Here is a 55,524-nt window from a genome sequence, read left to right on the forward strand (position 1 = left end):
CGAGCAGGTTCAAATCCAATTGCATGAGAGTAATCCTAGCCGTGCTTGACATGCATTTGAAGTTAATTAAAGGGCTGTATACCTTCGAGACGAGGGCGCAAGACGGAACGCACAGCGTGGCCCGACCGGCCTCATCACCCCTCCTCACACGGGAGTACCACCATGTCCGAAACGCTTCAGACCACTGACGTTGCCGCCTCCGACGCCGAGCTGCTCGACCAGACCGCAATCGCCGTGCGCGCGGCCGGTTCGGCGTTGCGCGAGCGCTTCGGCGAGGTGGTCCGCTACCAGACCCGCGAAGAGCTGATGCGCGCGCTCGCCGCCAACGACGACACGGTCCTCGACATCCTGCGCCCCCGCCTCACGCGCCTGCGCCCGGACGCCGGCTGGGTGGAGGACGAACTGGACGGCGGGGCGCTGCCGCCCGGCGAATGGTGGGTCGTGGATCCGGCCGAAGGCAACGTCAACCACCTGCACGACCTGCCGGAGTGGGCGGTGACCGCCACCCTCGTGCGTGAGAACCACCCGGTGCTCACCGCGGTCCACCTGCCGTTGACCGGCGAGACCTACACCGCGCTCACCGGCGCGGGCGCCCACCTCGACGGCCGGTCGCTGCACGTCTCCCAGACCGCGGACCTCGGCCTGAGTATCGTGGCCACCAGCCAGGCCCGGCCGGACGAGGACGAGAAGGTCGTGCGGCGCGTCGGCTCCTCGATCACCGCGATGCTTTTCGACGCGCTCGTCGTCCGCACCGCCGTGCCCGCGACCCTGCACCTGCTGAACGTGGCCGCCGGCCGGATCGACGCCTTCTGGCAGTTCGCCGGCGCCCGCGCGGACCTGCTGCCCGGGGCGCTGCTCGTCACCGAGGCCGGCGGACAGATCTCCGACGCCGAGGGCCGCCCCTGGACCCCGCAGAGCGAGAGCTTCCTGGCCGCCGCTCCCAGCGTCCACGCCGAGGCCGTCGCCACGCTCTCACGCTGACCGCGCACCGCAACCTGCACGCACGGAAGGACCAGATCATCATGACCGCGATCGCAGTTCTCGGAAACGGCCGCGTCGGCGGCAACCTGGCCACAGCCCTCATCCGGGCAGGGCATCAGGTGACCGTGGCGGACCGCGCGCCGGGCGCCGCTGCCGCCGCTGCCCGGACAGCCCAGATCGTCTTCAACGCCACCCCGGGCGCCGGCTCGCTGGACCGGCTCGTCGCCCTGCGCGAGGAACTGCGCGACAAGATCCTTGTCGACGTCTCCAACGCCACCGTAGACGGACCGGACGGACTGCCCGCCGACCTGATCTACCCCGGCTCAAGCCTCGCCGAGCAACTCCAGGAAGCGCTCCCCGAAACTCGCGTCGTCAAGACACTCAACACCATGCTCTTCCCGGTGATGACCGCGCCAGCCACGCTCACCCAGGCGCCCGACGCCTTCCTCTCCGGCGAGGACCCGCAGGCCAAGCAGACCGTCCGTGAACTGCTCATCAACCTCGGCTGGCGCAAGGAGTGGATCACTGATCTCGGCGGGATCCAGACCGCCCGCGCCACGGAGGCCGCGATACTGTTCGTACCGCACGTGATTCGGACCAGCGGATTCGGGCCCTTCGCGATCTCGATCGCCCGCTGATCCTCACACAGTGCACCGCCCCCGGCGGGCTCACATCCAGCCCAGCGCTGGGAGATCGAGACCACGCTGGACGAGATCAAGACCCACCAGCGCGGCCCCGAAACTCCTCCTGCGTTCGAAGTACCGGTGGGGCGTGAAACAGGAGACCGGCTTCCTCCTCGTTCATCACGCCGTCCGGCAGCTGATGCACCAGGCCGCACCCGACCAGGGACTCGGCCCCGACCGCCTGTCCTTCCCCGGTCCCTGCGGATCGTGCGTCGCCAGGTCCCGGCCCAGGCGGCGTTTTCCCCCGGCAGACTCGCCCGGGCGCTGACCCGCACCAGGGCTGAGATCGCCGAACGCCTGCTGCCCACAGGACGCCGCCGGACCTGCCCCGTCGTGATCAAACGCAAGATGTCCAACTGGCCCCTCAAACGCGCCGCACACCGCAACTGGGCCTCCCTCGCACCCGACGCCGTCACCATCAACCGACAAGGCAAGACCTAGGTCACCAGCATTGGGGCTAAGCGCGCTGCGACAGGTGCGAGAAGGGGCTGCAACGGTGTCGCAGGCGGATGTCACCTAGGTGGCCTGAACTGATGAGTCCGGCAGAGGGAACGCAGTGCGCCGAAGCCGGACACGGCATAGGCGAGGGTTTCGGAACAAGAAGCGGGATGCCGGTGGTCGTGGACTGCTCGCCAGTTGAGCTGGTCGAGTGAGCGAGCGGGATAGTCCACGCCACACCGAGCTGGCGGATGCAACATTACGTGCAGAGTGCGCCGTACGACCCTACGGTCGGAGGGAAGCTGCCCGCCGCCGCCGGCAGTTTGGCGAATGGAGGAAGCCGGATGCGTATTGAAAGACCTGCGCGGAGCAGCTCTCGCACGCGAAGCCTGGTCAGCGCTGCCGTCTTGGCCCAGGCAGTCCTCATTCTTGTCACACCCCGGGCCCATGGCCTCACCCACGCTGTTCTGCGTGTCGACTGGGATGCCATCGCCCAGTGTGAGTCCAGCGGCAACTGGCATGCCAACACCGGCAACGGGCACTACGGGGGCCTGCAGTTCACCCAGTCAAGTTGGGTGGCCGCCGGAGGACGGAAGTACGCCCCTCGAGCAGACTTGGCTACGCAAGCCGAGCAGATCGCAACCGCCAAGAGGCTTGCGCGGCTGCAGGGCATGGATGCCTGGGCCTGCGCTTGAACGTCCGTGCTCACCGTAGTCAACGCGGCCGGCACCACCGGCAGCGGGTCGTCGCTGATCGACGAGATCGTCCGGGAGGGTGCTCGGCGGATGTTGACCGCCGCTTTGGAGGCTGAGGTGAACACCTATATCGCCGAGTTGGCGGACCAGCGTGACCAGCACGGCCGACGCCTGGTGGTCCGTAACGGCTACCACCAGGCACGGGAGGTCACCACTGCGGCCGGAGCAGTCGAGGCGAAGGCCCCGCGGGTGAACGACAAGCGCGTCGACGAGGCCACGGCGAGCGCTGGCGGTTCTCCTCCGCGATCCTGCGGCCGTGGTGCCGCAAGTCCCCGAAGATGGCTGCCACAGCATTCCCCAGCTCCACCGCGAACTGCGCGAGCAGGGCTTCACCGGTGACATCCAGTGCGTCCGGCGCTACTTCCGCCCGTTCAACAAGCCCCACAGCACCCTTCTCAAGGACCCGCCAGGGCCTCCTCCGACACCACGGCCGGAGCCGAAGCCCCGCCATGTCGTCCGCTGGATCATGACGAAGCCCCGAGCACCTCGCCGAGACCGACGCGGCCGAGATCAAGGAGATCCGGACCGTCTGCCCCGAACTCGACGCCGCCGCATTCCACGTCCGCGAGTTCGCCACCATGATGCGCGACCATCGCAGCGACCTGCTGCCCACCTGGATGGACCGCGTCCTCGCCGACGATCTGCCCTCCCTGCACTCCCTCGTCAGCGGCTTGCGGCGCGACATCGACGCCGTCACCGCGGCCTTTTCCACCTCCTGGAGCTCAGGCCAGGTCGAGGGCTACGTGACGCGCGTCAAGCCTCAAACGCATGGGATTTGGCCGGGCCAACATCGATGTCCTCCGCAGACGCGTACTTCACAGCCCCGTGATCTTGCCGATGTCTCAAGCTCGTCGACAGCGCCCGAACCTCCCCCGGCATAGGGCATGCGGTGACCGCCCTGTCATGCTGATCGGCCCCAGGGCGGAAGGGTCTCTGGAGGAGTATGCGGAAGAAGAGAAGACACGATGCGAATTCCATGGCGCCGACGACCGGCCGGGCGCTCTCGGCGACTGCTTGACGCTGCAGGGATCGGGCCCGGATCGACAGATGACGGGAACGACCAGGTCGTCGGTCGAGAGGTTGCCTATCGAGTCGCCCAGCGCAACTCCAGCGCGATCACTGAGGTTCTGGCGATCGTGGAGGAATTGCTCGAGGACGAGCCGAACTACGAGTTCGTCGTCTCACTGCTGGAGAACATCCAGAACCTTGTGTCGCACGGTCTCGACACGTTCTGGTCGCCCGACGAGGTGTACGCCCTGCTAGGCCCCCGCAGTGCAGCCTGCTGGGGCACCCTAACCGGCTTCTGGACCGCAGTGGCCGATTGGTGCGCCCGTACCGGCCTGCCGTTGGAGCCTGTCGAACCACTTCTCACCATCAAAAACGAGCAACTGAAGGTGCTGTTGTGGACAGGGAACCGGACCCTGTCCACTGGGGAGAAGCTCGGGCTCGCACAGGCAGTCCGTTATGAGAAGGCCAACGGAGCGTCCATACCCAGCTACAGCCACATCGCGGTTGCACTGCGCAGTACCGGACAACAATGATCCTGCTCAGCGTGCTCGATCGGCAGACTTCACAAGATCCTCGACAGAGCCGAATTTCGTGACCGCTCACACTAGGTGCTGGCGGGCCTGAACCGCCCAGGCCATATCCGGCGGTGGCGAGATCCACGGCCGTGGACCGCCCTGGCCGTGCTGTCGGACGATCCCGATCCCGGCCCCCGATCCCCGGCTCCCGCGCCGAGCCTGCGCGAGTACGACGAAATCGCGGACGCGGCGGCGATTTCGCGCTGCCCTGCCCGAGATCGCCAGGGCCAGGAAGCAGACGCCGCTGCCCTGAGGACACCGGAGGACGCTGGTGGGCGGCAGCCGGACGAACTCGCCGCACCCTCGGCAACGTCCGATGTCGAGATTGACGGCTGCCGTAGTGGAAAGGCTGACTTGCATGGACAGCTTCTCGCAGCATGGGTCCGGCAAGCGTTTGCGCGTGTGCAGCATGACGGCGAAGGGCCGCACGACGGTGCCGGTTGCAGGCGAGGTGGACTACCTGACCTCGCCTCGGCTGGGTGATGAGCTGGAGGCCGCTGTCGCCAGCGGCGTCCAAGGTGTCGATGTGGACTTGAGTGAGGTGTCGTTCTGCGACTGCTCGGGGCTGAATGTGCTGCTCCATGCGTGCGAGCATGCCCGCGCGACGGGCGTGTCCTTCGGCGTGTCCGGACCGGTTGCGCCGGTTGTCGTGCGGTTGCTTGAGGCCACTGGGGTGGAGCAGGTGCTGCCTGTGCGGAGGGTCGCCTGAGCAAGGGCGCGCTTGGTCGGGCTGCGCGGCCGCCGACTTCGTCGCCAGCCCGTGCGGGCGGCTGCGGGTCAGCGGTCCGGGCCGCGGCGAGGTCAACTCACTTGGTTTCGGGCCTCACCTGCTCGCGCAGGGCTTGCTGGAGCTCTGTCCGGATATCGGCGGCGAGGTCACCTGTCTGCGCCCAGGTGATGATGAGTTCGGCGACATGCCGCAGCTTGATGTTGGTGTGCTGGGAAACCTGCTGCAGCACTGCCCATCCCTGCCTCGCGTCGACATGGCCCAGGGCGATGAGCGTGCCGATCGCTTGATCGATCACCGCATGGGATACCAGGGCATGCTTCAGCTGCTCCACCTCCTCCTCCAGCGCTGCCATCGGGTCGGATGGACCGGGCGGGCTCGCTGCTCCGGCATTGTCTTCCCTACCGCTCACGCCACAACCCATGCCCGCACGGGTCCCGCGGCAATCAGTGTTCTGGCTGGTCACCCAGCCTGCGCTGTCCAGACCGTCAGCCGAATACCTTCGCAAGTCCCTGCGCACCACTCTTGTCTCCACTTCAGCCTGCCAAGCAACAAAAAGGGCCCCGGTCGCGGGGAGGCAAACCGGGGCCTGGTAGAGGGACTCAGTCGGTGGACAAGGCCTCGAGGAGGTCACCGACTCTCTTCTGCGTCGTCGTCGGCGCCGATCGTGACTGCCTCGCCCTGCGCAGCTCGCCGGCCGTGACTGAGGAAGGGTCCTTGCCTGCGCCGAGGACCTTCACCACGATGTCGCGGTCGGTGAGCATGCCCTTGAGCCTGTTGCCGGTGCCGCAGATGTGCAGCGCTCCTACACCGAGCTGCTTCATCTTTTTGGCCGCTTCCCGAACGCTCTCGTCCGCGCCGATACATTCGGCGCCCTCGGTCATAATTTCTTGTGCGGTGGTCATCGTCTTCTCTCCTTGTCTCTGCTCCTGACACGGCCAGCGGCCGGAGTTATCACGTCTGCGGGCGTGTCAGCTCTTGCCGCGGCCGGTCAGCAGGTCCCGGGCTCGGTCCACCAGGCCCGCGCCGGGGGCCAGCAGCTTGTTGCCCGGCGGGGTGTCCGGTGCGGAGGGGTGGGGGCGTGTGGGAGCGGTCTCTTTCGCGGTGCGGATCTTGTCGCCCAGCTCGTCCAGCGCGTGTGGCACAGGCCGAAGCGAGCAGGGGGAACAACCGGTTCTCCTCGTCGCGCACGTGCTCGCTCACGTCGAGCTTCAGCTGGTCCTTAAGGAGCCGTTCCACCGTGGCGTGATCGGCGATCTCCTTGTCCGCGATCTCATCCCCGCCCTCGACGTGCTCGCCTACCGCCGGGTACAGATAGTGCTCCTCGGTTCCCGCACACCATCCCGGAGAAGACCGGCAGCCGGGCCGCCCGCCTGCGCAAAGGCTGACGCGCGGACAGCCACCGGGCTTCGACGAAGAGCGGACCAAGAAGCAACCGCCTCAAGCAGCACCGTGCCGTGGCCACCCGATATGACAAGCGCCGATACATGTACCTCGACAACGAGACAACAGCAGCTGTCGCCATCCAACCTTCTGCAAGTGCTTTAGCTCGCGAGAAGCGAATCATCTTCAGCACGGGCGCCAGGGAGTTGGTAGCGGGCGGCTATGAGAGCCGCGTCCACGTCGCTGGTACCGGTGGAGATGCACAGGGTGTAGGCAACATCGTCCATCCGTCGCTGGACTTCGGCACTGCCGTTTCAGCGTGCCGGACCTTCAGCGTCTCGTACTGCTCGATCAGGTTTCGCAGAACTGCAGGATGAGCCAAAAGCACGACAGGTCTCCCGGCTGGACCGGGCCAGTGGCCCGCCGCTCGATCATGGCGAAGTCGTCCTACCAGGTGAGCGGGCTTCTTCTGACCGCGCCGCCGTAGTGACCAGCGGTGATTCCGGCATCGGCAGGGCGGTGGCCCCTGCCTTCGCCCGTGAAGGCGCCGACGGCGGAACGACGCGGGACGCGGCGGGCAGGAACTGCACATCAACGGCACTTCGCCCGGCCGGCTCTTCCAGACCCCCCAACCGCTGTCCGCGTCGGTCGACGGCCACCACCAGCACTGGCTGCCCATTTTGGACGGAACGGAGCGCCTGGGCGTGCTGCGTGTTGGGACCGACGGCGAGCGCCGCGAAACGATGGAAGAGCTGGCAGCACCGGTGGGGATGATGCTGGTCTCCAAGCGGAGCCACAGCGGCTCCTACGCGCGGCTGTCCCGTGTGAACTTCTACAGCCGGTCAACCGACTGGCTGTAGCTCAGGGGCGCCAGCAACCTCGTCGGATGGCGCACCGCCGACAGGCCGTTGCGCAGCTGGTTGGCGTGATCTGTACGCAATTCCGACCGCGCACACGTGGCTCCTCGGCCGGAGGACTCCGCACGCATCCCGGCACCCGCCCTGTGGTGGCTGTGACGTTGTTCAGGGGCCCCGGCATGTTGGCTTCGAGCGGCCCCAGTTGGTCGAGACTTCGAGGCTTGCGGACGTTCTGAAGTGGCCCCGAGGAATGGCTTGCGTTGGGACCACCTGAGGCGTCCTATCACTGTGGCGGCCAGCGGAATCCCTCGGCGTCTATGATCTCTGGGTGGCTGGATCGGCTAATGGCTGTTGGTCCGTTGCTGAAGCAGCAGCAGGGGGGAGAACTGGGAATGAGTAAGAAAAGGGGCCAGAGGCTGTGGAGCCAAAAGCAGCCGAAGCCGGAGTGGGAACGCTTGGAGGGCGTCAAGGAAGGCTTGCTCCGTGAGTTCGCCACTAACGGTGTCAGCCTTGTCGAGTTCGTCGTCGCGTTCAGCGAGCCCTTCTACTACTGGGTGTGGCTCGGCGTCTCAACAGACCAAGAGCGCGACGCTTGCCAGCAGGACGCAACCGTTGACGGTCGCGTTCGCAGGGTCGTCGCCGAGCACGACATGGCGGAACTCTGTGACGGGCTCACGATCGAGTCACAGGAGACCGTCGACCGTGACTATGAGGGAAGTTGGTTCTACCGGCTGCGGTGACGACAGTTGCGGTCCGCACTCGGCTCTCTCAGCCGCGTCACGAGAACCTTCACCCCATGCGCGATCAACCCGGGGTTTTCTTCACTGCTTCTGACCAGAGCGTGTCACCCTGCGGCTGTGTTCTTCTGGGCTTTGGAGCGAGCCAGGCGATATGACTCGGTGCCGGTCTCGATGATGGAGGCGTTGAAGGTGAGCCGGTCCACGATCGCCGCGCAGAGCCGCGGATCGGTGAAGGTCCTGCTCCAGCCCGTGAAAGCCTCGTTGGAGGCGATCGCGATACTGCTCTTTTCCTCCCGTTCAGTGAGAACCTGGAAGAGCATTTCCGCGCCTCGGCGGTCCAGTTCGAGATAGCCGAGCTCATCGATTTCGAGAAGGTCGACGCGCCCGTAGCGGGCGATGGTCTTGCCCAGCTGCTTGTCGTCTGCCGCCTCGACCAGCTCGTTCACCAAGGCTGCTGCGGTGGTGTAGCGGACGCGGTAGCCAGCCATGGCCGCCGTGGTGCCCAGCGCGATCAACAGGTGCGACTTGCCGGTGCCCGAGTCCCCGATCAGACACAGGGGGTAACCCTTGGCGATCCACTCACAGGTGGCGAGGTTGTTAATCACCGCCGGATCGACGTTGGGATTGACGCTGTAGTCGAACTCCCGCAGCGACTTCTCGCGCGGAAAATGCGCCGCGCGGATGCGCCGTTCGGCCCGGCGCCGGTCCCGGTCTTCGCACTCGGCCATCAACAGCTCGGCGAGGAACCCGGCATAGGACAGGCCCTCTCGTTCGGCCCGTGCGATCGTGTCGGCGGCGTGGGCTCGCATGGTGGGCAGCCGCAGCATACGGCAGGCAGTGTCGATCGCCGCGTCGGATGCCTGTGCGGTCAGCGCGTGATGGGCAGCGGTCATGATGAGTCCTTCCGGCGAAGTTGCAACAGCTCGTCCCACTGCTCCAGGCGGGGCAGGGGTCGCTGATCGGCGGGCAGGGCACGGGCGAGACGGCGCGGGGTCAGGGGCGTGACCTGGGCCGGGTCCAGATCCAACGGCTCCGAGGCGGGGGCGCCGGCGGTGACGGTCGGTGCCCGCCCGGCTGCCTGGGCCGCCTTGCGTGCCTCCAGTGCGATGACGTCCTCATTGAAGGTGCCGGTCGCAAGGGCGGTGCGGATCCCGGCCACCACGTCGGCGTGCTGCTGATGACGGTGCAGCAACAGCACTTTGACCAGGGCCTTCGTTCCTTCGATGTCGCCGAGGGCCTTCTTGGCCGCGGCCCAGAAGGCGTCATGGACGGCGGTGAAGGTGCCTTCGGTGCGGGCCTGGTGGAGGGCCTCGGAGCGTTCCAGTGCACCCGGCTTGGTCAGCAGGGCTTCCAAGTAGTGGTCCAGCACGAGGTGTTCGGCACCGCGCCCGGTCAGTCGCCGGTGGCGGGCGATCTCCCGTCGGCCGTCATAGACGGTCAGCTCGTCGCAGGTAAGCGTGACTGTGACCTTGCGGTCGATGAAGCGGACCGGGACCGAGTACCGGCACATCTTCACGGTGATCATGCCGTAACGGTCGACGCGGGGAGTGAGGGTGATCCCGGTGGCGAACGGATCGTCCGGCAAGGCAGCAGATGGCCGGCCTCGCGGGCGTAGTCCTGCGCGATGGTCCGCATCCTCGCTCCGATCCGCCGCTCGTCCTCCTTCGCCTCGAACTCGGCTAGCCGACCGTTGAGTTCGTCCAGGCTGTCCACCTGCGGCACCGGAGTGAGGTAGTTGCGGCGGAAGTAGCCGACCTGACCTTCGACTCCGCCCTTCTCGTGGGCGCCGCGCAGGCCCGGCTCGCAGTAGAACGGAGTGAATCCGTAGTACTCATGGAAATTGGTCCAGCGCGGGTTCTCCTCCCGCGAGCGGCTGCGGAAGATTACCTTCTTCACGGCCGGCCTGAGGTTGATGCCCCTATGGATGTCAAGCAACAGCTCCTGCGGGACCTGTGTGGTCAGCGGGGACGCCCGTGGTGACGATGAGCCGGTAGATCTCTCGTGCGACGTACCGTTTCAGGCAGCGGATGATCTCTCGCCGCGTCTTGCCTTCGGCGAGGCGTCGCTGCAGGTAGTCCCGGGAACGGTCATCCCAGCGCAGGCGGCTGAGGACGATCCGGTAGAGGGCGGCGTTGGCCTGGCGGTCGCCACCGCGGTTGAGGCGGCGGCGCTGGGTCTTGCCGGAGGATGCCTCGACCGGGCTGGTGCCGCACAAGGCGGCGAAGGAGGCCTCGCTGGTGAGGCGTTCGGGGTTGTCGCCGGCGGAGATGAGTAGGGCTGCGGCGCTGTCCGGCCCGACACCGCGGACGTCAAGCAGGCCGGGGGTACTTGCATCGACGGCGGCGGCTATTTGCTGGTTGAGGTCGTCGATCTCCTCGGTCAGGTGCTGGATGCGGCGGGCCAGCAGTCGCAGCGTGTGGCGGGCGGCGAGGACGGGCCCGGCTCCCCGGGTCTCCAGCTGGGCGCAGCGTTTGAACAGGTGCGGGTTGGTGAGTCCGGCCAGCGACTCGCGCAGGCCGGAGTCTGCCGAGACGAGGACGCTCTTGAGCTGGTTGATCGCCTGCGTCCGCGACTTGATCGCGGATCCTTTCGCCAGCTTGAACAGCCGCAGCATCTCCACGGGGCCGTCGCTTGCCTTCGCCATGGAGGTCGCGCGTCCGGACAGCACCGCGCGGGCGGCGGCCTCGGCATCGATGGCATCGGTCTTCCCGTGGCGTCGGCGTGCTGCCTTGTCGGGCTGGTTGACCTCGGTCACCTCGATGCCTTCGGCGTGCAGGTGCCGGGCCAGCGCGGCGCCGTAGGAGCCGGTGCACTCGACTCCGGCCCGTCGCAGCGTGCCGAACGAGCGGGCCCAGGCGACGAGCTGGCGATAGCCTTCGGCGGTGGTCTGGAAGCTGCGGCTGTCCAACGTGGCCCCGAGCAAGGTGATCACGGCGGCCGCGTGGACATCCTTGTGGGTGTCCACGCCGAGCAGAACCTCCTCCGCGGCGTCGGCTGGAACGTGACATGGGGCAGCGGATTGCGTGATGCTGGGCAAGGTCGCCTGTCTCCTGATCGCCTCGGGAACCGGTGGCTGTCGCCGGGCCGGGGACGGTCAAGACTGTGACGGTGCCTGTCGCGAAGGCCCCTATCGGGACACGTTCCCTGCCCGGCGGCAGCAAGTACCGCCCCAGGCAGTGGCCGACAGATCAAACTCAAGGCACGAAGCCAGTCGTAGCGCGAGTCAGGCCACCGCCCGGAGCGGCACCCGATCATCCTCACAGTCGTAGCGGACCTGACCGGTCGGCACTCCGCCCAGCGTGGTCAGCGCGTGGACGTGTCCTTCGAAGAACGCCTGCTGACCGCAGGAGCGCGAGATGCAGTGCACGGCCTTGCCGGAATAGGCCAGACGGAAGGCGAACAGATAGCAGCGGGTGCGCTGGCCGGCCAGGTCCACGTAAACGTCCCCGAAGTCGACCTCGGCGTCCGCACCGAGTGCATTGTGCCGGATCACGAACGCCTCAACAGGAGCCCCCGCCTGGGCTGCGATCTCCTTGCGCCGGGCTGCGACAAAGTCCCGGACCGTCGGATACGGGATCGCCTCGCCGAACTCCTCCTCGATCCGCGCGACAATCCGACGCACGGTGTGCCGCTGCTTGCGCGGAGCCTCCAGATCAGCCCGCAGCCAGGCGTCGACCGTCTTCTTGTACGGCTCCATCCGAGGTGATGTCCTCACCGGTCGGCGGCGCGGGGTAGGGACCGGCGAGGAGAGTGCCTCCCGTACCAGGCGGCGGTGAACGCCGTACTTCCGCGACAGAGCGCGGATCGACAGCTGCCGCTGCCAGCTGTCCCGCCGGATCCGGTCGAACAGCTCCTGCTTGGACAAAGACATCCACAGCACCGCCCCTGCCGGAGACCACAGGAACCGTCTCACCGCAAGACTCGAGGTGGGGCCACTTCGCCTCGTCACCACCCCTCAATGCGCCCGTGCGACCCACCAACTGGGGCCGCTCGAAGCCAACATGCCGGGGCCGCTGAACAACGTCACAGCCACCCTGTGGACCCTCACCTCGGCATAAATGGCGCTATGCACATCCACTCGAGCCCGGTGGTGCTGCGCGAGGGAACGGATGCCGGGCGGTTTGACGTTCCGGGTGGCAGGTGGCGCTGTTGGGGGCCTAAAAGTCGTGGACGCGTGGTGGAAAGAGGGGGCGGAGGTGGCCCGGCGCGAGTGCTGGGGGACTTCAGGGCGGACGGGCCCTATGAGGTGGTGCTTCCCGTGCAACGGATGCCCAGGGGACTGGGCGCGCAGGGACTTTACGATGGCCAGGCCAGACTGATCGACGCCGACCACAGGATTCTTGCCGAGCAGGCATACTCCATCGAGGTCACCAGACTGCAGCCTGAGCCTCCCCGAGCAGCGCGGCGCTGAGTCCTCGATCGTTGCGGGTCTGCGGTGCCGGGCACGGAGCCCACCGACACCGTGCCCTTGTCCCTCACCTTCACGCGGCCGCTCAACCGCTCCCTGCGGGTGCCCCTGACTGCTGGCACGAAACCCGGCAGAACGCCCTTGGGCACAACACCGGCGTGCCCACCGACGTGGCTGCCCGCAGGGCCTCCCGGCGCGAGAAGCCGCCGACCGTCACGGGCGGCAGCGCATCTCGGCAAGGGACGTCAGTCTGAGGAGAGGGCTTGGAGCAGGTCACCGACCTGCGGGTCGGGCAGGGCGCGGGCGACGTCGGCCTGGGCCACCATGCCGACCAGGTCGTGGCCGTCGATGACCGGCAGCCGCCGGACCTTGTGCTCGGTCATCGTACGCATAATCTCTGCAGCGTCGTCGTCGGCACCGATGGTCACTGCCTCTCCCTGGGCCAGTTCGCCTGCCTGGGTGCTGGCCGGGTCCTTGCCCGCACCCAGGACCTTCACCACGATGTCGCGGTCGGTCAGCATGCCTTTGAGCCGGTTGTCCGTGCCGCAGATCGGCAGTGCGCCGACTCCCATGTCGGTCATCTTCTGCGCCGCGAGCAGCACGGTCTCCTCTGCGCCGATGCATTCTGCGCCCCGCGTCATGATCTCTCGCGCGGTCGTCATGTGTCGTCTCCAGTCTTCGAGGCACGATGCCGACCGGGACCCGACCAGGCCACGCCGGCTTACCCGGACTTCGTACGCGCACCCGACGGACCAGCCAAGACGACACAACGCCTGGACCGCTTTCATCATCCGGTTGCCGCTGCTGCACCACCCCGTTGAGCACTGCCGCTGGGTGGTATCCGGTCAGCCCGATAGTCGGCGCATCTCCACCATGTCCAGGCCCAAGTCCTGGAATCGCGTGAGCAGTCCGTACAGATGCGCCTCGTCGTGTGACGGGGCCGAAGCGCCGACTTTCACTGCGCGCCCCGCGAGGAGCTACACGATGAGTTTTCGCGCTCGTCTCCGCATGCCATCCCCACGCGCCGCGGCAGATGCGGTGGACGGACACTACGATCAAAAACCTGGCACCCCAGCTCCTGACAAGCCTGTAAGAGCCCTGGGCCCGGAACCGGCACACGCCGGCCTACGCCTGGCGGAACTCCTGTGGTTTCGCGGACGCCTGGCTGATGCGCTGGTGAGCGTGACTGTCTTGCTCGGCCCGAGCCGGGTCGTGTGGATCACCGGACCGCCGTCTCCACGGAGTCGTGTGGCGGGATGCGGGGGCTCGGTGTCAGGCTCCGAGGCGGGGCAGTACTTCGCTGCGGTAGAAGTTGAAGAAGCCGCGCTGGTCTTTCCCGATCTGGCTGACGTACACGGTGTCGAATTCCGCCTCCACGTACTTGGTGAGGGCTTTGACGTGGGCCTCAACGTCATTGCCGCAGGGCACCGCGGCCTGCACCTGGTCTGGTGTGACCAGTTGCGACGCTTGCTCGAAGTGCCGTGGGGTGGGCAGGATCTGGGGCAGTTCGCCAGGCAGCTGCTCGTTGGCCCACAGATGATGCGCGGTACGGAGAGCCTCTTCCTTGTCGGTTCCCCAGCACACTTTCAGCCCTCCGTAGACCGGTTTGCTCCCACCGCTGCTGTGGAAGCGTTCGATCAAACTCCTGTCCGGCGTCATGGTGATGAAGCCGTCTCCGATCCGTCCGGCTACTTCAGCGGCCCGGGGACCGAAGGCTGACACATCGATCGGTACCGGCTCGTCGGGCACGGTGTACAGGCGGGCGTTCTCCACGGTGTAGTGCTTCCCGCGATGGCTCACCTGTTCGCCGGTGAATAGCAGGCGCATGAGGTGAACGGCTTCCTCCAGCATCTCCAGCCGGACAGAGGTCTCCGGCCACGGGCTGCCGAGGATGTGCTCGTTCAATGCTTCACCAGTGCCGACGCCCAGGCGGAACCGTCCACCGAGCTGGACGGCACTTGTGGCGGCGGCCTGGGCCACCACCGCCGGATGGATTCGTACGAGAGGGCAGGTGACTGCCGTCTCGACGGGAAGCGACACGGCCTGGGACAACGCGCCGATCACCGACCACACGAAGGGGCTCTGCCCTTGGTGGTCGTTCCAGGGGTGGTAGTGGTCCGAAACCCAGAGACTGGTGAAACCTGCCTGTTCGGCCATCCGGGCCTGTTCCACCAGTTCTGCCGGGCTGTGCTCCTCACACGACAGAAAATAGCCGAACTCCGGCATGGCGCCTCCTCGGGCTTCGCGCTGCCCGTTCCCGCTGATGCGGGTACCTGGTACAGGCAGGTCTGGAACGAAGATCCTCCATCTTCAGAATACTGAAGCCCGACACGCCTGACCGCCCAGGGATGCGCCCACCTTGAGCGAATGTCAATCCACGCAAGCGCGAGTTGACGAGGGTGGCGCGGACCGGACTGCGGCGGGCATTGCTCTCGGCACAGGAAGGGCTCTGCACAAAGCAGGGACTGCTTGTGCTTCTGTCGGCAGATACATCACCGCACCAGTGCCGCACTCCGAGAGCAGTGGGCCCTCGCCGCTGCCGTCGACGGCTCTCGGCGGCCTGACGCCGCCGTTCCTTCCTGGGGCGAGCGGTTCGGAGTTCAGCGCCGCATTCGTCGGAGCACTGCCCAGATCAGTGCGGTTCCAGCAGCGACGGTGAGGGGGCCGGTGGCCGGGTGCCGTGCCAGTGCCGCTTCGGTTGATCGCGGGTGGGCGCGGTTGTCGAAGACCCCATGGGCGCCATAGTCGCGGGTGTCGTCGGCGGGCTGCCAGAGGTTGTATTGCCGTGGGCTACTGGGAACCTGCTCGGTCTGCTGGGACGAGAACCCGGTTCGTGCAAGGTAGCGATCCAGCAGAGGAGCCGCCACCTTGTTGGCGATGATGGTCGCGGCGGTGGATGCCCCTACGTAGTACTGCTTGCGGCGTGGATGGTCTGCCGCACGGAGCACGGCGCGGGCGGCAACCTCGGGCTGGTAGATAGGTGGTACCGGCTGTGGACGCTTGGGCAGTCGGGACTTCACCCAGGAGAACTGCGGAGTGTTGACGGCGGGCATCTGGACGACCGTGATGTGGACCCCGCTTCCCCCGTGCAGAAGTTCGGTGCGGATGCTGGAGGTGAACCCGTTGACTGCGTGCTTGGCGCCGCAGTATGCGGATTGCAGGGGGATCGACCGGTCGCCGAGAGCGGATCCGACCTGGACGATCGTGCCCGTGTCGCGGGGAAGCATCCGGGTGAGCGCGGCGCGCGTGCCGTGCACGTAGCCGAGGTAAGTCACCTCCGTGATGCGGCGATATTCCTCGGGCTCGATCTCGGTGAAGGGCGCGAAGACGGACGCAAATGCGACGTTCACCCAGATGTCGATGGGGCCGAATGCGTCCTCTGCAGCACGGGCGGCCGCTTCTACCTGGTCGTAGTCGGCGACGTCGGTGGGTATGGTCAGAGCGCGGCCGCCGAGTTCCTCGACTTCGGCTGCGCCAGCGGCCAGTCCCTTGTGGCCGCGGGCCAGCAGGACCACGTTGTCGCCTCGCTCGGCGAAGAGTCTCGCGGTGGCCCTGCCGATACCGGCGCTGGCGCCCGTGATGACGACCGTTGCAGTCACCTTGATGTCTCCCTTCGGTTGTTCGGCGGGTTCCCAGGTCGGCACGGACGAGGCGTGGGCGCAGAAAGCCTGCGGACGGACGTCACGGTTTCTCCGCAGGTCACGCGGTGCGGTACTGCTCCGCCCCGGCGCTCAGGGTCAGTCCGTGCCCCGGCCGTTGGTCAGCCGGTGGCCGAAGCCTGCCGCCTGTGGGGTCGAGAGCACCGTCGAAGAGCAGGCTCTCCACGCGGACGTGGTCGTGGAACCACTCGACGTGACGCAGGTTGGGCACGGCCGCGGCCGGATGGGCATGGACATGGGGTGCACAGTGGCTTGAGATTTCCAGGCAGGAGGCTTCGGCAAGGGCTGCGGCTCGCAGCCAGACGGTGATGCCGCCGCAGCGGGTTGCGTCGGCCTGGAGGCAGTCCACCGCGGCGGCGGCCAGCATGTGGCGGAAGTAGGGCAGGGTGTAGCCGTACTCCCCGGCCGCCACGTCACAGGTCACCTGAGCGCGGATGTGGGACAGGCCGGCGAGATCGTCGGACGAAACTGGTTCTTCGAACCAGGTGACGTCGTGGTCGGCGAGGAATGCGGCGAGGCGGACGGCCTGCTTGGGACTGTAGGCGCCGTTGGCGTCCACAAAAAGCTGCGTGTCCTCGGAGATACTCGCGCGGGCCTGTGCCACCCGCTCCCTGTCCCGCTCCTCTTCCCTGCCCCACGACTCGCCGATCTTGATCTTGACACGAGGGATGCCCTGTCCCTCGCACCAGTGCCGCAACTGCCGGTCCTGCTGCTGGTCGTCATAGGTGGTGAAGCCGCCGCTGCCGTAGATTGGCACTTTCGCGCGGCAGGCGCCGAGGAGAGCGACGAGCGGCAGTCCGAGCAGGCGGGCCTTGAGGTCCCAGAGGGCTATGTCGACGGCGGAGATGGCGCCAGCGACGAGGCCGGGGCGGCCCGCGTTGCGGACTGCCCGGGTCATGGCCTCGTTGGCCGCGGGGACGTCAAAGGCGCTCTGGCCCGTGATGACCGGCGCCAGGTGCGTGGTGATGACATCCGCGGCGGCCGCAGCACCGTACGTGTAGCCGAGTCCCTCGAGACCTCCGGCGCGTGCCCGTGCCAGGATCAGCGTCGTTGAGCTCCACGTGAGTGTGCCGTCTCCTTCCGGCAGGTCGGTGGGGATGGTGAACACCGCTGCCTCGACGTGTTCGACTGGCTGCGCCGTCCTGCCGGGGGGAGGATGTGTGCTCATCAGTCGTCTGCCTCTGCTCCTGGCCGGTCGCCGCGGTGCCGACGGCCCGGGAGCATTTCCTGGACCTTGGCCTTGAACCCCTGCTTGATCATGGCGGCCCGGCCGCTGTCGCCCTTGAGGATCGACGCCGCTGCGGCCTCGATCTGGTCGAGCGAGGCATGGGGTGGGATCGGTGGGACGGCGGGGTCGGTACGGAAGTCGATGACGAAGGGACGCGTGGCGGCGAGGGCCTCCTCCCATGCCTCCTCGACCTGCTCGGGCTTTTCCACCCGGACGCCATGGAGTCCGATGCGCTCGGCGATCTCCGCATAGGGCAGGTCGGGGATGTGCTGCGATTCCTCGAACTGTGGGGTACCGGACATCGCACGCAACTCCCATGTGACCTGGTTGAGGTCACCGTTGTTGAGTACGGCCACGACCAGCCGCGGATCGTCCCACTGCTGGAAGTACTTGGCTGCGGTGACCATCTCCATCATGCCGTTCATCTGCATCGCCCCGTCCCCGACCAGGGCGATGGCCGGCCGGCCGGGTTGGGCGAACTTTGCGCCGATCGCGTAGGGAACCCCCGGGCCCATCGTGGCCAGCGTCCCGGACAGGGAGCCCCGCATGTCTCCGCGCAGGCGCAGGTGCCGGGCGTACCAGTTGGCGGACGATCCCGAGTCGGCGGTGACGATCGCGTCCGCCGGCAGCCGTTGGTCAAGCGCGTGGATCACGTACTCGGGGTTGATGGGGTCGGCGTCCACGGCAGCTCGTCGTTGCATGACGTCCCACCAGCGAGCCACATTCGTCTCCACCTTGTCCCGCCACGCCCGGTTCTGTTTGGGCTCCAGGTGCGTCAGGAGCCGCTTCAGGGTTTCGCGTGCGTCCCCGACGAGGTTCACTTCGAACGGGTACCGAAGCCCGATCATGTGCGGGTCGATGTCGATCTGCACGGCTCGTGCCTGGCCGAACTCCGGAAGGAACTGTGTGTAAGGGAAGCTGGAGCCGATCACCAGCAGGGTGTCGCAGTCCTGCATCAGTTCGTATGAGGGACGTGTGCCCAGCAGGCCGATGGCACCCGTGACGTAGGGAAGGTCGTCCCGCAGAACGTCCTTGCCCAGGAGGGCCTTTGCGACGCCTGCGCCCAGGACATCGGCGAGCTGTTCGACTTCTTGCCGTGCTCCGCGGGCACCCTGGCCGATGAGGATCGCGACCCTTTCCCCGTAGTTGAGGATTTGTGCGGCCCGCTGGATGTCTTCGTCGGCGGGCACGGGTGCATAGCCTCCGATGCCCATGCTGGAGGGCACCATCTTGAAGGCATGGGTCGGCGGAGAGTAGTCCAGCTCCTGCACATCGGCGGGGATGATGACGGCCGTGACCGTGCGCCGGGCATACGCTGTGCGCATCGCGCGGTCGATGACGTTCGGCAACTGCTCCGGAACGGTCACCATCTCGCAGAAGTCTGACGCCACGTCCTTGTACAGGCTGAGCAGGTCGACTTCCTGCTGGTAGGAGCCGCCCATGGCACTGCGGTTGGTCTGCCCTACGATGGCGACGACGGGCACATGGTCGAGTTTTGCGTCGTAAAGGCCGTTGAGTAGATGGATGGCTCCGGGGCCCGAGGTGGCGGCGCACACCCCGACTTTGCCGGAGAACTTGGCGTAGCCGACAGCCTGGAACGCCGACATCTCCTCGTGGCGAGACTGGATGAACGCCGGCTGGTTGTCGGCGCGGCCCCAAGCAGCGAGAAGTCCGTTGATGCCGTCGCCCGCATAAGCGAACACATGCTCAACGTCCCACTCACACAGCCGCTGCAGGATGTAGTCGGAGACCTTCGTGGACACGAGCGGTAGTCCTTTCTCGGGTTGGTGTGCAGGCCAGTGGTGCTACTCATCTGGCCCGTCGGAAAGCACTTGCGGCAACTGCAGCGAGCCCGATCCCGATGCCGGCCGCGGCCCCGGCGACGAGCAGGTGTCCGTCGCGCATTGATGCCCGTGGGCGGTTCGTAAGCTTTTCCGGATGGTCATGGGGCAGTGGACCGTCCAGGCCGAGGGCGAGTGCTTCGGCCAGGTGGACAGCCCGGCGGCCCGTTCGGCCTGCTTCGATCTGGGTGCGGCAGCTGAACCCGTCCGCGATCACCAGGGCGTCAGGGGCGGTGTTCCGGACGGCGGGCAGCACTCCTTGCTCCGCGATGTCCATCGACAGGGAGTGGTGCCCGCGCTCGAAGCCGAAGTTTCCGGCGAGCCCGCAGCATCCGGCGTCGAGGACATCGGGCTCGATGCCGCAGCGGCGCATCAGCTCGCGGTCGGCGTCGTACTTCATGACGGCGTGCTGATGGCAGTGCGTCTGTACCGTGGCGGCCCGTCCGAGGGACGGCGCCTGCCAGTGGGGAGCGTCGTTGACCAGGAACTCGGAGAGGGTGCGGAACTGGCCGGCGAGCCGCTGCATGTCCTGGTCCTCGGGGAAGAGCTCGAGTGCATCCGAGCGGAACACCGCTGTGCATGAGGGCTCGAGTCCCACGATCGGGGTTCCGGCCTCGATCCACGGCCGCAGCACGTCGACGGTGCGGCCGAGTACCTTTTTAGCCGTGGCCAGTTGCCCCGTAGAGATCCAGGTCAGGCCGCAGCACACCGCACGGGCCGGTACGGTGACGTGGTACCCGGCGTCCTCCAGCACACGGACGGCAGCCTTGGCCACCGCGGGGTGGAAGGCGTTGCTGAACGTGTCGGGCCACAGCACGACCGTTCGGGGATCTGCCGGGTCCGGTTCGGGCACGCCGCGCGCCTTCCACCACTGGACGAAGGACTGCTCAGCGAACAGCGGAGCGTCCCGCTCGGCCGCGACGCCGGCCAGAGCCTTGCCCAGGCGCGCCCACCCAGGCGCGTTAAGCGCGGCGTTCACCGCTCGCGGAGCCAGGCCCGCGAGGCGGGCCCACAGCGGCAGCCAGCCCATTGAGTAGTGCGCAGCCGGCCGCGGCCGTCCGGCGTAGTGATGGGAGAGGAACTCGGCTTTGTAGGTCGCCATGTCGACGCCTACCGGACAATCGGACTTGCAGCCCTTGCACGCCAGACACAGATCGAGCGCGTCCCTGACCTCCGTGGAGCGCCAGCCATTGCTGATGGTGGAGTCGGCGTGGCCGCCCAGCATCTCGAACAGCAGCCGGGATCGCCCCCGCGTTGAATGTTCTTCTTCTTTGGTCGCCCGGTACGAGGGACACATCACGCCGCCTGTGTGGGTGCGGCAGTTGCCGATGCCGACACAACGCATCACAGCGCGGGTGAAGGAGTGGTCATCCTCGGGGTACGCGAAGCGCGTCTCATGGCTCACCGGCCGCCACAGCGGACCCAGACGCAGATTCGCGTCAACGGGGTTGGCATCGACGACCTTGCCCGGGTTCATCCGGTTGTCCGGATCGAAGAGCCTCTTCACCGCACCGAACGCACTCACGAGCCGGTCTCCGAACATGCGGACCAGCAGCTCGCCACGGGCCTGGCCGTCCCCGTGCTCACCCGACAGCGACCCGCCGTGGGCCACTACCAGGTCCGCGGCCCTGTGCAGGAACCGCCGGAATTCCTGCACCCCGTTGGCGGAGGTCAGGTCGAAGGGGATGCGGGTGTGCACGCACCCCTGGCCGAAGTGCCCGTACAACGAAGGGTGCCCGTAGCCGAAGTCGGCGAACAGCTTCTTCAGTTCACGTAGATAGTCGCCGAGGCGCTCGGGCGGGACAGCGGAGTCCTCCCAGCCTTCCCAGGTCTCCCGTCCGTCCGGAGGCCGGGCCGTCACCCCCAGGCCGGCCTCCCGCGCCCTGAGCATCTTCTGTTCCCGTGCCAGATCGTCGGAGAACGCCACCGTCGCGTCACCCTCGCTCCGGCCGAGTGACGTCAGGAGGCGACGGCCCTGTTCGTCGACATCGTCCCGGCTGTCTCCGCTGAACTGCACCAGCAGCCAGCTTTCACCTTCGGGAAAGGTCTCCAGGGAGTCGAGGTACGCGCCCTCCTCCCGCATGAGCTGGGCCATGCGCCCGTCCAGGGCTTCCAACTGGGTCGGGCTGCAGTGCTCCAGCAGTCGCGGGACGTCGTCGGCCGCAGCACAGATGTCCTCGTAGCCGAGCACCAGCATGGACTCATGACCCGGAACCGGCACGAGATCGAGCTCGGCCCGCAGGACCGTGACCAGTGTGCCCTCGCTTCCCACGAGTGCCTTGGCAAGATCGAACCCGCTTTCCGGCAACAACGAGTCGAGGTTGTACCCGGACACCCGCCGAGGAAGGCGGGGAAACCCGTGCCTTATGTCGGCCAGATGGTCGGCCACGATCCTGTGAAGTCCCCCGTACAGCTCGGCGCGCCGGTCACCCGCACCCACAATCCGCTCATACTCATCAGCAGGTGTAGGCCCCACCCAGCAGCGCAGGCCGTCATAGGTGAGGATCTCCAGACGCCGGACGTTGTCCACCGTCTTCCCGTACGCCTGGGCCGACGCCCCGCACGAGTTGTTCCCGATCATCCCGCCCAGAGAACAATGACTGTGCGTCGACGGCTTAGGACCGAACTTCAGCCCGTGAACCGATAGTTGCCGATTCAACTCATCAAGTACGATCCCCGGCTCCACCACAACCGTACGTTCTGCAACATCGACGGACACCACACGACGGCAGTACTTGGACCAGTCGATGACCACGGCCTGATTGGCACACTGCCCAGCCAGACTGGTTCCCCCGCCACGCGAGAGCACCGGCACATCGAACTCGGCACAGATCCCCACAGCCGCAGCCCCGGCCTCGACCGTGTGCGGCAGCACCACCGCGATGGGCACCTGACGATAGTTCGATGCATCCGTGGAGTAAGAGCTCCTAACGGAATGAGATTGGCCCGTGTCCTCCAGCTGAGTGACTCAGTTGTCTACGTGTGAGGAAGCGTGATCCCCAACCATGGCTGGTTGACGATGATTTGTGGGTGAGGATCGAGCCACTGCTGCCGGTTCGGCACCGCCGGCATCGGCACCCGGGGCGGAAGGCGCTGGATGACCGCAAGGTGTTGTGCGGGATCATGTTCGTGCTCTACACCGGCATCCGGTGGGAGTGGCTGCCCGCTGAGCTGGGCTTCGGCTCGGGCATGACCTGCTGGCGACGCTTGCGGGACTGGAACAACGCTGGGGTGTGGCAGCGGCTGCACGAGGTGCTGCTGACCGAGCTGCGGGCAGCAGACCGCCTGGACATGTCGCGGGCGGTGATCGACAGCTCCCACATCCGGGCGCTCAAGGGCGGCCCAAAACCGGCCGGAGCCCGGTCGACCGAGGCCGAGCGGGCTCCAAACACCACGTGATCTGCGATGCGAGCGGCATCCCGCTGGCCGTGACGCTCACCGGCGGCAACCGCAACGACATCACCCAGCTCATGCCGCTCCTGGCGGCGATCCCGCCGATCCGCGGCAAACGAGGCCGTCCCCGGCAGCGACCGAGGGAGATCTATGCCGACCGCGGCTACGACCACGACTGCTACCGCCGCCTGGTCTGGGCGAAGGGCGTCAAGCCCGTCATCGCACGCCGCGGCACTGAGCATGGTTCCGGCCTGGGGACCAAGCGGTGGGTGGTCGAGCAGACCATCGCGCTGCTGCACTGGTTCGGCCGCCTGCGCATCCGCTGGGAGATCCGGGACGACATCCACGAGGCGTTCCTCAAGCTCGCCTGCTCACTCATCTGCTGGCGACGCCTCCGCACCGCATTGAGTTAGGAGCTCTAAGCCCCGCGGGTTCCGGCATCGAACCGAACCTCGCCGTCCACACGCGCCCGCAACGCCCTCCCGAGATCCGCCATGACTGCGGCGTCTGACCTCCAGGCGGCGTGCTCCATGTCGCCGCCGAGCCGCGAGTATTCCCACACCAGCGAGCTCCCTTCCCGACCATGCCACCAAAGCCCCCTGGAAGATCCAGAGGAAACCACCACTGATCAGTCCTGTCACAGGCGACCTACAGATCGCCTTCCCCGCATCGCCTCTCCCATAGCCGCTTCGTGCGCATCGCGATTGGTGCTGCTCCCTGCAGCCGAGGGCCGGAAAGCCGTGCGGGCTCTCGGGATGCCCAAAGGCCGGTCGGCGAGGGGTACGGAATGCCGCTGCGGAGACTGATCGAATTGGCCTGGTAACGAGGACGGCTTGGGGGTCTGTCGCCTCGCGAATCGCGGCGGCAGTCAAAGGGCGAAGGCGTGCTGGGCAGCAGGCTCAGGCTGTCTGACGAGGCGTGCGTACCAATTTCGCGCGTATGAGAGCTCAAGACAGGGGCGGCGCGCATGCTTGTCGTGCTGCCGACCGGGTAGCCGCAAGATTAGGAGGCGGGGCTCCCCGATTCCAGGTTCCCCCAGGTGGTTGCGCTTGCCGACGACGGCCGGCCGTCCCGGGCCCCTGCCAGGCACCGGAAGGAGGGACCATGCAACCGGACGATGCCCTTGTGGTGTATCGGCGCAGGCGGAACTTCGCGAAGACATCGGAGCCGAAGGGCGGCGCGAGCCGCGGCGAAGTTTCACGTAAGCCTGCCTTCGTGGTGCAGATCCATGATGCGAGCACCATGCACTTCGACTTCCGTCTCGAAGTGGAGGGCGTCCTCAAGTCCTGGGCCGTCCCCAAGGGTCCGTCCGACGATCCGCACGACAAACGGCTCGCCATGCCCACTGAAGATCATCCGCTCGAGTACGCGGACTTCGAGGGAGTCATCGCGGAGGGCGAGTACGGAGCGGGCACGGTCATTCTCTGGGACGAGGGCACGTACCGCAGCACGTCGGAGGATCGCAGGGGAACGGAGATCCCGTTCGCCGAGGCCCTTGAACGCGGGCACGCGCCGTTCCGGTTGCACGGCCAGAAGCTCCACGGCGGCTATGCACTCACCCGTATTCGGCGGGGCACGGGCCGCGAGGCATGGCTGCTGGTGAAGAAGGACGATTCACGCGGCGCCCGACGTGGCGCCCCGGACCCGGTGCGGGCACGGTCCGTGCGTACGCGGCGTACCCTCCGCCAAGTGGCAGCCGGGGAAGATCCCGGGCAGTGACGATGAACGACTCAGTGCTGGACCGGCTGCGCCCCGACCAGCGGGAACTGTTGGGAACGCCTACCTCAGGGAGAAACGGCGGCGTGGCCGAGCCCATGCTGGCAGTACTCAGCGACCGCCGCGCATTCGATGACGCCTGGCTGTTCGAACGAAAGCTTGACGGCGTACGCGCCCTCGCTATGCGAGAGGGGGACCGGGTACGGCTGTTTTCGCGCGGCGGCACACCACGTGGGCCCACCTATCCGGAACTCGTTGCTGCCCTTGAGGTGCAGACCCGGCGCGATTTCGCTCTGGACGGCGAGGTTGTCGCCATCCGCAGCGGGCGAACCGACTTCTCGCTGCTCCAGCAGCGCAGCGGCCTCACCGACCCCCGCGCGGCACGCGCTACGGGCATTCCCGTTTTCTACTACCTCTTCGATCTGCTGCGCCTTGACGGGCATGACCTCACCCGTCTTCCCCTGCGTACCCGCAAGGCACTGCTACGTGACGCCTTCGCCTTTCACGGCCCGCAGCGCTTCACCACGCACCGGAATGCGTGGTCGCCCGAACTGCTGGACGGCGCATGTGCCCGTGGCTGGGAGGGTCTGATCGCCAAACGGGCGGACGCGCCCTACGTCCACCGGCGCTCGACCGACTGGCTGAAGCTCAAATGCGGGGCTGGCCAAGAGTTCGTGATCGGTGGATTCACCGAACCGGCCGGCAGCAGAGTTGGCTTCGGGGCGCTCCTCCTCGGCTACTACGAAAGCGACCGGCTGTGCTACGCCGGAAAGGTCGGCACCGGATACGACACCCGCACGCTGCGTGATCTGCGGCACCGTCTTGATGTCCTCGGGAACGACCTGTCGCCCTTCCACGACGCGATCGGGGAGCGAGCCGTCCACTGGGTGCGCCCAGAACTGGTGGCACAAATCGGCTTCACCGAGTGGACCCGCGACGGCAGGCTGCGCCATCCCCGCTTCCTGGGGCTGCGCGCCGACAAACCTCCCGCTGACGTAGTCCGTGAGCGACCCAAGAAAGGACCCTGATGAGCTCCACCCTGGACGTCCGCGCCGGCAGCCGGACCGTGTCGGTCAGCAGGCCGGACAAGTCGCTGTTTCCCGACGATGGCATCATCAAGGCGGACTTGGCCGAGTACCACCGCACCGTAGCCCGGCGGATGCTTCCTCACCCTCGGGGTCGCCCATTGATGCTGGAACGCCGGCCAGACGGGATCGAGGGGAAGTCGTTCATGCAGAAGGACGTACCCGACCACTTCCCCGACTGGATCCACCGAGCCGAGCTCCCAAGGAGGACGGGACAGTCACCTACGCCTTGTGCGACGACACGGCCACGCTGGTCTACCTCGTCGATCAGGGCTGCGTCACCCTGCACCGCTTCCTGTCCCGTGCCGACCGCCCGGACCACCCCGACCGTCTGGTCTTCGACCTCGATCCAGCCGCAGACGACTTCGCGCCCGTCCGCGATGCGGCCGTGCTACTGCACCAGCTGCTGGAGGACTTCCGTCTTCCGTCCGTCGCGATGACCACCGGCTCCCGCGGTCTGCACGTGGTGGTCCCGCTGGACCGCCGAGCCTCATTCGACGAGGTACGGGCCTTCGCTCGCGACCTGGCCGAGCTCCTCGCTTCGCGTCATCCCGACACGTTCACCACGGCCCCTCGCAAGCAGGCGCGCCGTGGCAGGCTTCATCTCGATGTCCAGCGCAACACATACGCTCAAACCGCCGTCGCGCCCTACGCCGTACGCGCACGCCCTGGAGCCCCGGTGGCCGCGCCCTTGACCTGGGCCGAGGTCAAGGATCTGGGCACAGGTGCCCGGAGCTTCACCATCGACACAATCGCCGGGCGCCTCGACGCCAACCCATGGGGAGACGAACTCCGGCACCCCTGCTCGATCGGCGCCGCCCGACGACGGCTCGAGAGGTCGACGTGACGCAGTGGGGTGATGACCTTGCGTGATCGACCCACGGTCCGCCTTGCTGCGGGCTGTAGCGACGTGAACCTTGCCGGACGCGCGTCTGGGACCGTGCTGGATCAACCCTGCCATGTCCATTCGGAGATCTCGTCCGGATCGAACGCCGGTCGAGCGCAGTTCGCCGCGGATCTGGTTGCGGCGCTGAGCGTAGTGCGCCGCGACATTCCCGTGCGACGGCCGCAGGACCCCGCAGGTGGCCCTTTGCCGAGGAGGATGAACTGTCTGGCCGTGCCATCGAGACGAGGTGAGGATGAGGCGGTCCCCGTCCGGCGGCGGCCTGATTGGCCGGGCAGACCGGCAATGGCGCAAGGCCGTCGCTGGTTGGCGGGCAAGCGCCGGATCACAGGGGGATCAGCCCACGTGGAAGGGGCCACGTTCAGCCCCGACTGGCGCGAACCTGGTCACCTCGAGAGTGCGGGGTCTGTCGGTGCAGTGCTTGCTCCAGGGTGAGACGAATAGTGAGATCGATTTCGCCGGTGTGCGCCCAGGCAGTGAGGGCTTCCGCGAGGCAGCGCAGGGTGAGGTGGGTGTGCTGAGAGACCTCCTGCAGGACGCTCCCCGCCTGATCAGGCGGGATGCGACCGAGGGCCATCACGATGCCCGTTGCCTGGTCAATGACCGCGTGGGAGACCCGGGCCTGTTGCAGCTGGTCCACCTCGTCCTGTGGCAGAGCCACCGAGTCCTCGGGCGGGGGTGCTGGATCCACGGCCGGGTTCTTCCAGGTCGTGGGTTGCGTGTCGTGCCCCATGTCTCCTCCCTGCGGACGACTGGTAGGGCCTGCACCGCTCACGGTCCGGTACCACGAGGGAACCGGCCGGGGCGTCGGCGCTCCTGCCGGGAACCAGGTTTCAACCGGAGGCAAGTGCCGAATCGTCCTCGGGACGGGCGCCGGGAAGTCCGTGACGCGCAGCGATCAGGGCGGCATCCACGTCGCGGGTTCCGGTCGAGACGCACAGCGTGTAGGCCACGTCCTCCATGCGCTGCCGCACCGCGGGGCTGCCCTTCTCGGCATGCAGCGCCCGCAGCGTCTCGTACTGCTCGACCAGGTCCTTCAACACCGCCGGGTGAGCCCTCAGCATGATGCGCCTCCTCGGTATCAGGAACCACCCCCGTCACCTGTGAGCCGCGTACCCCCGCCCTGCACCTACATGCGGTTTCTCCTCTCCACCACGTGGCAGCGAAGACGCGGTCCACCGTGGTGCAGGGTCCCTGCGATGGAGTGATCTCCACCGCCGCTCCGGCACGGCAGACGGGGACTCGGACAGCGCACGCGTCACACTGGGGGCGCTAACTCCACAAGCGCTCCCAGACGATGGAGTGGCTGGGCGAAGCCCTGGACAGTGCCGTCACACCCCGTCCAGGGCTTCGCCTTACCCAGGGTGCTCCCAACGTGCCCACGTGCGCGGCCTTCATGCGCGACACAGTTCCTGCCCAGTTCGTGCCCGAGGCACGTATCGCCTCTGGCGCGCGGCGGGAGGCCCTCGCGCAGCACAGGGCGGCCTTCCGCGCGGAACACAGCCACGGCCCCGGCCCTACAATCAGTCAGTTGTTCACACCGTGCCCGTGCCGCCGAGCTTGCGCACAGGCAGAGCTGCCCAGATCGGCCCGCATATCGGCCGGCGCGCGCCAGAGGGTGCGGCGTGAAGGCCTGGCTGAGCGAAGTGGGGCTCTCTGGTGAGGCCCACAAAGGCCAAGCCCGTTAATCGCTGCTCCGGTGTATCTCCAGCCAGCGGAGCGTACGGGCCGCGAGAACATGTGCGGGCAGCCGGTCCGGGCCTACCCGCCGCTGGTGAGCAGTCTCCTGTCCCTGACAGCGGTCAAGATCCCATCCATTACGCGGCGTCCGCCATCTGCTCCAGCCAGACGGTCCCTGAACTCAGAGAGCATCGAAAAGTCGAACCCTGGATCAGCCAGCTCCATCCCGAGCGCGTACTTGAAGTCGATCCGCGCGCCCTGCCTCAGCGGCCTGCCGGTCGGTGAGTCCCTCGACGAACTGCAGCACCAAGACCGTGCCAGCCGGCCCGGTGACCAGGCAGGCTTGCCCCGTGTCGGGAACAGATTCGTGAACTCCTCGTCGCGGTACGGTACGCCCAGTTCGTCACGGAGCCGGATAGCCAGGCTGCCCTTCGGACAGGCAGCTGGCGCCACACACACCGTCTCCGCCGGGGATATCACCTGGCTCGCTTGGCCGCATCGACACGGCCTTCCCCATTACGACAACGTCGATTCCCGGGACCACAACCGGTCCATGGGATCGACGTCATGCGTAGCCCCGACCAAAGTGTCGTAACAGCACACGGGCGGGGCCAGGGGGGACCTCCGCCCGGGGGAGGGGAGACCACGGCCATCACAGCCATCGCACCCAGGGTCGACTGGAAAGGCTTGGAGGTGACGGGTACGGGTACGTACCCGTACACTAGAGAGACGGGAGGGAGCACGAAGATGTCCGATGCCAACGTCCGTATCCCCGAGGAAGCCAAGGACCGGCTCGCCGCGATCGCGGCCGCTGAGGGTCTGTCGCTGCGCGCGTATCTCGCCCGTCTCGCCGAGACGCTGCTGACGCCGGCCGAGCGTGCCGAGCGTGCCGAGCGGGCTTTGGCCGCGTTGAAGGAATGGAATGGCTACGCGCCGACCGCTGCCGAGGAGCAGGACCTGGACAGCGAGCTGGACCGGCGCCTGGCTCAGGTGACTGGCCGGTGAGCGACGCCATGCACATCGTCCTGGACGACACCGCGATGGCTGCAGCCGGCCAGGGCAACGTCCTCGCCTCCCGCCTGATCCACCGCGCCCACGCCGAAGCGGGTTGGTTTCTGTACGCCCCGGCGTGCGCGTTAGTCGAAGCCGATCGCGCCCGGCCTGGCACGGCCGAGCACCTTGCCTCGCTGCCCGGCATCACTGTTCTCGATATGGACCTGGCTGCCGCTCTGGCCGTCGCGCGGCAGGAGACCTGGGCCGCGGCGCACAGCCAGTACGCGGCGCAGCCCACTCCGGACCGTCCCGACGGCGCGATCATCGCCACCGCCGCCCCACGCCGGTGGGCAGGGGAGCCGGTCCGGGTATTGGACCTCACCCCCTGATCACAGAGAACTGCAGGGCCGCCCCGGCGGGGCTGCGTGAAGCCGATGACCTGGCTGCGTCGGCGCCGGTCACTGACCGGGAGCTGGCGCTGGCCGAGGTGCAAATCGGGGAGCTGACGGGCATCGAGAAGCGCGAACTGCACGACGAGCACGGACCCACTGGAGCAGTTGATCGCGGCAAAGGACAGCAGCGCCGAGTTGGCCGAGCCGCCAGCGCAGACGGTGCCGAAGTCGCGTCTGAATCATGTGGAGCCCCCCTCCGGCCCGAACCGCGTTCGGGGGGGTGCCTCTATGTCTTTCGTCAAGCGAGGCGTGGGGTTCGGGGTTCGTAGAAGGTGCCGTCGCGGAGCATCGCGGACAGCACGCTGATGCGGTGGCGGGCGAGGCGGAGGAGGGCCTGGGTGTGGGTCTTTCCGCGGGCCCGGCATCGGTCGTAGCAGGTGCGGGAGGCGGGATCGTGCAGGGCGGCGAACGCGGACAGGAACATCGCGCGCTTGAGTTGCCGGTTGCCGCCTCTGGGTGCGTGTTCGCCGTGGATCGAGGTCCCGGACGACTTCGTCGTCGGGGCGAGGCCGGCGTAGGAGGCGAGGTGGGCGGCGGTGGGGAAGCTGGTGCCGTCGCCGACGGTGACCAGCAAGGTGGCGGCGGTCCTGACCGCGACCCCCGGGATCGAGGTCAGGACCGGGGAAAGAGGGTGAGCCTCCAGCAACCGCCCGATCTGCACTTCCAGAGCTCGTCGCTGTTCGTGGACGGCTGCGAGCGAGCGGGCCGGCGACGGGATCACGACGTCGAGGGTGCCGGTTCCCGGGGACGACGACGGTCTGCTCGTCCAGCGCGTCGAAGACCTCGTCGAAAAGCCGCTGGGCCATGCGCGGCGCTTTGGGCCGGATGAGGTCGACGAGTCTGCGGCGGCCGGCCTTTCGCAGGGCGGCCGGGGAGCCGTAGCGCTCCAGCAGCCAGGTGACGGCCTGGTGGTCCAGACGCGGGCCCAGGACGCGCTCCAGGCTGGGGTGGAACTGGGTGAGCAGGCCGCGTATCCGGTTGGAGGTGCGGGTGGCCTCGGACGCGAGGTCCTGGTCGAAGCCGACGAGGACCGTGAGCTCGGCGGTGATGTAGTCGGTCAGCTGAAGCGAGCGCAGTGCGTGGGGCAGAGTGCGGGCGGCGTCCGCGATGACCGCGGCGTCCTTGGCGTCGGTCTTGGCCTCGCCCGGATACAGCTGGGCAGGTAGGCGACCTTGCAGCCCGCGTCGCGGGCGACGGTCAGGGGCAGGGCGCCGATGGAGGCGGGCTGGTCCACGATTACCAGGACGGTGCCGAACTTCGCGGTCAGCTTGTCGAAGACGGCCCGCAGTTTCGGCTCACTGTTGGGCAGCTGCTTGTCGAAGACCTTCTTGCCCGCCGGGGTCAGCCCGTGCCCATGGTGGGCACTCTTGCCGACATCCAGGCCGAGGAACACACCCACGTCTTCGGTGTCGAACATCGCGCCCTCTCAGGGGAGTTGCCTGGCCTGGCCTCGGCATCGGTGTCGTCGCGCGCATCCACGTTATGCAGACCTGCCGCCCGCGAGCTGTCCGGCATTGCGCCGGACCGGGTGGTAGTCGGACCTCTGATCAGCGTCTCCGACGGCACCTTCCGGGCCCGGTGACACCACCCCCCAGGTCATGCCTTCGACAGGGGGACACAGTCATGCCGGGCCCGGAGGCCAGCGGTCCTCTTGCAGGACCGCGGAAAAGATAACGGGGGCCCCGTCGAACGTCGACCATGGCCGGCAAGGGCCGTGACCAACGAGTCCCATCGGTATCGAGACCGTGATCAAGGGCAATGGCCATGAAGTCCCGTCGACCTTGAGGCACTGGTTCCTATCGCCTGTCACGGATTGCCGGTACACGGGCATGCGTCGTACGGTCGCTTCGAATCTTGAAGGGACCCCACTGCCGGAAACTGCCAGGCGGAGAGAGCGGGCGACTTCCCCATCGATCCGGTCGCCTTCAGAACCAGATTCCCACCCCCGGCGGGAAGGCGGGCTCCCGCTTCCTCGCCAAGGGGTCGCAACCACTCCCCTTCCGATAATCCAGCTCCCTGTAGCCGCACGACGGTGGTCCTCTGCGCAAGGAATGTCCGGTGAAGGAATCTGCTCCACCGGCACGGCGGTTTGTGCGGGGAGATGTGGCATCGGATGACTCCACGGAAAGCGAGCGCCTGGTTGGCTAACCAGACTTCCCGGCGCACTTGTAGGCAGGTTATGGTCAGCGGCCCTGGCCGCCTACGGACGGCCGTGTGGCTTACCTGGCCGTCCGAAGACGAAACCATCCCCACATACTTGAGGGACACGACTCCGTTGCCCTTGCCGTCGGTGCGCACGCCTGCGGTCCCCCAGCAGAGTTTTTCTCCCGAGCTCCTACGCCGGGTCGGGCTAGAGGACGAGTCCGGGGCGGGGAGGGCCCGGGCCGATGGAACGGCATGCGTTGTTGAGCTGAGTCACCGTGCCAGTGCCGAGCTCCCGAGCAGAGGCCGCCATCAGCCGGGCCCCCGTCATGAATCATTGCACAGTGCAAACGCGAGTGCACGTGTTCGTACGCGCCCAGCCCGGTCGCCGTGTGCCTACCGTGGTTTGACGGCGGCTTCGACCTCCTGGAAGGTCGCGCTGTCCACCAGTCCTGTGTCTTCGAGGACTTCGAGGTGATCAAGGACGGTCTGGTTGGCCTGGCGTGCGTGACGGCGGATCAGGTCGTTCTGGGTGGAGGCCCTGACTTCGCCGATGGTGGCGAAGATCTTGCCGTGTGAAGCGCGCAGCAGGTTGGCGAAGAGGCGGTCGAATTCGTCGCCGTGGGCGTTGTCCAACTGGGTGACCCAGCCTTGCTGCTCCGGTGTGGCCTCGTTCGGGAGCGGGACGCCGAGGATCTGGGCGTCCTCGCGTACCAGTTGGTCGAGCTTGCTGTGGCCGTCGAGCAGGTGCAGTCCTGCTCGCCTCACGGCATCGCTGGAGGCGTGCGTCTGTGCGAGCCGGCCGGCGGGTATCTCCCACAGCCCGGCCTGCCGCACCTTGATGAGGAAGGTCTTGTCCACCTCCGTCACCGGTTGCGGGCCCGCCTGGGACTGGCCGAGGGCGCCGGAGGTGGTGGTGTGGCCGCTGCCGTGCTGAGCGACACCGGCTGGCGTCGGGTCAGCCGATGCTTCGCCGCTGACGCCCCGTATCGCGATCAGGACGGTGGCGACGGCGGCACAGGCCGCAGCGATGATCGCGATCGTCCGCATCGAAGCCTTGGGCCGTGCTGCGCGTCGGTTCGGACGCATGATGCCTCCCGGTTCGGCATTGAAGACTGTTCCTTCATGTCGTCGGGAGCTCGTTGTGGCGGCTGGCACGGCACGCAGGAGTAGGTACGCAGGCGAGCACGGAGATGTTCAACGGGCTTTGAAATGGGCGCTCGTCCGGCTCGGCACCGCTGTGATGCGTCTCCTTGATGTACCCAAGCGAAGCAGGACATTCCGACGCCGCGACCATCGCAGGCAACCCGCCTCGATCAGCCATGACAACACCCTTGCGAGCCGGTACACCCAGCCGGCGGACTCGGTGTCGCGTCCGGCGCCAGATCGCCTGCCGTGAACGGTGCCGTGTCCGTGGTGCTGTCGAGGTGCGCAAAGTCTCGGCCGCCGCGCGGGTGGTCAGCATGCTGAGGCAGCCCCGTGAGCGTCCAGCACGGGCAGTGCGCCGTGCGGGGAGAGTCTCAGGAGGCGTGCGGCTTCGATGACTGCGGTGCAGGCGGGCAGTGTCAGCACCGGCGAGGTCGTGGCGGATACGCCCGCCCCAGATGCGCACCGCCTTGACCGCGTCGTGAAGTCGGCACCTTACCGACGCAGTTTGAGGGTATAGATCGTGCCCCGTGACAGCAGTCGGGCGGTGAGCAGGGCGAGGGCGATGCCCGCAGCCAGCGGCGGCACGATCGAGAACTGGCCGGTGAGTTCGAACAGGAGCGCCGCGGCCGTGAGGGGGGTGCCGGAGGTGGCGGTGAACACGGTGCCCATGCCGACCAACGCGTATGAGGCGACCGCACCCGCGGTGGAGGGCAGCAGCTGATTCAGGGCGGTTCCGTAGGCGGCGCCGAGTGTGGTTCCGACGAACAGCGTCGGCGCGAACATGCCGCCCGCGCCGCCGACGCCCAGGGTGAGGCTGGTGGCGAGAACTTTGCCCGCGAGCAGGAGCAGCAGAAACCCTGTGGGGTAGCCGCCCTCGGCTGCCTTTTCCAGCACCGGGTAGCCAGTCCCGTACATCTCGGGCAGGACCAGCAGCACGAGGCTGAGCGGTACGCCGCCGACGAACCGGGCGCAGCCATTCCGGGCCGCGCCAGGCCCAGTTGCACACGTCCTCGACCAGATAGGGAGCGTGCGTGAATCCGGTGCCGACCACGCCGGCGACCAGGCCCAGCGCCGCGAGGAGCAGTACTGGTTGATGTGGTCGGCGTGAAAGGGCGGCATGTTGAGGAGAGGGGCGTCACTGAATGCGACGTGGCCGATCGCGGCTCCGGCGGGGCCGGCCGTCGCCGTCGCGCAGGATGCTCTGACACTGCGCACCCCGAGGATCAGCCCCCGGCGAAGAGTGCGTCGGCGAGCGGAGGGTCCGAGGGTGGCGGCTACGCCGCCCGCAGCTCCGCAGGCCACTAGCAGGCGCACTCGGCCGCAGGCGACTCTTGTGAGGCGACCCAGCAGGGAGCCGAGCGCGGAACCGATCTGGACGATGGGGGCCGAGCGAGGCCTCGCCCTCGTTGTCTGTCTGGGGCTCGGGCTGTACGACAACCAACTGTTCGTCGGTCGCCGGGGCTTCAGCGCGCTGGCATCGATGGCGGGTAAGTGCCGCGGGGCTGCTGGCCGCGGTCATGCGACAGACGGGAGGCCGAGCTCGCCAGTGTTCGCTCGACCGCGGAAGTCGCGCAGCGCGTGCTACTGCGGCCGGTGCCGCGAAGTGCTGGACATCTGCGCGTGGCCGTCTCGTACACCTCGGCGGTCGCCGAAGAACGCATTGGCGAGACCTGCACGAGGTCGTCGCCTCACCGGACGGGGTCCGGGTGATCGTGGGGGACGTGCAGGGCACGGGCCTGGAAGCGGTGGAGACCGCAGCTCTCGTGCTCGGCGCCTTCCGCGAGGCCGCACACGACGAACCCGACCTGTGGCGGGTCGGGGCACGGGTCGAACGGGAGGTGGACAGGGAGCTGCAGGGCGAGAAGTTCGTCACCGCTGTACTGGCGGAGGCCAGCGGCGACCGAAGCGTCACCCTGCTCAACTACGGCCCCACCGCGCCTGTGGTCGTACGCCCCGACGGCACGGTCCACTTCGCCGCACCACCCCGCAGTGCACTGCCGCTGGGCCTAGGCATCCACGGCACGGACGCACCACGCGTAGGAGAGGGATTTCACACCCGGCGATCAGCTGCTGCTCTATCCCGACGGCGTCACGGAGGCCCGGGACCGCACGAAACGCTTCTATCCCCTTGGCGAGCCCGCCGGCCTGCTAAAGGACCCGGACCCCGAGCCAGCTCTTCAGACGCTGCGCCGGGACCTCGTCCAGCACGTCGAAGGCCCCCTACACGATGAAACGGCATGGTCCTCCTCAGATACCACGGATGGTGACGGACCGGTTCTGGTCGGGACATCAGGGTGGAGGCCGTGGCATGGCCGGAGCACGGTAGAAAGGGGGCATGGCCGAGAAAGCGCAGCCCTCCCGGGGCATGGACGACGTCGACGCGGTGACTCTCGCGGTGCTGACCGCGTCCCGGCTCTTGGTCGCGGTCTCGGCGCGCTCCCTGGCTGCAGTTGAGGACCGGGTGACGCTGCCCCAGTTCCGGCTGCTGGTGGTGCTGTCCACCCAAGGCCCGGCAAAGCTCGTGGTGCTCGCCGAGCGCCTCGGTGTCAATCCGTCGACCGCCATGCGCATGGTCGACCGGCTCATCGCGGCCGGCCTGGCAGACCGGCAGACCAATCCGGACAACCGCCGTGAAATCGTCCTGCAGTTGACGCGCGAGGGCAGCAGGCTCGTCGAGGACGTCACCGCCAAGCGCCGACAGGAAATCGCGTCGATCGTGGAGCGTCTCGCTCCGGAACAACGCTCCGCACTGATCAGTGCGCTGACCGCCTTCACTGAGGCTGGCGGAGAACCGGCCGTACCGGCTGCGGAGGACGGTGGCTTGTATCCGCTGGGCTGGACGGACATGGCCGCACCGCAGGGCAGTTGAGCCATATTGCGCGCTCGCGTCAGGAACCGGTCCCATTTCGCTTGCCCTGTGCAAAGATGCATGTCGCGGTCGGTGAGCATGCCCTTGAGCCTCTCGTCCGTGCCGCAGATCGGCAGCGCACCGACACCCAGCTCGGTCATCTTCTTCGCGGCCTCGAGCACCGTCTCCTGGGCGCCAATGCACTCGGCACCCGCCGTCATGATCTCGCGCGCGGTCGTCATCCGGCAGCACTCCTTCTTCCTCACCTGCAGGTGCGGGCCACACCGGTGAAGCGGCAAGCCCCGGGCACCCCATGGGTGCCCCGCACCGACGCCCGCTAACGGCACCGCCCAGTCATCCACCCGGCGGCCCTCACCATCGCACCGGCTACGGAGAGATCGTCACGGCTCGTGCAGGCCGAGCAGCCGCCGCATCCCGGCGTACTTCTCGCCGAGGTGGGTGCGGGTCGATTCGTCGAGGAGGGCGAGCCGGTCCGGGTTGGCGTTGTGGGCGAGGTCGGCCTCTTTGATGAGGCGGGTGCCCGGTGTGGCGAGGGTCCGCTGCGTGTACGACTCGTCGCTCTCGCCCGGGCGCTTGGTCATCGCGTCGACCAGGTCCTTCACGTTCTGCGGGAGTTCGGCTGACTCGAGCCATTCGCGGGAGAGGACGTCGTCCTCGATCGTGTCGTGCAGCCAGGCGGCGGCAATCTGTTCGTCGGAGCCGCCACGCTCCCTCACCCCGTCAACCACCGCCTGGACATGCTCCGGCCACTCTGTCGCTGCTCGCTTGCACAGACATCAAGATCCCAAGCACACTCGGGCCACAGCGGTGCCGTTGGCGCTCCGCGTCGCCTGGCCGGAGCCAGGTCACCACGATCGCCGCCAATGCCCACGGACGACTGCCTCGGTGTGGGGCGAGCCGAATGCCCTCCTCGGACAGGTTAGCCCGGTATCCGGTACGGCTGTGGGAAGTGCCGTCCGGACAGATGGAGATCAGGCCTCGCGGGAACCGTCCTACATCCCCTCGATGACCTACCTCGGCGTACTTGCGTTCCACGACAGGCGACAGGATCGCCATCGACGCCAGGGCGAGGAGCCTCGTCCGGCCGAACCCGAAAGAGGAACTGTTAGCCGCTGCCGCCTTGGGGAACCCGTGTCCTGGCTGACCGCAGGGGTCGCCAGGTGAAGGAAGGATGTGCAGCTATGGGCCACGGCGGAGATGTCATCAACGAACTGACCACCGATCACCGTGAGGTGGATGACCTTTTCCAGCAGATCGAGCAGGCGATGCCCGGCAGCGCGGAGCGCAAACAGCTGGCCGATCAGCTGACCATCGAGCTGGTCCGGCACTCGGTAGCGGAGGAGGAGTACCTGTATCCCGCGGTACGCAAGCACCTGCAGGAAGGCGACGCACTCGCCGACAAGGAGATCGCCGATCATGCACGCGTCGAAGAGCTGCTCAAGGACCTGGAGGGGCTCAACGCCGACGATCCCGAGTTCAATCACGTCATCGTCAAGCTCAGGACCGAGGTGCAGGCTCACGTCAGGGACGAGGAGCACAACCTCTTCGTCCAGCTGCGCGACGCATGCACACCCGGCGATCTGGAACGACTGGGAGACAAGATCCGCACGGCGAAGAAGCTGGCTCCCACGCGGCCCCACCCGAGTGCTCCGAGCACTCCGCCCGGCAACAAGCTCCTGGCCCCGGGGGCCGGTCTGGTCGACCGCGCCCGCGACTTCGTCACCGGGCGCGGCAAGTAACCGCCGCGGCACCGCCGGTGTCCGGCGCGCGGGCGGCCCGATGGCGGGGCTTCAACGGTGCCGTTCATCCCTCCGGTTCCGGGGTGCGCTCCTGCAGCATCTGATGGTTGGGTCGGTCCGACGGCGTCGGACTGGAGAGGCCGCCAGGCATCCACCGTTCCACCGCCGGGCAATGCTCCGCCCAGATGGGTGACCCGAGGTGCGGTCGAGCGGTCGCGGTGGAAGATGAGAGTCTAGGAGGAAACCGGCTGGCCAGGTGGCGGGTTGTACGGCGAAACACGGCCCGGGTGCCATGGTTCGGGAGTCGCAATCGCTGGGCTGCGGTCGGAGTCGGCGAATCGGCGCCCTGGAGCGAGGCAAGGGATCGGTTCGATGGCAACAGGCACTGTGAAGTGGTTCAACGCGGACAAGGGTTTCGGCTTCATCCAGCAGGACGATGGCGGCCCGGACGTGTTCGTCCACTTCTCCGCCATCCAGACTGCCGGCTTCAAGGAGCTCCAGGAAGGCGACGAGGTCGAGTACGAGGTCGCCCAGGGTCCCAAAGGGCTGCAGGCGGAGCAGGTCTACCGGAGATAGGCCTTCCGCTCACCTCGTGCGCCTACGGTTCACCGGCCAACTGGTGAGCCATCGCGGGAAGCACTGCACCGTGGAGAACGCCCGCCTGTACACCGTGCCCGACGAGCCGGTACCGATCGATGTGTCAGCCTTCGGTCCCCGGGCCGCTGAAGTCGCCGGACGGATCGGAGACGGCTTCATCACCATGACGCCGGACAGGAGTTTGATCGAACGCTTCCGCAGCAGCGGTGGGAGCAAACCGGTCTATGGAGGGCCGAACGGTACGGACGCCGGAGACTGTGCCTGGCGACCTGTCAGCAATCATCGACGAGAACAGGAGGAACTCGTATGGCTTCGCGGACGCGTCGCTGATGCGCTGGTAAGCGTCACTGGCTGCGGCGGCCCGAGCTCGGGCCGCAGGGATGCCTGGCGCATTCTGCAGCGACGCGCCGCGGTAGGGGACGCCTGCATCGCCGAGCCGCGCCCCTGTCTCCACGGGGTCGTGCGACGGCCCCTGGGCCTCACAAACTCGTCAGGATCTGGGGGGACAGGTTTTTGATCATGGTGTTGGTCCATCGCATCTGCCGCAGCGTGCGGGGATGGCACGCGGAGGTGAGCTCGAGCAGTTCCGTGTCCGTCGTGGCTTGCGCGGCTTGGGCCAGTGCCTCCCAGGAGAGGGAGTTCTCCGTTGCGCGGAGGTGGAGCTCGCGGAGATCTCGCAGCAGCAGGAGGCCCGCCTCAGGGCGGTGCCCGCCGGTTTCGGCGGTGTGCTGCCTGAGGGGAGACAAGACGTAGAGGGCATCCGACGGCACGGTGAGATCCAGGCCGCGGGCATGGGCGTAGTACGCCAGACACTGCGCGTGCTCGCGGGACCATCGTGCCAGGTCCGTCGCGACGTGGTGGATCTCGTGTTCGGCGCGGTGGCGTTCGGCCGCGGTGTCGAGGCCCTGGGCCAGTTCCCGTTCGCCCGTATCCAGAGCACGCAGGACGGTCACGATGCCCTTCATGATCGTTCTCCGCCCTCAACGGAGCTCTGTGTCTGTGTGGCGTGCGCCGCTCGCCCGCCGGTGGTAGCGGGCATTTTCCGGGTCCCGGTGGGTGCGGACGCGGTGGTGGTCGGGGCGGGTGCGAGAGCGCCGTCGGCCCGCTGCAGCAGGGTCAGAGCGGCGGCCGCGGTCTTGAAAAGCGGCTGCTTGGAAACGGGGTCCCAGTCGGTGACGGTCGTCTCGTTCGCTGCGCGGCCCGCGGTCCCGCCCTCGGGACTGTATCCGGCCGGTGTGTCCCAGTAGCCGTAGTGGAAGGGGACGAAGAGCAGTCCCGGCCGGATGCCGGTGAGGCGCAGACGTCCCTGGAGGGTGCCCCGGGCTGTGGTGACTGCGACAAGGTCTCCTTCGTCGAGGCCGTGAGCTTCGGCGTCATGGGTGGAGATCTCCACCCAGACGTCGGGGGCGGCCCGGTTCAGCTGCGGCACGCGTCCCGTTTTCGTGCGGGTGTGGAAGTGGTAGATCGTGCGGCCGGTAGTGAGTTGGAACGGGTACTCGTCGCTGATGTCCTCGTGCGGGGGGAGGTAGTCGGCGGCCTTGATCACGGCTTTGCCCTCCGGGTTGAGGGAGCGGTACTCCACGACGTCATCCGCCGCCCCGGTGACCAGGTCCTTTCCGTAGGACTCGCACACGTCAGGGTGTGCCCACCACACACCGTCGCAGTAGAGGCGTTCGGTCCCGTCCGGTGCCCGTTCGTTGCACGGCCACTGAATGCCGCTCCCGCCACGGAGCTTTTCGTAGGACAGGCCGCTGTAGTCGCAGGGTCGTCCGGCACTGCAGCGTTTCCACGCCTCGAACGCCGACTCCGGATCATGCCAGGTGATCAGCGGGCCGCCGTCCTTGTCGCGGAAGTCCATGCGCCTCGCGAACTCCAGGAAGATGTCCAGGTCCGGTTTCGCCTCGCCCGGTGCATCGACCGCCTTCTCCGACAGGTGCACGGTCCGGTCCGCGTTGGTCAGCGTTCCGGTCTTCTCGCCCCAGGTCGCCGCAGGCAGCACCACATCCGCCAGCTGCGCGGTCTCGGTGAGGAACAGGTCCTGCACCACCACAAACAGCCGTTCCTGGGAGAGCAGAGCCCGGATGCGGGACAGCTCAGGCAGCGAGACCGCCGGGTTGGTGCCGCTGATCCACAGCATGCCGATCGACCCCTGCTCGGCATAGCGGAACATCTGCATGGCGTGGGTGGGCGGGGCGAAGTGCGGGATCGTCGACGTCTCGACGTTCCACACCTTCGCCAGGTCGGCGACATGAGCGTCGTTCTGCCAGTTGCGAAAGCCCGGCAGATCGCCGTCGGCCCCGCATTCGCGGGTGTTCTGTGCGCTGGGCTGCCCGTTCATCTGCAGCACGCCGGCACCCGGCCGTCCGAGCATGCCGCGAATGAGGTGAAGGTTGTTCACCTGCACGGCCGCGGCGGTGGCCTGATGGGACTGATAGAAGCCCTGCAGGACCGTGGACGTCAGCCGATCGGCCCGGCCGAGAATCTCTGCCATCTCGGCAATGCGGGCCTCGGGAACGTCGCAGATTCCGGCAGCCCAGCGGGGCGTGCACTCAGCTACCTGCTTCGCCAGTTCCTCGAAGCCGACCGTGTGGGCTGCGATGTACGCCTCGTCGACCCACCCGGCGCGGATGATCTCGTGCAGCAGCGCATTCATCAGTGCCACATTGGTGCCGACTCGAGGAGCGAGATGCACCGTTGCTGCGCGAGCCACCCGGGTGGGACGCGGGTCCACACACACAAGCCGCGGCGGGTCGACGCCGGCGAGCCGGTCCAGGACACGCATCCACTGCACCGGCTGGGTCTCGGCGACGTTGTGGCCGAACAGCGCGATCACGTCGGCGTGGTCGAAGTCGTCATAGCTGCCCGGCTGACCGTCGGAGCCGAACGACTCCTTCAGTGCCTCTCCGGCGGTCGCGGTGCACAGCCTGGTGTTGCCGTCCAGGTGGTTGGTGCCAATACCGGCACGCGCCAGAACCGCGAGTGTGTAGTACTCCTCCAGGAACAGCTGCCCCGTGGTGTAGAAGCCGATGGAACCAGGGCCACGCTCCTCCAGCAGGCTCCGTGAGCGGCTCACAATGCGGTCCATCGCGGTGTCCCAGTCACACTCGACCAACCGCCCGCCCTCACGCATGAGAGGGCGGGGCAACCGATCCGGCGAGGCATTGGCCTGCCACGCGAACAGGTCCTTCGGCCCCAGCCGACCGCGATTCACCCGGTCCTGCGCCCGGCCCCGCACACCCACCATGCGGCCGTCGACGACCGCGATGTCCATCGCGTCCCCGTCGGAATGCAGGATCGAAGCGGCCTGCACCCACCGCTGCACCATGCCCGAATCCACGCCCTCCGTCAGGTACGTATCCACCCGGGCCGGCCACCGCTGGTCTCGGCCGTACGGCGTACGGGTACCCCAGGGGTCTGCAATCCGGTCAACTGACGTGTCCATGCCCGCCTCCGTCCTAGGTCTCAGGCCGTCGCGTACCCCGCACCAGTCCCACGATGCCGTAGCCGAGCCCTTGCAATGGCGTCAGCGGCTGCTGCGCTCGCCGGGTGGGCCGGCCGGAATGGCGTAGGCAGCGGCGAGTGGTGGGAACGCATCAGCCGAAGCCGGGCAACCAGGGCTGCTCTCTTGCAGGGGGTGGAACCATCGTCGCCCCTCGTCTGCACGAGCCTCTTCATGAGCTTCTCGGTCCGGGAGAAGAGCTGCTCGACCTCACGATGGTCGGCCATGAGTCCCCCAATCACGTTTCCGTCGCGCCCCATGCCCTTTTCCTCTCTCATGAACGACGTCAACGCGCACGTCCGCCACGAGGGGGCCAGCTGTTGCCCGTGCGCATCAGGCGTGTACGCCGGGCTGCGGCGGAGGACCTGGGTGACGAGATCCGCCGACCAAGGCAATGGCCCCCACCCGGCCGCATCCCTCCGCCCCTGACACGCCACCCGCCAACAAGCTATTCGCGCCGGGCGCGGGGTCCGGTGGACCACGTGCGTTCGTCACCGGTCGAGGCAGGTACATCGACCGGCGACTGTGACGCAGCTCCTTGTCACCGGCGAGGAAGGGCATAGGCTGACGCGCCATGCGCGAACAGCGGGGCCGGCTCCCGCACGACAGAGAAGCACCGGGCGCGCGTAGGACGGTTTCACATGCCTAGTGATCTCTCGCCAGTCATCGCTGCTGCCATGCGCTGGCTGCTGACCGCCTTCCCTGCGGCAACCGGCGCCCTGAACTACGCCCTGGCGGAAGCCCAGGCACGGCAAGCGGCCACCGTCGCCGCCACGCTCCGCTACCCCACCTCGCTCGACGTCGGATTGCTGAATATTCTGGGCCCCGGCGGTTCCGACAGGCTGGACGCGCTCACCGGCGTCGTCCAGCAGGACAGGGGAGAGGTCGACTACTCCTGGCGCACTTGGGTCGACGAAACGGTTGTCAGCTGGGCGGCGAATCTACTCGCCGACCCCTGCCTCGCCGCAACGGCGGAAGCGGCCTTGTCCGCCACCGAGCACGGCGCCGTCACCGCAGGGGACGCGCGCCGACTGACCATCCCGAGCCCCCGCGATTACCATGCCGCGCCCTTGCTGCGGCACCCCGATCTGCTCAGCCCGATCGCCAGTCTTCATCGCGCCGCCCTGCTCGAGCTCCTTGCAGCCGAGACAGCTGGGACCTGAGCATGTGGTCTGCTCGCGGGCCATCTCTTTCAGTGCCCCGCGGAAGGCATCCCCAACTCCGTTCGGCAAGAGCGTTTGACGGTCGCGATGGCGGGGGCGCCTGGGAGCGTGCTCGCGACACCTCGGCAGCCGGGAAATGGGGCTGGCCGCCAGGTCGCGTGCCGCCGCATGGGGCCGTAGACAGAAACCATGGACGACGAAGTCAAGGACTGGTTCCATCCCGGCGAGATCGTGCCCGACAGCGGGATCTACGAATGCGACTGCGGTGCCCGGCACCACTGGAGCACCGACGTCAAAGGGCACCGGTTTCCGCCGCTGCCCAGCAACTGCACCGGAAGCCGCTGGCAGCTGCAGACCCAGGCGCACCCCGACAGCTGACCCGATCGACCCAGCAGGCCGAGACCACGAATAGAGGCCGGGAGTCGCTCAGGGCCGAGCCGTTTCGGTGCTCAGGCAATCCTCGGACGTGGAAGACCTGCTCCTGGTGTAAAGCGGGTCTACCCCTCAGGGGCGGGTGGCACCCTTGGGGACGAGCCGGGGGCTGGGCTGACTACAGTGGCTGCCTCGGCGATTTGCGCCTGGATGAGGACCAACTTCATGGCCGGCGTGTTCAGGTTGAGCCGGTGGGGGTTCTCGGCGGGTACCGGCCGGCCCACGATGCTGGCCTGACCTTGCCAGTGTTCTTCCGTGCAGCGGCCCAGGGCGCGAAGGACACCGTGGATGAAGGCTGCCACGGACGCCTCCGCCCCGCCGCGCGACGCAGCGGACCGGTAGGTCTCCTCCTCGGTCAGTGAGCCGCGGACGGACCCGAATGCGAGCAGGCCAACCTTCTCAGAGCTGAGCACTCCCCTTCAGTAGCAGATGGCCCACCGAAGTCGCCGCAACAGCGCGGGGATCTCCCGCAGGGAGTTCCGGGCATTCGTCGAACGCCGCGACATCAGTCACGACACGTGGGCGATCGATCTCCCGGGTTCGGTGCGAGTGAGGTCACAGGCGCCGCTGGGCCGGCGAGGGCATTCCGAGGTCGTCGCGGAGTGCCTGGGCGCGGTGGATCTGGACCAGGTCGTGCTGCTGGGCGGGTCATTCGGCGGAGGAGGAACACGCCGACGACATCATCGAGCTGCTTGGTACCTGACCATGGATGAGTAGGCGACCTGGCGCGCTCCAGGCCGGGAGTATATCGAGGCGATCGGCTGCGTGGCCTGATCCCAGGGCCTGCAGGCCGCAACGCGGAGTGACGACCGGACGAGGAATCGGGGCGAGTTGGGCGTCGTTGACACGTTCGGCGTGTGCGCCGACCGCTGCTGCCATGATCAGGAGCGGAGGAATGGACGCTGGCATCAAGCCCATGCCCCTCTGCGTCAGTCAACGAAGCTGTAGGCGGAAGCGGCCCGCTCAGCCGGAAACGGAAGGCCTCACCAAACCGCTCTTCAAGAGCGCCAACTCGTCCGCCGTGCCCAGCCGGGGTTCATGAGCGTGGGGGTGAGCCGGTAGGTCTCCCCGGGCTTCCGGCGGTGCGTGTGCTGTCCTTCTGCGTGTGCCCGGATGCCACCTTGGTGGGAGAGTCGGAGACGAGCCTGATCAGTGCTGGAGGTGCCGCTCGTGGACACTGTTTTGATCACCGGTGGTGCCGGCCATCTCGGGCGGGACGTGGTGGCTGCGCTGAAGTCCGCGTACCAGGTGCGTGTGCTGGCGCGCTCGCCGGTCCGGGATTCCGGGGTGGAGTCGATCAGCGGAGATCTGGCCACCGGGACCGGAATACCCGAATCCGTTGCGGGTGCCCAGGTCGTGGTTCATGCGGCGACGCTCTCTCCGGCTGCCCGGCGCGGTTACCTCCTGCCGACGGACTTGTGGCGCAGCCCTCTCCAGGTCGACGTCGACGGCACCCGTCGACTGGTGCAAGAGGCCCGGAGGGCAGGCGTTGGCCATTTCGTCCACGTCTCGATTGTCGGCGTCGACCGCTCCGGTCTTCCGTACATGCGCGTGAAGCGTGCAGCCGAGGAACTGGTGCGGGCTGGCGGAGTGCCCTGGTCCATCCTTCGGGCTACGCAGTTTCACTGGCTGGCCGACCGCATGCTCGGCAAGGCATCGAAGATGCCGATGCTGGCGCTTCCCGGTGCTTTGTGGACTCAGCCCGTGGACTCGCACGACTTCGCCGCTTACGTGGCTGACCGCGTTCAGGAGGGGCCCGGCGGGGATTGCCAGGAATTCGGCGGCCCTGAAGTGCTGGAGCTGCGTGATCTTGTCAGGCAATGGCAGCAGGCCCGTGGTCGGCGGTTTCGGATGCTGGAGATACCTGCGCCCGCTCGCTTCCAGCAAGCGGCACGTGACATGACCACCCCCAACGGCCGGCTCGGACACACCACCTGGTCAGACTGGCTGCACACCCATCAGCCGGAGTGAGCGACGAGCACACGAGAGCCGCGTGGCTCCGGATCTTGTCACAGGCACTCCGCGACGCCTTCTCAGGAGAGGCGAGTTGCCCGGTATGCCGCACTGAGCATCGGTCGGACACCCCGACTACGGCTGCACCATCAACGGCGAGGGTCTCGCATTACCTCAGTCGGGAGATGCGGCCCGCGGCCAGCTGCGGCTCGTTCCCATGCGCGCACCCACGATATGTGTGCGGCGGACCCACCGGTACCAGAAGGGCGCGTACCATCTCAGACCGCGGGCGGTGAATTCACCGATTCGGCGGCGCGGCGGTATTCGGGGTTGATGCGCTGGGCTTCTTCGAGCTGGTCTTCGAGGATGACGATGCGGCAGGCGGCCTCGATGGGGGTCCCCTGGTCGACGATTTCCCGGGCACAGGCCGCGATACGCAGCTGCTAGCGGGAGCCGGTATGGAGCGGCTCCGCTCCCTGATCAACGCGACACACCACAAACGCTGCACGACCCGGGGTGTCGTCTTGCCGTCCAGGCGTGCCGGCCCTCGAAGGCACAGCCCTCCGCGTCACCTGACGGATACAGAGTCAGTAGCTGTTTCCAAAGGTCAGTGCTGTTCATGGCGTGATACTGGTGCTTCGACGACGGCGGACTGAGGGTTGCAGCCGGGGGCGCAGGTCGCGGTCGACGAGGTTACGAACCCTCCGTGAACGCGGTGGTGCGGTCGGCGGCCCACTGGCGAAACGTTCGCGGCGCCGTCCCGAGCATGTCGGCCACCGCAGTGGTGACGTACGCAGGCTGTCCGACTGCCGTGCTCCACGCGGCGAGCAGCATGTCGACGACCGAGCTGGGTGCCGTGCCCTCTGACAGGCTCCGGAACTCGTCCGGCGTCATCTCCTCGAATGCCACCCGGCGCCCCAGGGCGTCACCGATGGCGCCCACCTGTGCGGCCTGCGTCAGCGACTCGGGGCCCGTAAGGACGTAGTCGCCTCCGACATATCCGTCCTGATAGAGCGTCCGCGCCGCGACAGCTGCGACGTCGCGGTCGTCGACCGGTGCCGTCTCGGCAGCGCCGTAAGGCCACCGGACGACCTCGCCGGCCCGGATCGCGGGCGCCCACCAGGCCAGCGAGTTCGACGCGAGCATTCCCGGCCGGATGACCGTCGACTCGAGTCCGGTGGCCGCGATGAGCCGCTCGATGTCGGCGTGCATCACCGCGATGGGATTGGGCTGCTGGAAGAAAGGGTGCGGTGTCGGGTGCGGGGAGGAGAGGAAGACGACCCGCCGCACGTGGGCCGCCAGCCGCTCGACGACTGCCGCGGCGGTCTGGGGCGGTGCGGTCCAGACGAGGAAGACCGCACCGGCGCCATTCAATGCCGGGTCAAGCGATTCGGGCACGGTGAGGTCGCCGGTGAAGACCTCGACCTTCGCTGGCAGCGTCCCCGCCGCCTCGGAGCGATGGGTGAGGGCGCGGACCGGCACGCCCGCGTCGAGGAGTTGGTCTATGACGACGCGGCCGACCCGGCCCGTCGCTCCGGTTACGAGCACGGGAGGAACGTCTGTCTGATTCATGCCGCCCATAAAAACGTTACTCGGTTAAAAAAGCAACTCGGCCACGAATGTTACAGTGGTCAGATGGATGAGCCGACGGGACTGCGGGCCCGCAAGAAGGAGCGGACGCGCGACGCCATCGCCGACGCGGCCGTCTCGCTGTTCCTGGAGCGAGGCTTCGACCGCGTCTCGGTCAACGACATCGCCGCGGCGGCCGAGATCTCCAAGCCGACCCTCTTCCGGTACTTTCCCACCAAGGAAGACCTGGTGCTCCACCGATTCACGGACCACCAGGGCGAGGCTGCACGCGTCGTGCGTGACCGCAGGTCCGGCATCAAGCCGGTGACGGCGCTGCACCGGCACTTCCGGGCCGGCCTCGATCGGTACGACCCCGTCACCGGCCTCAACGACCATCATGAGGTAGTGGCGTTCCATCGGCTGGTGTTCACCACACCGAGCCTGGCGGGACGACTCACGCGGTACCAGCTCGAGGACGAGGAGGCGCTGGCGGACGCCCTCGGCGAAGGCATCAAGGGACACCTGCGAGCCGCCCAGGTACTCGCGGTTCACCGGGTGCTCGCCCGGGCCAACTGGCAGAAGATCGCCGATGGTCGAACCGCACGCGACGTCCACCCCGAGGCCGTAGCCGACGCCGACCAGGCATTCAGCCAACTGCGGTGACCAAGGCTCCGCGGCCCGGTGCACGCGTTGCCACGGGCCCGGTCCGCTTCCGTGTGTGCTGGCGGCCACCGCCTCGTTGGACACAGGCGCCAGCATGATCCCGACCTTGTGGTCACGGAAGGTGACGGGGCGCACGGCCAGATAACTCCCCGTCAGGTGACCGCCGGTGGGGAATCTGAACTGGGACACTGACAGGCGAGGACCGGATACAGGGCGCCAAGTGGGTCGGGACCTGGACCGGGGTGAAGTCTTCCCTGTTCAGGCGGCTTGTGCGAGCTGGTCCCGGGCGGCTGACAGCTTCGGTCGGCGGGTGAGGCTCACCCAGCAGGTCCGTCATGTCATCGACGAGGCCGGACACGAAGGCGTCGCGCTGCGGGTCGACCTCGCTCTCGACGATGCCGGAGAAGTACGCCTGGATGGTGACGCCGCGGCGCTTGGCCCGCGCGGTGAGGAGCTCGTCCGTGCGGGCCCGACCCGGACGTTCAACTGCCCTGACGCTCCGCAAGCCTCAGGATGCGCCGGCCTTGCGCCGGCCCCCGCTGCTGCGGAGGGCTTTGATGAGCTCCTCGCGGGTCATGGAGGAGCGGCCGGGGATACCGGCGTCTGTGGCGCGCTGGTAGAGCTCTGCCTTGGGCAGGGAATCGAACGACGAGGCCTTCGTTTGTTTCTTCGTCTTCGTTGTCTTGCCGGCGCGGCGCTTGTCGGCGGCATCCTTGATCCGTGCCGGGGGAGCGCCGGTGGATGCGGCCTTCTCCTTGTCGCGGTCTTTGGGACTCTTGGCCTTGTCGACGCTGGCGCGAAGCGTCTCCATGAGGTCGACCACGTTGGTGGCCTTCGCGGGCGGTTCTGCCTTCTCGACCGTCTCTCCGGTGCGTTTGGCCTCGATGAGCTTGGCGACCTGTTCCTGGAAGGTGTCGTGGAACTCCTCCGGCTTCCACTCCATGCTGAGTGCGTCGATGAGCTGCTGGGCCATCTTCAGCTCGCGGTCGCTGACGCGGGTCTGGCGGCCTGGCAGTTCGTCGATCTCTGTGCGCGGGTCGCGGATCTCATCGGCCCAGTGCAGGGTGTGCAGTGTCAGAAGGCCGGCATCGGCCTTCACTGCGACCAGATACTCATGGTTGCGCATGACGAACGTGGCGATACCGGCTTTGTCCGCACCGGCCAGTGCCTGCTCCAGGAGGGCGTAGACCTTGGCGTACTCCGTTCTTTTCGGGCCGAGGTAGTACGTCTTGTCGAAGAAGATCGGCTCGACCTGTTCCAGGTCGACGAACCCGATGATCTCCAGGGCCCGGGAGCGTCCCGGGGCGATGTCATCCAGCTCGCCGGGTTCGACGAGCACGTACTCCTCGCCCGCATCGAAGCCCTTGACGATCTGATCCAGGGCGACTTCCTCGCCGGTGCGCTCGTTGACCCGCTTGTTGCGCACCCGGTCCGACGTCCCGCGCTGCAGCTGATGGAAGTGAATGGTGTGGCTGTCCGTCGCGGTGAACAACTTCACCGGCAGAGACACCAACCCGAAGGTCAGAGCACCACTCCACACGGGACGCCCCATGACCGCTGCCACCTCCTCCTGACTTCTTCCATGGCACCCCCGCCCGCGGCACATCGCATCCCGGAATCCGCCGGACACCGGGTCGGCCGAGAACCGGGGGCGCCTTACGTTGCGTCGGCTGCGAGACGTTCTGCCCGCGCGGCCGCGTCCGGTGCGTGGCGGCGTGCTTTTCGCGCCGCCGTCTCGGCTTCCCGCGCCCGGTTCCGCGCCTCGGCCACACCGTCACGGGCAACTCGCTGACGCTCCTTGGCCTGCCTGAGTTGCTCGGCCAGCGCAGCGGTCTCCTTCTCTGTCTCCTGCAGCCGCTTCTCGGCCCGCTCTCTGTCCGTTTCGGCCAGCGCCAGCTCCTCCTCGCAGGCCCGTGCCTGCTGCTCGGCTGCCTTCGCGTCCTTCTTGATGGGACTCGTTGAAAACCGGCCACCCCCTGCTCTGGGGTGACCCCGTGCCTGCTCAATGGATCTCCCCAGCCTTCCGACACCTGACCTGCGGACGGGCGTCACAAGTGAGGGGCCGCCCGATAGCCAGCCAGGTTCAGGGGCGGGTCGGACTGTCCAGGGTGGGCGAAGCCCAGCGCGAAGCGCCGCCGCAGGCGCCCTTGACCGGACGGCACGGCCCGCACACTCCACGAGCGGGCGGCCCCGGCCGACAGCGCGCGCGGCGCGTCGAGTGGGGCGACGAGCGGCACTGGTCGATTTCAGGGTCTGGTCGGCATTTCGCGACGGTCACGATCACGTAGTCCTCGGCGTCTGTGAACGGCCACGATATTCCCCATGGGGAAGTTCATGGACTTCCCCATAGGGATCCCGAACGCACTTGCGTGGTTTTCCGGTCCTGCCGACGCGGCGGCGCACACTCAGGGCCATCCGACAGACGCAGCCTTGGTCCGTTAGCGTCGGTCAGTAGCCGATGGTGAAGCGGCGTTGGACGAAGCGCGGCAGTTCGACCTCGTCGACAAGGGCGACGGCGGAGTCTTCCATGGAGATACGGCTGCGCCCTTCCGCGTCGAGTACCGGCTGGTCGCCACCGATTCGGAACCGGCCCGTACGTTCGCCGGGTGCGATGCCCTCCGCGGGGCTGAAGTAGGTCCATAGCCGGTTGGAGGTGCGCAGGACGTTCAGAGCGTCGCGGTGGCCGCGCACCGCGGCGGCGTACTCCCTCGGCAGGCCGATCTCGTCGAGGGTTTCGTGCAGGAGCTCGTCGGAGTCGGCCCGTACGACTCCGGGCTCGATCTCCAGGCTGCCAGCACCGCCGATGACGATGAGCCGGGTCCGTGGGTGGCTTTCCAGCGCCGTCAGGAGTGCTCGCGCGGCGGTGACATACACCGTGGGATCGGCGATCGAGCGGACCACGGTGTCGGCGATGTCCCTGGCGGCGTTTCCGGGCTGGAATCCGCTGATCAGTACGTCGAGGCCGGGTATGACGGCGGCGACGGCGTCGGCGTCGAGGACGTCGACGCTCTTCCAGACGACGTTCTTGCGGTCCTCGTCGATCCGCGTGGCGTCGCGGCTGAAGGCCGTGACGTGATGCCCCCGGTCGAGGGCTTCGGTAACGACACGACTGCCGATGCCGCCTGTGGCCCCGATGACTCCGATGTGCATGGCTCTCCCTGGGTAGTTGCTCGTACCGCCGCTACCTTCACGGCATGCAGAGACTATACGGCGTGAAGTATTAATACGACGCATAGTATTGTGACGCTGTAGAGTGAGTGGCCATGGAAAGCGTGGGAAACACCAAGGGGCGCCGCGAGCGGTTGAGGGCCGAGACGACCGCCGAGATCAAGAAGGTCGCGCTGGAGTTGATGGCCTCGGGGGGACCGGACGCGATCACGCTGCGGGCCATCGCGCGCGAGATGGGCATGACGGCCAACGCCATCTACGGCTACTTCGCCACCCGCGACGACCTGGTCACCACGCTGATCAGCAACGTCTACACCTCGCTGGCCGACACCGTGGATGCCGCCTGGGACGCCGCCCCCGCTCAGGATCCGGCCGCCCGGATCCAGGCATGGGCCCGCGCCTTCAGGAACTGGGCGCTGGCCAACCCTGAGGGCTTCCGCCTCATCTACGGCGACCCCGTCCCCGGCTACCAGCCGCCCGATGGCGGCGCCGCTCCGGAAGCCGCCCGCCGTGTCTGCACCGGCATCACCGCACTCGCAGCCGCGGCCTGGCCGCACGCCGAACTCCGTTACTCGGACAGCGACTTCGAGTGGTCCGACTTCGACCTCGGTCTGCTGGACAAGGTCCGCCCGGCCTTCCCCGACCTGCCCCCGGCCGCCGTGGCCCTTGCCCTGCGTATCTGGAGCCACCTGCACGGCCTGGTGTCACTGGAGATCTACGGCCACCTGCAGACCCAGGCCCTCAGCCCGGAAAAGCTCTTCCGCGAAGAACTGGCTCAGCTCATCCGGTCCTTGGGCATCACACCGCAGAGCTGACTGCCCTGCGCAAGCGACCCAGCTACAGGACCGCTGACTCGCCTCCGTAAGGCAAACAACTACCGCCAGGGCATCAATCCCATGAGCGTGCGCGCCGCCGCCGGGGGTGCCTCCCCCTGGGGAATTGCAGGACGCTCAAGCCGCCGTCAATGGGGGAAATATTTGACCCTCGGCAGCATCGTGTTTGGCTGCGGGAATGCCCTGGTCACGGGGGTTCTGTCCGCGTTGAAGGACGTGCTGTTCCCGGATGCCGTGGGGATGGTGCTGGACCGGTTGGCCGAGGTGGGCGGGGTGGTTGTGGCCGAAGCCCACAGTGCCGTACCGGAGTTGACGTGTCCGGACTGCGCCACCGTCTCGCGCCGGGTGCACAGCCGATACGGACGACGGCTCGCCGAGTACCCGGTCGGCGGGCGCCGGGTGGTGGTGAGGCTGGAGGTCCGGCGGTTCTTCTGCGACGCCGCCGACTGCGGGCGCCGGACGTTCGTCGAGCAGGTCGAGGGCCTGACCACGCGCTATGCCCGTGCCGGGCCCGGCGTGAAGACGCTTTGGCGGTCCGTCGCGCTCACGGCGGGCGGCCGGCCGGGGATGCGGCTGTGCCGCTCGCTGGCGGTGCCCACCGGCCGGGCCCGCCTGCTCGGCCAACTACACGCGCCCGACGTTCCCGCCCGGAGCCCGCGAGTGCTGGGAGTCGACCATTTCGCCTTCCGCCGCTCGCGCACCTACGGGACCGTCCTAGTCGACGTCGAGACCTCCACGCCCAGCGACCTGTTGCCCGACCGCACCAGCGAGATGCTCGCCGCCTGGTTCACCGCGCACCCCGGCGCCGAGATCATCTGCCGGGACCGCGACAGCGGATACAGCCGCGCGATCAAGGAGGCGGTCTCGGATGCCACCGAGGTGGCCGACCGCTGGCACATGCTGCAAAACCTGTCAGCCGCGATCGAGAAGACATGCCACCACCACCGCTCCTGCCTGCACAAATACGCCCTGGACGACGGGGACGCATCTGCGCCGGCGACCGCACCGCCCACGGCACTGCTGCCGCTGACGCCGCCACTCGGATGACCGAACGGCATGCGGAGATCCACCGATTACGAGAGGCGACGTGGACGATCAGCGCCATCGCCCGCCGGTTCGGACTCGACCGCAAGACCGTCCGCCGCTACCTGACCACCGATCTTGAGGGGCTGATCGCCTCGGCCCGCGACCGCCGCCCCCGCCAACTCGACCCCTACCGGCCCTACCTGCAACAACGGTTCGCAGACGGCTGCACCAACGCCGCCCAGCTCTACCGCGAGATCCACGAGCACGGCTACCGCGGCAACCATCAGGCCGTCCGCCTCTACATCAGCTCCATGCGCAGCGGGACCGCCGCGCCGAGCCTCCCCGTCCCATCCCCACGCCACGCAAGATCACCTCATGGATCATGAGACCGCGCGATGGGCTCAGCCGCGAGGATCGAGACCAGCTCGACAAGGTGCGCATCGCCTGCCTGGACATCGCCACCGCCTGCGACCTGGCCCGCGTATTCGCCGGCCTGGTCCGCGACCGGCGAGGGCATCTCCTCGGCGACTGGGTCCGCGAGGCCGAGACCAACGGGCCCGGACCCGTGCGGGGCGTCGCCGAATTCCTCCGCCAGGACTGGGACGCCGTCCTCGCTGGCATGGCGAGATGTACGGCCGAGGCTCCTTCCGGCTCCTTCGCACCCGCGTCCTGCTGCGATCGTGACCGTCCCGAGATGCCGACCAGACCCGATTTCAGAGATCCCCATCATTCTTGGCCTGGGCGAGCTGTGCGCGCTTGTCCTTTCGGGCCTTCTTGGGCTCTTCGGCAGCAGCGGTGTCGGGCTGGCCGGTGGGGCTCGGTGCCGGGTGCGGGACGGTGTCCGCGGTGGTGGCGGTGAACCCGACGGGTGGGCTCAGCGCATCGCTGTTCCAGGGCCACGGCCTTCAGGCTCCGTGGGCGCTCACGCTGTCGACAACCGATCGCGTCCTGGCGCAGCAGTGGCTTACCGAGTGGACCGCGGTCGGAGTGGAGGGCCTGGTGATCAAGGGCCTCGGGCAGTCCTATCAGCCCGGTCGGCGCGGCTGGCTGAAGTACCGCACCCGAAGCACCGCGGAGGCAGTCATCGGCGCGGTGACCGGAAGCCTCATCCGGCCGGAAACCGTTCTGCTGGGCCGCTACACGAGCGACGGGCGCTTTCTGCTGGTCGCGCGCAGCACGCCCCTGGCGCCGCGGATTCGTGCGGAGCTTGGCGGTGGCCTGCTCGCACCCGCGGGCGCCGATCACCCCTGGCGCGACGTGGACTTCACGTCGCACTGGGGCAGCCGCGAACCGCTCGCGTTTACCCCGGTCGCGCCCCAGCTCGTGGCCGAGTTTCACGGTGACACCGCCGTCGATCGCGGCCGATGGCGCCACCCGTCAATCTCCAACGGCTCCGTATCGACCTCACCCCCGACGACATCCCGCTTTTTGGCGCGGAGTAGACCTCCAGTGCCCCAGGCTCCGGGTGGCAGGGCACCACCAGACACGAGGCCGCCAGCAGGACAGGGTCCGGGCCGGTCAGCTCAGCCCCTCGCCCGTCTGCTACCACCCTGCTACCTTGAGAGTGTGAGCAGCGATAGGAAGCAGACACAGCTGCGGCTGGAGCCGGATGTGCTCGCCGCCGGAAAGGACGCCGCGGCCGCCCGCGGCCTGGACTTCAACCGCTACGTGGAGCGGCTGATCGCCGAGGACACCAGCGGCGCCCGGGCAGCCGGCATGGCTGCAGCCCAGCGCCTCATCGACCACCACGGCGACTTCCTCGACGGCCTGGAAGCCGACCTCGACACTCAGCATGCCCCCGCCCCGAACGCCCGGGGCGCCGCTGCGTGAGCATGTCCCTGTACGTCGACCTGTCCTGGATCCTGGAAGTCGCCGAACGCGCCGGCCACCGCGATCCCGCCCCCGACGACCTCGGCGTCCCGATCGCCGCCGTCGCCCGCCACCGCGCCGAATTGCTCGAACAGCCCGTGTACGGCGGGCCCTATGCCCGCGCCGCCGCCCTGGTCCACAACCTCGGCCGCTGCCGCTGGCTGGAACGGTCCAACCTCACGGTCGCCTGCGCCGTCGCCACCATGTACCTGAACGCCAGCGGTATCCCCGTCGACCCCACCCGCGAGCAGCTCACCGCCCTGGCCCGCGAACTGTACGACCCGCGCTGCACCGCCGCCCGCATCGCCGAGCAGCTGCGCACCTGGCGGCCCTAAGCGCCTGCGAGACAAGCACCCGCAACTCCGCCGAGGCGGTCGTCGGCGCGCCCACGGAAAGCCTCACCCGGCGGACCGGGCGTAGGCGGAACGTGCTGGCCGAATGGGACGCCCAGGTCGCCTCCGTGAGCTCCGCCGGGACCGGTACGCCTCCTCGACGGTGAGCGGCAGCTCGGCCACTCGTCCGCCTGCAAACAGCCTCCTGGCGCCATCCAGGGTCCCGGCAGTGGCCCAGTGGCGCACCCAGGCCGTCATGGCCGGGCAGGGCAAGCACGGGCGCACTGCAGGAGTCATTACCCTCGGGGAACCGCAGATCAGGCACGTCCCGTGCAAACAGGGGCACCACAGGCACCATAGGCACCGGCCGCGTCGGCGGCGTCTCGTGCGGCCATCCAGCCTCATGCCCGGCCGATCGCAGTACAGCCAGGGTTCGCCGGCGGGCCACAGTACGGGCCCGCCGACAGAACTCTCACGGACCGTGGGGTCCCCGTCCTTCGTCAGCAACAAGGTCGTCCGCCTCGAGCCCGGCCGACTCGCGTATCAACTCCTCCAGCTCGTCCGGAGGCTGCGGTACGTGATGCGAGATCGTCACAGTGGAGATGCTCCGGTGACGAACAGTCACCCTGGTGGCGGGGCCGGCCAGAGCCACGTGGCAGAGCGCGCCCAAGTAGCGACCTTGCTCGCAGGGCAGCCATCGCGAGCAGGGGGACACGTCGATCGATTGCCCGACTGGGCGCTCGCGCCACCGTGGGGGCCCGAGCCGCATGCTCGGAGCCCCCACGTGTGCCTTCGTCATCTCCGTTTCCGTATGGCTGCCCCCGTCGCCCGTCAGGCGGTGTTGACCGTGACGTCGTCGACGATGAAGTCGGTACGGAGGGCCGCGTCCTCGCTGGCGACCAGCTTGATCGTCACTGTGTGTCCCCGGTAGGCTGAGAGGTCGTAGGAGCGGTAGACGTAGCTGCTGTTGGCGTTCACGTTGGACAGGGTTCCCAGCGTGGTGGTGGCGCCGTCG

50 protein-coding genes and 13 pseudogenes (2 of these 63 only partly in view) are annotated in these 55,524 nt (G+C 67.7%); 30 read left to right on the forward strand and 33 right to left on the reverse strand.

Annotation, left to right across the window (positions count from 1 at the left end; all coding sequences use genetic code 11):
- Positions 1–25: the beginning of a LysR family transcriptional regulator gene (locus ACQEVG_RS37375; RefSeq protein ID WP_432992410.1), read on the reverse strand. The gene continues 881 nt to the left of window position 1, outside the view; 25 of the gene's 906 nt are visible here — the first part of the coding sequence; it begins with the start codon at positions 23–25; its stop codon lies beyond the left edge, outside the window.
- Positions 26–162: 137 nt separating this feature from the next.
- On the opposite strand from ACQEVG_RS37375, the gene ACQEVG_RS37380 reads away from it, so the two are divergent.
- From ACQEVG_RS37380 to ACQEVG_RS37400, 5 genes and pseudogenes are all read left to right on the forward strand, one after another.
- The gene (locus ACQEVG_RS37380) at positions 163–981 is read left to right on the forward strand and encodes a 3'(2'),5'-bisphosphate nucleotidase CysQ (RefSeq protein WP_432992413.1); all 819 of its coding nucleotides are present in this window, start codon (positions 163–165) and stop codon (positions 979–981) included.
- Positions 982–1,022: 41 nt separating this feature from the next.
- The gene (locus tag ACQEVG_RS37385) at positions 1,023–1,619 is read left to right on the forward strand and encodes an NADPH-dependent F420 reductase (RefSeq protein ID WP_432992416.1); all 597 of its coding nucleotides are present in this window, start codon (positions 1,023–1,025) and stop codon (positions 1,617–1,619) included.
- 42 nt (positions 1,620–1,661) lie between these two features.
- Positions 1,662–1,910: pseudogene (locus ACQEVG_RS37390) on the forward strand (IS4 family transposase); the annotation flags it as partial.
- Positions 1,911–2,446: 536 nt separating this feature from the next.
- Positions 2,447–2,797, forward strand: a complete 351-nt coding sequence (locus ACQEVG_RS37395; protein ID WP_432992419.1) for a transglycosylase family protein — start codon at positions 2,447–2,449, stop codon at positions 2,795–2,797.
- Between the two features lie 6 nt (positions 2,798–2,803).
- Positions 2,804–3,138: pseudogene (locus ACQEVG_RS37400) on the forward strand (transposase); the annotation flags it as partial.
- Between the two features lie 183 nt (positions 3,139–3,321).
- Here the strand turns inward: ACQEVG_RS37400 and ACQEVG_RS37405 are convergent.
- Positions 3,322–3,513: a hypothetical protein gene (locus ACQEVG_RS37405; RefSeq protein ID WP_432992422.1), complete on the reverse strand. Its 192-nt coding sequence runs from the start codon at positions 3,511–3,513 to the stop codon at positions 3,322–3,324.
- 480 nt (positions 3,514–3,993) lie between these two features.
- Here ACQEVG_RS37405 and ACQEVG_RS37410 point away from each other — a divergent pair, with 480 nt between their 5' ends.
- Both ACQEVG_RS37410 and ACQEVG_RS37415 read left to right on the forward strand, forming a co-directional pair.
- Entirely contained in the window at positions 3,994–4,398 is a 405-nt protein-coding gene (locus ACQEVG_RS37410) for a hypothetical protein (protein WP_432992425.1), read from the forward strand.
- 400 nt (positions 4,399–4,798) lie between these two features.
- Entirely contained in the window at positions 4,799–5,149 is a 351-nt protein-coding gene (locus tag ACQEVG_RS37415; protein ID WP_432992428.1) for an STAS domain-containing protein, read from the forward strand.
- Between the two features lie 97 nt (positions 5,150–5,246).
- Here the strand turns inward: ACQEVG_RS37415 and ACQEVG_RS37420 are convergent, their stop codons facing one another.
- From ACQEVG_RS37420 to ACQEVG_RS37435, 4 genes and pseudogenes are all read right to left on the reverse strand, one after another.
- The gene (locus ACQEVG_RS37420; RefSeq protein WP_432992431.1) at positions 5,247–5,522 is read right to left on the reverse strand and encodes an ANTAR domain-containing protein; all 276 of its coding nucleotides are present in this window, start codon (positions 5,520–5,522) and stop codon (positions 5,247–5,249) included.
- 284 nt (positions 5,523–5,806) lie between these two features.
- Positions 5,807–6,072, reverse strand: a pseudogene (locus ACQEVG_RS37425) (CBS domain-containing protein); the annotation flags it as partial.
- A gap of 66 nt (positions 6,073–6,138) precedes the next feature.
- Positions 6,139–6,493 (reverse strand): annotated as a pseudogene (locus tag ACQEVG_RS37430) (hemerythrin domain-containing protein); the annotation flags it as partial.
- Positions 6,494–6,711: 218 nt separating this feature from the next.
- Positions 6,712–6,938: pseudogene (locus ACQEVG_RS37435) on the reverse strand (DUF5133 domain-containing protein).
- Between ACQEVG_RS37435 and ACQEVG_RS37440 the strand changes: the two are divergent.
- The 3 genes and pseudogenes from ACQEVG_RS37440 to ACQEVG_RS37450 all read left to right on the forward strand — a co-directional run.
- Positions 6,924–7,102, forward strand: a pseudogene (locus ACQEVG_RS37440) (NAD(P)-dependent dehydrogenase); the annotation flags it as partial. The pseudogenes ACQEVG_RS37435 and ACQEVG_RS37440 sit on opposite strands and share 15 nt — an antisense overlap.
- Positions 7,103–7,254: 152 nt before the next feature.
- Positions 7,255–7,410: a hypothetical protein gene (locus ACQEVG_RS37445; RefSeq protein ID WP_432993216.1), complete on the forward strand. Its 156-nt coding sequence runs from the start codon at positions 7,255–7,257 to the stop codon at positions 7,408–7,410.
- A 389-nt stretch (positions 7,411–7,799) separates the two neighbouring features.
- Positions 7,800–8,147, forward strand: coding sequence for a hypothetical protein (locus ACQEVG_RS37450; RefSeq protein WP_432992434.1), 348 nt, complete (start codon positions 7,800–7,802; stop codon positions 8,145–8,147).
- 104 nt (positions 8,148–8,251) lie between these two features.
- Here ACQEVG_RS37450 and istB read toward each other — a convergent pair whose 3' ends face one another.
- The 11 genes from istB to ACQEVG_RS37505 form a co-directional block, all read right to left on the reverse strand.
- Entirely contained in the window at positions 8,252–9,040 is a 789-nt protein-coding gene (gene istB / locus ACQEVG_RS37455) for an IS21-like element helper ATPase IstB (protein WP_432992436.1), read from the reverse strand.
- Positions 9,037–9,672, reverse strand: coding sequence for a Mu transposase domain-containing protein (locus ACQEVG_RS37460; protein ID WP_432992438.1), 636 nt, complete (start codon positions 9,670–9,672; stop codon positions 9,037–9,039). Before ACQEVG_RS37460 ends, istB begins: the two co-directional genes overlap by 4 nt.
- Positions 9,669–10,043: a hypothetical protein gene (locus ACQEVG_RS37465; RefSeq protein ID WP_432992441.1), complete on the reverse strand. Its 375-nt coding sequence runs from the start codon at positions 10,041–10,043 to the stop codon at positions 9,669–9,671. Before ACQEVG_RS37465 ends, ACQEVG_RS37460 begins: the two co-directional genes overlap by 4 nt.
- Positions 10,044–10,074: 31 nt before the next feature.
- Positions 10,075–11,184 carry an IS110 family transposase gene (locus tag ACQEVG_RS37470; RefSeq protein ID WP_432978850.1) on the reverse strand — a complete coding sequence of 370 codons (1,110 nt, stop codon included), beginning with the start codon at positions 11,182–11,184 and terminating at the stop codon, positions 10,075–10,077.
- Between the two features lie 186 nt (positions 11,185–11,370).
- Positions 11,371–12,018, reverse strand: coding sequence for a hypothetical protein (locus ACQEVG_RS37475; RefSeq protein ID WP_432992444.1), 648 nt, complete (start codon positions 12,016–12,018; stop codon positions 11,371–11,373).
- 782 nt (positions 12,019–12,800) lie between these two features.
- Positions 12,801–13,217 (reverse strand): CBS domain-containing protein, encoded by a 417-nt coding sequence (locus ACQEVG_RS37480; RefSeq protein WP_432992447.1) that lies wholly within the window; start codon positions 13,215–13,217, stop codon positions 12,801–12,803.
- 610 nt (positions 13,218–13,827) lie between these two features.
- The gene (locus ACQEVG_RS37485; RefSeq protein ID WP_432992450.1) at positions 13,828–14,781 is read right to left on the reverse strand and encodes an LLM class F420-dependent oxidoreductase; all 954 of its coding nucleotides are present in this window, start codon (positions 14,779–14,781) and stop codon (positions 13,828–13,830) included.
- Positions 14,782–15,155: 374 nt separating this feature from the next.
- The gene (locus tag ACQEVG_RS37490; protein WP_432992453.1) at positions 15,156–16,154 is read right to left on the reverse strand and encodes an SDR family oxidoreductase; all 999 of its coding nucleotides are present in this window, start codon (positions 16,152–16,154) and stop codon (positions 15,156–15,158) included.
- Between the two features lie 100 nt (positions 16,155–16,254).
- Positions 16,255–17,382, reverse strand: coding sequence for an enolase C-terminal domain-like protein (locus ACQEVG_RS37495; RefSeq protein ID WP_432992456.1), 1,128 nt, complete (start codon positions 17,380–17,382; stop codon positions 16,255–16,257).
- Positions 17,382–19,205 (reverse strand): thiamine pyrophosphate-requiring protein, encoded by a 1,824-nt coding sequence (locus tag ACQEVG_RS37500; RefSeq protein WP_432992459.1) that lies wholly within the window; start codon positions 19,203–19,205, stop codon positions 17,382–17,384. The genes ACQEVG_RS37495 and ACQEVG_RS37500 overlap by 1 nt, the downstream gene beginning before the upstream one ends.
- Before the next feature lie 46 nt (positions 19,206–19,251).
- A complete protein-coding gene (locus ACQEVG_RS37505; RefSeq protein ID WP_432992462.1) occupies positions 19,252–22,173 on the reverse strand; it encodes an FAD-binding and (Fe-S)-binding domain-containing protein in 2,922 nt (973 codons plus the stop codon).
- A 119-nt stretch (positions 22,174–22,292) separates the two neighbouring features.
- Here ACQEVG_RS37505 and ACQEVG_RS37510 point away from each other — a divergent pair.
- From ACQEVG_RS37510 to ligD (ACQEVG_RS37525), 4 genes and pseudogenes are all read left to right on the forward strand, one after another.
- A protein-coding gene (locus ACQEVG_RS37510; RefSeq protein ID WP_432985456.1) for an IS5 family transposase occupies positions 22,293–23,089 on the forward strand; the annotation gives its coding sequence in 2 pieces (ribosomal slippage) (positions 22,293–22,629 and positions 22,629–23,089; 798 coding nt in all).
- A 691-nt stretch (positions 23,090–23,780) separates the two neighbouring features.
- Positions 23,781–24,395, forward strand: a complete 615-nt coding sequence (locus tag ACQEVG_RS37515) for a DNA polymerase ligase N-terminal domain-containing protein (RefSeq protein ID WP_432992465.1) — start codon at positions 23,781–23,783, stop codon at positions 24,393–24,395.
- Positions 24,396–24,397: 2 nt separating this feature from the next.
- Positions 24,398–25,420: a non-homologous end-joining DNA ligase gene (gene ligD, locus ACQEVG_RS37520; protein WP_432992468.1), complete on the forward strand. Its 1,023-nt coding sequence runs from the start codon at positions 24,398–24,400 to the stop codon at positions 25,418–25,420.
- Positions 25,420–26,324: pseudogene (gene ligD, locus ACQEVG_RS37525) on the forward strand (non-homologous end-joining DNA ligase). The gene ligD (ACQEVG_RS37520) and the pseudogene ligD (ACQEVG_RS37525) overlap by 1 nt, the downstream one beginning before the upstream one ends.
- 418 nt (positions 26,325–26,742) lie before the next feature.
- On the opposite strand, the gene ACQEVG_RS37530 reads toward ligD (ACQEVG_RS37525), so the two are convergent.
- From ACQEVG_RS37530 to ACQEVG_RS37540, 3 genes are all read right to left on the reverse strand, one after another.
- On the reverse strand, positions 26,743–27,114 hold the full coding sequence (locus tag ACQEVG_RS37530; protein WP_432992471.1) for an ANTAR domain-containing protein: 372 nt from the start codon (positions 27,112–27,114) through the stop codon (positions 26,743–26,745).
- Positions 27,115–27,214: 100 nt separating this feature from the next.
- The gene (locus tag ACQEVG_RS37535) at positions 27,215–27,445 is read right to left on the reverse strand and encodes a DUF5133 domain-containing protein (RefSeq protein ID WP_432992474.1); all 231 of its coding nucleotides are present in this window, start codon (positions 27,443–27,445) and stop codon (positions 27,215–27,217) included.
- Positions 27,446–28,142: 697 nt separating this feature from the next.
- The gene (locus tag ACQEVG_RS37540; protein WP_432992477.1) at positions 28,143–28,541 is read right to left on the reverse strand and encodes a transposase; all 399 of its coding nucleotides are present in this window, start codon (positions 28,539–28,541) and stop codon (positions 28,143–28,145) included.
- Positions 28,542–28,808: 267 nt separating this feature from the next.
- Here ACQEVG_RS37540 and ACQEVG_RS37545 point away from each other — a divergent pair, with 267 nt between their 5' ends.
- Positions 28,809–29,066, forward strand: coding sequence for a hypothetical protein (locus ACQEVG_RS37545; protein WP_432992480.1), 258 nt, complete (start codon positions 28,809–28,811; stop codon positions 29,064–29,066).
- 8 nt (positions 29,067–29,074) lie between these two features.
- The gene (locus tag ACQEVG_RS37550; RefSeq protein ID WP_432993186.1) at positions 29,075–29,443 is read left to right on the forward strand and encodes a hypothetical protein; all 369 of its coding nucleotides are present in this window, start codon (positions 29,075–29,077) and stop codon (positions 29,441–29,443) included.
- A gap of 301 nt (positions 29,444–29,744) precedes the next feature.
- Here ACQEVG_RS37550 and ACQEVG_RS37555 read toward each other — a convergent pair.
- The 3 genes and pseudogenes from ACQEVG_RS37555 to ACQEVG_RS37565 form a co-directional block, all read right to left on the reverse strand.
- Positions 29,745–30,923, reverse strand: a pseudogene (locus ACQEVG_RS37555) (IS110 family transposase).
- A 1,121-nt stretch (positions 30,924–32,044) separates the two neighbouring features.
- Positions 32,045–32,737 (reverse strand): DUF4142 domain-containing protein, encoded by a 693-nt coding sequence (locus ACQEVG_RS37560; RefSeq protein WP_432992483.1) that lies wholly within the window; start codon positions 32,735–32,737, stop codon positions 32,045–32,047.
- Between the two features lie 552 nt (positions 32,738–33,289).
- The gene (locus ACQEVG_RS37565) at positions 33,290–33,916 is read right to left on the reverse strand and encodes a chloride channel protein (RefSeq protein WP_432992486.1); all 627 of its coding nucleotides are present in this window, start codon (positions 33,914–33,916) and stop codon (positions 33,290–33,292) included.
- 274 nt (positions 33,917–34,190) lie between these two features.
- On the opposite strand from ACQEVG_RS37565, the pseudogene ACQEVG_RS37570 reads away from it, so the two are divergent.
- Both ACQEVG_RS37570 and ACQEVG_RS37575 read left to right on the forward strand, forming a co-directional pair.
- Positions 34,191–35,035, forward strand: a pseudogene (locus ACQEVG_RS37570) (PP2C family protein-serine/threonine phosphatase); the annotation flags it as partial.
- 97 nt (positions 35,036–35,132) lie between these two features.
- Positions 35,133–35,666 (forward strand): MarR family winged helix-turn-helix transcriptional regulator, encoded by a 534-nt coding sequence (locus tag ACQEVG_RS37575; protein WP_432992488.1) that lies wholly within the window; start codon positions 35,133–35,135, stop codon positions 35,664–35,666.
- 59 nt (positions 35,667–35,725) lie between these two features.
- Here ACQEVG_RS37575 and ACQEVG_RS37580 read toward each other — a convergent pair.
- Positions 35,726–35,887, reverse strand: a pseudogene (locus tag ACQEVG_RS37580) (CBS domain-containing protein); the annotation flags it as partial.
- A gap of 159 nt (positions 35,888–36,046) precedes the next feature.
- Positions 36,047–36,409, reverse strand: a pseudogene (locus ACQEVG_RS37585) (HD domain-containing protein); the annotation flags it as partial.
- A 438-nt stretch (positions 36,410–36,847) separates the two neighbouring features.
- Here ACQEVG_RS37585 and ACQEVG_RS37590 point away from each other — a divergent pair.
- The 3 genes and pseudogenes from ACQEVG_RS37590 to ACQEVG_RS37600 form a co-directional block, all read left to right on the forward strand.
- Positions 36,848–37,405, forward strand: coding sequence for a hemerythrin domain-containing protein (locus ACQEVG_RS37590; protein ID WP_432992491.1), 558 nt, complete (start codon positions 36,848–36,850; stop codon positions 37,403–37,405).
- A gap of 372 nt (positions 37,406–37,777) precedes the next feature.
- The gene (locus tag ACQEVG_RS37595) at positions 37,778–37,981 is read left to right on the forward strand and encodes a cold-shock protein (RefSeq protein ID WP_432992494.1); all 204 of its coding nucleotides are present in this window, start codon (positions 37,778–37,780) and stop codon (positions 37,979–37,981) included.
- A 13-nt stretch (positions 37,982–37,994) separates the two neighbouring features.
- A pseudogene (locus ACQEVG_RS37600) lies at positions 37,995–38,235 on the forward strand (LLM class flavin-dependent oxidoreductase); the annotation flags it as partial.
- A 246-nt stretch (positions 38,236–38,481) separates the two neighbouring features.
- On the opposite strand, the gene ACQEVG_RS37605 reads toward ACQEVG_RS37600, so the two are convergent.
- Positions 38,482–38,967 carry a hypothetical protein gene (locus tag ACQEVG_RS37605; RefSeq protein WP_432992497.1) on the reverse strand — a complete coding sequence of 162 codons (486 nt, stop codon included), beginning with the start codon at positions 38,965–38,967 and terminating at the stop codon, positions 38,482–38,484.
- On the reverse strand, positions 38,964–41,444 hold the full coding sequence (locus ACQEVG_RS37610) for a molybdopterin oxidoreductase family protein (protein WP_432992500.1): 2,481 nt from the start codon (positions 41,442–41,444) through the stop codon (positions 38,964–38,966). The genes ACQEVG_RS37605 and ACQEVG_RS37610 overlap by 4 nt, the downstream gene beginning before the upstream one ends.
- Before the next feature lie 698 nt (positions 41,445–42,142).
- On the opposite strand from ACQEVG_RS37610, the gene ACQEVG_RS37615 reads away from it, so the two are divergent.
- The 3 genes from ACQEVG_RS37615 to ACQEVG_RS37625 all read left to right on the forward strand — a co-directional run bounded on the left by ACQEVG_RS37615 (position 42,143) and on the right by ACQEVG_RS37625 (position 45,067).
- Positions 42,143–42,664 (forward strand): hypothetical protein, encoded by a 522-nt coding sequence (locus tag ACQEVG_RS37615; protein ID WP_432992503.1) that lies wholly within the window; start codon positions 42,143–42,145, stop codon positions 42,662–42,664.
- Between the two features lie 189 nt (positions 42,665–42,853).
- The gene (locus ACQEVG_RS37620) at positions 42,854–43,042 is read left to right on the forward strand and encodes a hypothetical protein (RefSeq protein WP_432992505.1); all 189 of its coding nucleotides are present in this window, start codon (positions 42,854–42,856) and stop codon (positions 43,040–43,042) included.
- Between the two features lie 1,224 nt (positions 43,043–44,266).
- A complete protein-coding gene (locus ACQEVG_RS37625) occupies positions 44,267–45,067 on the forward strand; it encodes an SDR family oxidoreductase (RefSeq protein WP_432992508.1) in 801 nt (266 codons plus the stop codon).
- 260 nt (positions 45,068–45,327) lie between these two features.
- Here ACQEVG_RS37625 and ACQEVG_RS37630 read toward each other — a convergent pair.
- Together ACQEVG_RS37630 and ACQEVG_RS37635 are read right to left on the reverse strand one after the other, a co-directional pair.
- Positions 45,328–45,492: pseudogene (locus tag ACQEVG_RS37630) on the reverse strand (MerR family transcriptional regulator); the annotation flags it as partial.
- A 250-nt stretch (positions 45,493–45,742) separates the two neighbouring features.
- Entirely contained in the window at positions 45,743–46,621 is an 879-nt protein-coding gene (locus tag ACQEVG_RS37635) for an NAD(P)H-binding protein (RefSeq protein ID WP_432992511.1), read from the reverse strand.
- Positions 46,622–46,684: 63 nt separating this feature from the next.
- Between ACQEVG_RS37635 and ACQEVG_RS37640 the strand changes: the two genes are divergently transcribed.
- Positions 46,685–47,281, forward strand: coding sequence for a TetR/AcrR family transcriptional regulator (locus ACQEVG_RS37640; RefSeq protein ID WP_432992514.1), 597 nt, complete (start codon positions 46,685–46,687; stop codon positions 47,279–47,281).
- Between the two features lie 508 nt (positions 47,282–47,789).
- Here the strand turns inward: ACQEVG_RS37640 and ACQEVG_RS37645 are convergent.
- Together ACQEVG_RS37645 and ACQEVG_RS37650 are read right to left on the reverse strand one after the other, a co-directional pair.
- Positions 47,790–48,887: a Ku protein gene (locus ACQEVG_RS37645; protein ID WP_432992517.1), complete on the reverse strand. Its 1,098-nt coding sequence runs from the start codon at positions 48,885–48,887 to the stop codon at positions 47,790–47,792.
- Between the two features lie 842 nt (positions 48,888–49,729).
- The gene (locus tag ACQEVG_RS37650) at positions 49,730–50,431 is read right to left on the reverse strand and encodes an NAD(P)-dependent oxidoreductase (protein ID WP_432992520.1); all 702 of its coding nucleotides are present in this window, start codon (positions 50,429–50,431) and stop codon (positions 49,730–49,732) included.
- 113 nt (positions 50,432–50,544) lie between these two features.
- Here ACQEVG_RS37650 and ACQEVG_RS37655 point away from each other — a divergent pair, with 113 nt between their 5' ends.
- The 5 genes from ACQEVG_RS37655 (at position 50,545) to ACQEVG_RS37675 (ending at position 54,512) form a co-directional block, all read left to right on the forward strand.
- Positions 50,545–51,264 (forward strand): TetR/AcrR family transcriptional regulator, encoded by a 720-nt coding sequence (locus tag ACQEVG_RS37655; RefSeq protein ID WP_432992523.1) that lies wholly within the window; start codon positions 50,545–50,547, stop codon positions 51,262–51,264.
- A gap of 162 nt (positions 51,265–51,426) precedes the next feature.
- Positions 51,427–52,329, forward strand: coding sequence for an ISL3 family transposase (locus ACQEVG_RS37660; RefSeq protein WP_432992526.1), 903 nt, complete (start codon positions 51,427–51,429; stop codon positions 52,327–52,329).
- Positions 52,326–52,694, forward strand: a complete 369-nt coding sequence (locus ACQEVG_RS37665; RefSeq protein ID WP_432992529.1) for a hypothetical protein — start codon at positions 52,326–52,328, stop codon at positions 52,692–52,694. Before ACQEVG_RS37660 ends, ACQEVG_RS37665 begins: the two co-directional genes overlap by 4 nt.
- 451 nt (positions 52,695–53,145) lie before the next feature.
- Complete coding sequence (locus tag ACQEVG_RS37670) at positions 53,146–54,138, forward strand: hypothetical protein (protein WP_432992532.1); 993 nt, start codon at positions 53,146–53,148, stop codon at positions 54,136–54,138.
- Positions 54,139–54,140: 2 nt separating this feature from the next.
- Positions 54,141–54,512 carry a fic family toxin-antitoxin system, toxin component gene (locus ACQEVG_RS37675; RefSeq protein ID WP_432993189.1) on the forward strand — a complete coding sequence of 124 codons (372 nt, stop codon included), beginning with the start codon at positions 54,141–54,143 and terminating at the stop codon, positions 54,510–54,512.
- A gap of 469 nt (positions 54,513–54,981) precedes the next feature.
- Here ACQEVG_RS37675 and ACQEVG_RS37680 read toward each other — a convergent pair whose 3' ends face one another.
- Positions 54,982–55,104: a hypothetical protein gene (locus ACQEVG_RS37680; protein WP_432992535.1), complete on the reverse strand. Its 123-nt coding sequence runs from the start codon at positions 55,102–55,104 to the stop codon at positions 54,982–54,984.
- A gap of 236 nt (positions 55,105–55,340) precedes the next feature.
- Positions 55,341–55,524: the final stretch of a hypothetical protein gene (locus tag ACQEVG_RS37685; RefSeq protein WP_432992538.1), read on the reverse strand. 1,991 nt of this gene lie beyond the right edge of the window; the window shows 184 of its 2,175 coding nt (coding positions 1,992–2,175); the start codon falls outside the window, past its right edge; its stop codon occupies positions 55,341–55,343.

Origin of the sequence: Streptomyces sp. CA-135486 (genome assembly GCF_050936555.1) — a bacterium.
In the GTDB taxonomy this organism is placed as follows: Bacteria; Actinomycetota; Actinomycetes; order Streptomycetales; family Streptomycetaceae; genus Streptomyces.

Excerpts from the sequence above, each read along its gene's own strand:
- ACQEVG_RS37655 (WP_432992523.1), top strand. The coding sequence starts at position 50,545 with ATGGAAAGCGTGGGAAACACCAAGGGGCGCCGCGAGCGGTTGAGGGCC.
- ACQEVG_RS37545 (WP_432992480.1), top strand. The coding sequence starts at position 28,809 with ATGTCCGATGCCAACGTCCGTATCCCCGAGGAAGCCAAGGACCGGCTC.
- ACQEVG_RS37590 (WP_432992491.1), top strand. The coding sequence starts at position 36,848 with ATGGGCCACGGCGGAGATGTCATCAACGAACTGACCACCGATCACCGT.
- ACQEVG_RS37415 (WP_432992428.1), top strand. The coding sequence starts at position 4,799 with ATGGACAGCTTCTCGCAGCATGGGTCCGGCAAGCGTTTGCGCGTGTGC.
- ACQEVG_RS37560 (WP_432992483.1), bottom strand. The coding sequence starts at position 32,737 with ATGCGTCCGAACCGACGCGCAGCACGGCCCAAGGCTTCGATGCGGACG.
- istB (WP_432992436.1), bottom strand. The coding sequence starts at position 9,040 with ATGACCGCTGCCCATCACGCGCTGACCGCACAGGCATCCGACGCGGCG.
- ACQEVG_RS37550 (WP_432993186.1), top strand. The coding sequence starts at position 29,075 with ATGCACATCGTCCTGGACGACACCGCGATGGCTGCAGCCGGCCAGGGC.
- ACQEVG_RS37385 (WP_432992416.1), top strand. The coding sequence starts at position 1,023 with ATGACCGCGATCGCAGTTCTCGGAAACGGCCGCGTCGGCGGCAACCTG.
- ACQEVG_RS37530 (WP_432992471.1), bottom strand. The coding sequence starts at position 27,114 with ATGGGGCACGACACGCAACCCACGACCTGGAAGAACCCGGCCGTGGAT.
- ACQEVG_RS37565 (WP_432992486.1), bottom strand. The coding sequence starts at position 33,916 with ATGCCGCCCTTTCACGCCGACCACATCAACCAGTACTGCTCCTCGCGG.
- ACQEVG_RS37535 (WP_432992474.1), bottom strand. The coding sequence starts at position 27,445 with ATGCTGAGGGCTCACCCGGCGGTGTTGAAGGACCTGGTCGAGCAGTAC.
- ACQEVG_RS37515 (WP_432992465.1), top strand. The coding sequence starts at position 23,781 with ATGCAACCGGACGATGCCCTTGTGGTGTATCGGCGCAGGCGGAACTTC.
- ACQEVG_RS37395 (WP_432992419.1), top strand. The coding sequence starts at position 2,447 with ATGCGTATTGAAAGACCTGCGCGGAGCAGCTCTCGCACGCGAAGCCTG.
- ligD (WP_432992468.1), top strand. The coding sequence starts at position 24,398 with ATGAACGACTCAGTGCTGGACCGGCTGCGCCCCGACCAGCGGGAACTG.
- ACQEVG_RS37480 (WP_432992447.1), bottom strand. The coding sequence starts at position 13,217 with ATGACGACCGCGCGAGAGATCATGACGCGGGGCGCAGAATGCATCGGC.
- ACQEVG_RS37620 (WP_432992505.1), top strand. The coding sequence starts at position 42,854 with ATGGACGACGAAGTCAAGGACTGGTTCCATCCCGGCGAGATCGTGCCC.
- ACQEVG_RS37495 (WP_432992456.1), bottom strand. The coding sequence starts at position 17,382 with ATGAGCACACATCCTCCCCCCGGCAGGACGGCGCAGCCAGTCGAACAC.
- ACQEVG_RS37485 (WP_432992450.1), bottom strand. The coding sequence starts at position 14,781 with ATGCCGGAGTTCGGCTATTTTCTGTCGTGTGAGGAGCACAGCCCGGCA.
- ACQEVG_RS37610 (WP_432992500.1), bottom strand. The coding sequence starts at position 41,444 with ATGGACACGTCAGTTGACCGGATTGCAGACCCCTGGGGTACCCGTACG.
- ACQEVG_RS37615 (WP_432992503.1), top strand. The coding sequence starts at position 42,143 with ATGCCTAGTGATCTCTCGCCAGTCATCGCTGCTGCCATGCGCTGGCTG.
- ACQEVG_RS37640 (WP_432992514.1), top strand. The coding sequence starts at position 46,685 with ATGGATGAGCCGACGGGACTGCGGGCCCGCAAGAAGGAGCGGACGCGC.
- ACQEVG_RS37380 (WP_432992413.1), top strand. The coding sequence starts at position 163 with ATGTCCGAAACGCTTCAGACCACTGACGTTGCCGCCTCCGACGCCGAG.
- ACQEVG_RS37605 (WP_432992497.1), bottom strand. The coding sequence starts at position 38,967 with ATGAAGGGCATCGTGACCGTCCTGCGTGCTCTGGATACGGGCGAACGG.
- ACQEVG_RS37475 (WP_432992444.1), bottom strand. The coding sequence starts at position 12,018 with ATGTCTTTGTCCAAGCAGGAGCTGTTCGACCGGATCCGGCGGGACAGC.
- ACQEVG_RS37575 (WP_432992488.1), top strand. The coding sequence starts at position 35,133 with ATGGCCGAGAAAGCGCAGCCCTCCCGGGGCATGGACGACGTCGACGCG.
- ACQEVG_RS37645 (WP_432992517.1), bottom strand. The coding sequence starts at position 48,887 with ATGTGCCGCGGGCGGGGGTGCCATGGAAGAAGTCAGGAGGAGGTGGCA.
- ACQEVG_RS37650 (WP_432992520.1), bottom strand. The coding sequence starts at position 50,431 with ATGCACATCGGAGTCATCGGGGCCACAGGCGGCATCGGCAGTCGTGTC.
- ACQEVG_RS37460 (WP_432992438.1), bottom strand. The coding sequence starts at position 9,672 with ATGATCACCGTGAAGATGTGCCGGTACTCGGTCCCGGTCCGCTTCATC.
- ACQEVG_RS37665 (WP_432992529.1), top strand. The coding sequence starts at position 52,326 with ATGACCGAACGGCATGCGGAGATCCACCGATTACGAGAGGCGACGTGG.
- ACQEVG_RS37675 (WP_432993189.1), top strand. The coding sequence starts at position 54,141 with ATGTCCCTGTACGTCGACCTGTCCTGGATCCTGGAAGTCGCCGAACGC.
- ACQEVG_RS37595 (WP_432992494.1), top strand. The coding sequence starts at position 37,778 with ATGGCAACAGGCACTGTGAAGTGGTTCAACGCGGACAAGGGTTTCGGC.
- ACQEVG_RS37450 (WP_432992434.1), top strand. The coding sequence starts at position 7,800 with ATGAGTAAGAAAAGGGGCCAGAGGCTGTGGAGCCAAAAGCAGCCGAAG.
- ACQEVG_RS37420 (WP_432992431.1), bottom strand. The coding sequence starts at position 5,522 with ATGGCAGCGCTGGAGGAGGAGGTGGAGCAGCTGAAGCATGCCCTGGTA.
- ACQEVG_RS37635 (WP_432992511.1), bottom strand. The coding sequence starts at position 46,621 with ATGAATCAGACAGACGTTCCTCCCGTGCTCGTAACCGGAGCGACGGGC.